Origin of the sequence: Pedobacter jeongneungensis (genome assembly GCF_039538295.1) — a bacterium.
Taxonomy (GTDB): Bacteria; Bacteroidota; Bacteroidia; order Sphingobacteriales; family Sphingobacteriaceae; genus Pedobacter; species Pedobacter jeongneungensis.
Genome location: NZ_BAABBY010000001.1, coordinates 749,731 through 806,758 on the forward strand (window position 1 = coordinate 749,731; position 57,028 = coordinate 806,758).

Below are 57,028 nucleotides of genomic sequence, written 5' to 3' on the forward strand. Positions count from 1 at the left end.
CTAATGGGTCGGGTTTTTCTTTGCAATTTGCTATAAAAACCCAAATAGTAACACTACTTTGCCTACCTAAACCCGACTGTAGCGTAAAGCCCGTAAACCGAGGAACGAGGTGCGGACTTGAAGCAAAGGCGGGGCTGTAAAAACCAATTAGCACCGTAATTGCTTTCCAAAAAACGATAAATTATATGAAGCAAATGGGTTAGGCATTGTGTGCCACTACTATTCCGTGTTAATCAGTGCATCCCCGCCTGAATTATCGGCCAGGTGTGGCAAAAAGATATTAATCTTTTTTCCCGATTTTCTTCACACTGAAAGTAAAGTAATGTTGATACAGATAACTAAATAAGGCCATTAGAACCGAAACTACAATCCGCGAAAGCATTGATAACGTTGGATAATCGCGTAAAAGTTCCAGTAAAAACTTCAATAACACATAATTAGCCAAAATATTGATAAACTGAAGGTTTAAAAACCTAAAAAGCTGTACCCTGCCTTTTAATTCGCTGTGCGTAAATATGATGTATTTATTAAGCAAAAAACTGGTTGGGATAGCCACAGCATAATCTACCAGTAGCGAAGCTGTTTCCCTTTGCAGCACAATTACACCAAAATTGACTTCTTCTGTTTGAAAAATAAAAAAATAAGCAAAATAGTAGCTTAAAATGCCTAGTAATAAAGTGCCGCCACCGGTTGCCAGATATCTGAAATTATGTAAAGAAATATATTTTTTAAATGGAGGATAAAAAAAATCTATTAAGGCTAAAATGGCGTTACGCATTATTTAAAACTGTTCTGTTATTTTGGGGCGCAATTTACAATTAAATTTTTATTGGCACCCGAATAAGATCATTTAAGCTTTTTAATCATTGTTGGTATAAGCTGCTGGTTGTGCCACAAAATCAATCACTGCGCACCAGCTGTACGATGGATGGGGCTGTATGCTCACACCAACGGTGTTCAGCTTGTATTTCTGATCCAGCAAATTAAACCGGTGACCAAGCGATGGTACGCCACAATCCAATAACAAATGACAAACAATATCCAGGCTGTTTGAATAGCCGAAATCAATATTCTCGCTCATGGCCTTGTTCGGGAAATATTTAGATAAACGTTTCGAAAATTTATCACCATTGCTGCTTTCGTGTGTATCGAGGTTGTTCCGGTTTAAATCCTGTGCATGACTGCGGCTTAAAGAAGTGAGTTTATCATCAGGGTAGAATACCTGCAGATTTTTAATGCCCCGTAAATGTTTTAATAAAGAGGTATAGTAGGGGTTGTTCCGGGTAATGCGCAGTTCGTTATAGTTTCTATATTGCTTTACTTTGGCGTTATAGTTATTAATGTAATCTTCTAAAAACGTATAATAAAACTTTTCGCCATCAATTCTGATCAGGTTCATATACATCACAATATTTTTCTCTTCGTTACTTAAATAAGAAGCATTTGCTGCCGTATTGGCCCTGCGGAATTCGGCATCTGTCCATTTTTGGGCATTTGCGCTGTTGATAAAAATGAAAAGTAAAAGGGCAGGTAGAAGTATTTTGCGCATCTGATGGTTTTCATGGATAACGCCAATTGATGCGGTTTATTTTCTGCTTAGAGATTTTGTTCGGCGCTGGGCGTTTAGTGGTTGGTGCTGAATGCCCAAAAGATAAAAATTAAGCAAAAAGACACGAAGGCACAAAGAAAAAAGTCTTTGTGCCTTCGTGGTAAAAAAATGCTAAAAGTTTATAAAAACATACCGCCTGAGGCTTCAATGCGTTGTGCGGTAATCCATCTTGCATCTTCGGTACATAAAAATGCTACTACGCCACCAATATCGTCAGGTAAACCCACACGGCCTAGCGCTGTATTGGCAGCTATACCTGCATTAAGCTGGTCGTTATCGCGCACCATTCCACCTCCAAAATCGGTTTCTATAGCGCCCGGTGCAATAATATTCGATCTGATTCCTCTGGCACCCAATTCTTTTGCCTGATATTTTGTTAGGGTTTCCATGGCACCTTTCATTGAGGCATAAGCCGCATAACCTGGTGTGGCAAAACGCGCCAGTCCGGATGAAACATTAATGATTCCGCTGCCATCATTTAACAAAGGCAAGGCTTTTTGGGTTAAAAAGTAAGCCCCTTTATAATGGATGTTTACCAAAGTATCGAATTGTTCTTCCGTCGTATCAGCAAATGAGGCATGGATACCAATCCCTGCGTTATTGACCAAAAAATCGAATTTCTCTGCATTAAAAACAGATTTTAGCACAGTTTTAACTTCGTTGAAAAAGGCATCAAAAGTTTTAGCATCGCCAACATTTAATTGTAGGGCAGCAGCAGCTGCTCCCAATTTTTTAATTTCGTTAACAGTTTCTTCTGCTTCTTCTTTTTTAGATTGATAGGTGATGATTACACCAAGTCCTTTGGCTGCAATTTTTAGCGCAGCGTTTTTTCCTAATCCGCGGCTACCGCCGGTTACCAGGGCAATTTTATTTTGTGTTTCCATTTTCTTTTTATTTGTTAAACAAAATTAGATGGAAATTGGCTGTAAAAATGGTGACAGCTTAAGTAAAAATGGTGACGGTTTAAGTTTTATATGGTGACAATTTCCTTATTTGTAGCTAAAGACTCGAAATAAGCCTCCCGATACTGTTTTGGGGTTTGACCAGCGAAGTGTTTAAAAAACTTGGTAAAGTTAGATGGATCGTAAGTTAATATCCTCGCAATTTCTGCAATGGGCATACTCACATTTTGCAGCATGGCTTTAGAAATCTCCATCAGGCGCTCTTCGAAAAAGAAACATGGCGAATGGCCGGTAGCAGCTTTAATGGTATTGCTTAAATGAGTTGGATGTACATGGATTAGATCGGCAAAATCTCTAACCTCAAACATTTCTGTCGCACGGCCAGATATAATGTCATCAAGGTGTTTATCTAATTCTTTTAAATAATCTGCTGCAATTTCATGTCGACGGGCAAAAAACTTCTGTGGGATTTTCATATCAATGATTTTGATCGCTAAACAAATATACCATTCAGGCGATTGATAATGAAATTACATTACCGCATTTGTTCTTTGTGACTGAAGGATTACCCGCAAAACCCGCTGTAAAAACAAAAGCCGCTGATGTTATAGCATCAGCGGCTTTATATTTTATTAATTTAATCCTTATTTTTTGCTGAACGGGAGGTCGAAAGTACCATCAGTTACTGTTACCGATGTATTAATGGTCGCATTTTCATTGGGTGCTTTAAAAGAAAACGTTCCTTTTAATCTCCCTCCGGTTTCGCTGGTAATTACCAAAGTGCCGCTTGTAGCCGAAAATGAGCCTGTAGGTGTTTGATCTTTCATGTAAGTTCCGCTTCCATCGGTCGAGAAGTCATAGGTGCCAATGCCTTTATAACCAAAAACGCCAAGAGCCATGCGTTTTTCACCATTTAGGGTTACAATGCTGAGTAAATTGCCAATAACAGGCATATTGGTTGTTACTGCTTCGCCGGTAAAACCGATTGTGACACCATCAATTTTTGCGCTTAAATTATTGGTGCTGTTATTGGTTTCGGGCAGTTTAACCGGAACCAAACTGATGTTAAATTGCCCTTCGGTGATGGTTTTACTTGTTGAAGTAGATAAATTTTCTCCTTTAAACTCAAATGTACCCTTAATGTATTTATCTGCTAAATAACTTGTTATTTTTATACTTCCGGCGGTACTTCCGATGTAAGTATCCTGAGAAAAGGATGTGCCTGTAAGGTAAGAGGCCAGATTGTTATCGGATAAACTATAGGTGCCAACACCTTTAAAATCGCTGATTATTAAGGTAAATGCAGTGGTACCCTTGTAACCCGAAATTTGTGCGCTGATATTTCCACCGACGTTGTAAACCTGGGCATTAGCTATAGTACATTGCACTAAAACGCCATCAACTTTTCCGCTCATAGAGGATGAATCCCACTCGGGATGGTAATCGATTTCTTTTTTGCAGGATGAAGTAATTAAAAGGCATATCAATGCCAGGAAGGATAGTTTAAAAGATAATTTCACGAGGGTTAATTTGTTATGGTTAATAAATTTATGCGAAGATAAAAAATTAGTTAAGGTCTAATGAAAAGATATGCAGCTTTTTAACGAATTTTTCCCGCTGATACCAGTCGTTATAAACCAGTTCGACCTGTTTGACTTCAAAAGTGCCAAAATCGAAATCCCTGTATTTTTTTATCAGATCAATCAGTGCAGTTCGATTTTTTAGTTCCGATCTGAAACGAATTACGGTAGAGTGGGCCGTTTGGATGGTGTACCGTTTATCAATGCTTTGCTGCAGATCAGAACTTTTAAAAGATTTACGCAGATCGTCCCTGATTTCGTTTAGCGTATCGGTTAAAAATCCCTGGATTAAAATGCACGATGAAGATGCAGTAAGGCCTTTAAACTGAATCCTGAAACCCTTATGCCTGACCAAGACCTTTTTAATCATATCGATATAATCCTGAACCTCGATATCCTTTAAACTAAAACCGTTATAACAGGAAATGATAGACATTAAAGTGATGTGGATATCTGCATTTTGATAATAATACTGATCAGGGTCAATGGCTTTAGCTTCGCTTAAAAATTGCTGGATATTATGATTTGTTGCTGCATCAGGTCTGATTACCAGGGTAATGCCGAAACGATTATCAGTCTTATCGTCAATTAGAGGATCAGTTTCATAATCACCATTGGCTATTTTGGCAATCGATTCTGTGTAAAGTTTATTATAATGTTCGGCTAAATTCACTTTTCTTATACAAAAAAGTCGCAGGGGTAAAAACCTGCGACTTGATAAAACTGTCGTCATCTCGACCGAAGCACCGCGGAGTGGAGAGATCTATCTCGGGTCAGATCTACCGGCTTTGTTGCTCTCCGTTCGAGATGACGGATCTATAATTTTTATGCCAGCAATGCTTTCCAGCTGGTAGCTTTACCAATAATACCGGCTAAATCGGCAATGGCTACACGTTCCTGCTCCATGCTATCGCGGTGGCGGATGGTAACCGTATTATCTTCTAAACTTTGGTGGTCAACCGTGATACAAAAAGGCGTACCTACGGCATCCTGACGGCGGTAGCGTTTACCAATCGCATCTTTCTCCTCATAAATACAGTTGAAATCAAATTTCAGTTCATCCATAATTTCACGTGCTTTTTCCGGCAAACCATCTTTTTTGGTCAGTGGGAAAATAGCCACTTTATATGGTGCCAAAGCAGGGTGTAAACGCAATAAAGTACGGCTGTCCTGTTTATCTTCAGTACTTAAATCCTGCTCTTCAAAAGCATTAATCATCGTTAACAGGAACATGCGGTCTAAACCGATAGAGGTTTCGATTACATAAGGAATGTAATTACCATATGGTTTACCTTCTTCATTTAAATCGTTGTCAAAATACTGCATTTTCTTGCCGGAAAACTCCTGGTGCTGCTTTAAATCGAAATCGGTACGGCTGTGGATTCCTTCAACCTCTTTAAAGCCAAACGGGAATTCGAATTCGATATCCGTTGCCGCATTGGCATAGTGCGCCAGTTTAACGTGGTCGTGGTAACGGTATTTTTCAGGATTGGTACCTAAAGCCTTGTGCCATTTTAAACGTGCTTCTTTCCAGTATTCGAACCACTTTGTGTCTTCACCCGGACGAACGAAAAATTGCATTTCCATTTGCTCAAACTCACGCATACGCATAATAAACTGACGGGCAATTACCTCATTTCTGAAAGCCTTACCAATCTGCGCAATACCGAAAGGAATTTTCATCCTTCCTGACTTTTGAACATTTAAAAAGTTAACAAAAATACCCTGAGCCGTTTCCGGGCGAAGATAAACTTCATCGCTGCCCTCGGCCATTGCACCAAACTGTGTGCTAAACATCAGGTTAAACTGGCGTACATCTGTCCAGTTTGAAGTTTTTGAAATCGGGCAGATTACTTTATAATCAACAATTAAATCTTTTAGCTGTGCTAAATTTTCCGATTTAAGTGCCAGGTTCATTTCTATTTTAAGTGCAAGGCCTTTTTTTACAAATCTCCAGCTTGCTTCATCAACAAATGGATATTTTGCATGGTCTAAAATGGTTGCCTCATCTTTAAATCCTGGAATCCAGGCCGCTTGTCCTTCATCACTTAAACCCAGTATTTCCTGTTGAAACTCCTCAAATTTAGCTTTGTTTTCTGCACTGAAATTCGCTAATTCCGAATATAATTCATCAATTTTATTCTCCAGTAACTGATCGGCACGATAACGTTTTTTCGAATCTTTGTTATCAATCATCGGGTCGTTAAAACCATCTACGTGTCCGCTGGCTTTCCAAACCTTAGGGTGCATAAAAATTGCAGAATCAATGCCTACAATGTTTTCGTGCATTTGCACCATGGCTTTCCACCAGTATGTTTTAATGTTGTTTTTCAATTCGGCACCCAATTGGCCATAATCGTAAACAGCACTTAAGCCATCGTATATTTCGCTGCTCTGAAATACAAAACCGTATTCTTTAGCGTGTGATATTACATTTTTAAATTGTTCGTCGTTATTCTTTTGAGCCATAATGCAGCAAAGATAATAAATAAGGTAAAAGGTAAGCGGTAAAAGGTAAAAGGTTTTTGATCAGCTTTAAAGGAACAGTGAAACTATCGTAAAACATAAAACTTTGATGTCCGCCGGGTGACTAAAGATCGTCAGAAAAAACGAAAAGCATCCTCACCAATTAGCTTATATGTTCTTAAATGTCGCAGATGGTTAAAAATATTGAGAAAAGCAATGGTAGTGCCGGTCGGTTGCGTGGTTCCTGCTTTACGCTTTACTTCTCCCGATGAAAAATCGGGATCGTGCCCGCTGCTATCAGGTTTAAGTGGCCAATCCTGTAAAAATATTGATGTTTAACTTTATGGGGTAAAAAAAAATCGGCGCCGCTAAATGCAACACCGATCTTTGACGAGAAACGTTCATTCTGATTAATTTTATGGAGTAGGGGGTGTATCGGTGCCAGTTGTAATAATACTTACAATTCCCTCCGTACCGTTTGAACCAACCCCATTAACTGGAGAAACGCCAACACCTCCTTCTGAACCCCAGCTTGGAACCGGTCCCATGGTTTTGCAATCGCTGCTTTTAGAAAAAGTGCCTGTTGTTTTACCATCATCTCCGGGTTGCCCGGCCAAGCCTTGCGAGCCGCCAACTCCCGGCCGGCCACCTGCGCCGCCATTGGTTTGCATAGGAATCTGAGCGCTTCCGGATTGATTGTGTTTCATCACAATAGAAATATCGCCGCCTCTGCCACCCGGGCCGCCAAAACCGCCATCTCCGCCTTTCCCGCCATGCCCTCCATTTCCGCCGTGTCTCCCTAACTCACAGTCATCTCCGTCGCCGCCTTTACCTCCTTTACCACCGGTTCCGCCTTTGCCCCCAGTGCCACCATCTCCTCCTTTACCCCCAACGCTGGAGATGTTAAAACCCCCGTAGTATATTTCTACTTCTAACCTGAAATTTCCAGCGGCTCCACCAGGTCCCCCTGTTCCACCATTGCCACCAGGTCCGCCTGGCCCGCCAGGTCCACCTAATTCGGCACAATCATCATCGCAACACCATGGGCAGTTTGCTTTGTTACCATTAATACCTAAACCACCATTTAATCCTTCTGGCCCGGTGAAACCTACAGCTCCATCTGTACCGTTTAAAATAATATTATGCATGTTAATATGATTTTTATTAAGCTAATTTGTTATTTATTTACTTGTTAAAATTGAAGCAGAACGGCTTTCAAGCTTGTTCGAATAAGCTTTTGCAGTTTTACACTTTAAGAAAAGGTAGGATGATTTTATCTCCATTTTTCCGTTTGTATGTATTACCAGGTTTCTGCCTTTTATAAGATCGGTACCAGAATTAACGGTTAGCGTAGAATTGGTATTGATGATGATGTCATCTAATGCAAAATACACTATATTTAATCCAAAACGCGGGTTCTTTAATAAATTCGTGGTCATTTTATAGGCGTGTACGGCTTCAAAGTCGTCCCATAAAATCTGTTTGCCGTAATAACTGGTAAGTAGTTTTGCTAACTGAAAGTGGCTTTTCCTTCTGATATTCCTGAACTGGGTTTGTAACGAATGCTCCACATGATCGTGACATTTACAGTCACTTTGTTTTGAAAAGTTATAGTCTTTTTTCGCAATTGCTAAAGATTCTTCATCGTCATCAGAAATGGCTCTTAAGACATTTTCCTTGCTTAAACCTTGCGGAATTATGCTCAATTCCTGCAGGTCTTCAAATGATTTAACAGATACATAATGTAAAGCATCTGAAAACATTTTTTCATTCGGACCGATGGTAATGTGGCTGTTTTCATCAACTTCAAGGGTGAGTGATTTTACCCTCTGCAGTTCTTTTACCGAGATTAATTTTCTTTCTTTAAAATTTTCCATGATTTTAGGTTTTGTTTAATGCCAAATAATAATTGGTGTGATTGATTGAGTTTAAAAATTAATAGGGTTCAGATTTTGCTGTGTACGCTACTTTTTCTTCTTTTTTCGAGGTTTTCGACATGGTTTTCAAGGTTTAAATACTGCCTACTTTATTCAGGATTTTCGGCTTCTTCCTTTTGTATTTCCGGTTGTTAAACATTACTCAAAATTGAAGTAACGGCCCTGGAAAAACATTAGGTAAAACACTAAAAACCAGTAGTAAATGCAACAAAATAAAATGCAGTAAAAACAACAGGAAAATATGGGGAAAACCCCATCTGTTATGGTTAAAAGTTTTATCACTTTTGATAATTAACATTAACTTTAATCAGAACCAAACCAATCATGAACATGAAAGATTTCCTTATTTATGCCATCGTATTTTTATTCGGCGCACTCGTGCTTTATCTGGTACAAAAACTAACCGGTTTAATAAAAACTGAAGAGAGGAGCCAGCCCAATACGATGGATACCAGAACAATTAAACAAATGGTTAACCAGTACCGGAATAACCATCTGGATGCCATTAACAGCACACTAGGTTTAAATGATGCCCATTCGGTTTCATTCGGCTTAAAAACACTTAAAAAATTTATTGCCGATATCGAATACCAAACCAAAAAGAGAAACCCGGGTATTGGTATAGGTGCCCTGGGTGTACGTTTTTATTATGCTGCATATCCTAAAGAAGGTGAATGGGAAAACTTTGAAAATGAAAAATCGATTGGAAAAGATTATGCCGGGAAACATACACTCGTGATGATTCCAACTTTGAAAAAGAAAATCAACAATGGAAGTTGCCAGGATTATGATTTTAATCCTTTAGATGAGTCGACCTATTTAATAAATGAGCGCGAAAAACAACGTCCTGTGGCATTCATGGCCATGGATTCTACCAGCAATGATGATCAGTCGGGGCAGGTAATGGCACAAAACCACGGACAATTGATTCCTCCAGCCGAGGCAGTACAGGAAACTTATTAGCAAAATATGTCGGGCTTTCAAACATTTTTAAGCAATGCACTCCTGTGGGTAGAAGGATTGGCTGCTATAATTTCTATTTTTTACTATTTTAAAAACGCGGCAAATAACCTTTGGAAGTACTTTGTATTTTACCTGGGCTTTATTTTTATGTGCGAGCTTTTTGGTAAATATGGTGAAAATTGGATGACCTTCTCAAAGGCGCAGTTTTATAATTATTTAGTAATTCCTTTACAGTTCCTCTTTTTTTACTGGCTGTATGCTGTTCAATCTTTAAAGAAAAGAGGCCTGTTCATCATTTTTTCTTTATTATATTTAATCTCCTTTATCCCAAGCGAATTTTACTTTAAAGGAAGTAAGATTATCTTTTCATTTAATTACACCTTTGGATGCCTTATTTTAATGGTTTTGGTGCTGATGGAATATTATAAACAGATTACCTCATCCGATATCATTAATTTTAACAAGAACAGGATGTTTTATATCAATTTGGGCGTAACACTATTTTATATTGGTACTTTGCCATTTTGGACTTTCTATTACTTATTGGTAAAATATCATCCGATGTGGAATGTTTATTATGATTACTTCCTTGTTTCTGGTATTGTAATGTATGTATTATTCTCAATTTCATTTATATGGGGAAAACAGAACTCTTAATTACCATTATTCTGTTTAACCTGTTTTTTGTGCTGTTTGTGGTGGCCGTTATGGTTTATATCAAAAAATATAAACAGCGGAAAAGGGAATACCTGAAAGAAATCGAGATTACTAACGAGATGCATCAAAAAGAACTATTAACCACACAGTTAGAAATACAACAGGCTACGATGCAGCAGATCGGGCGTGAGCTGCACGATAACATCGGACAAAAATTAACCCTGGTAAGTCTTTACACCCAGCAGTTGGTGTACGAAAATAAGGTGCCGCAGGAAAATGAAAGGATTGAGCAGATTTATCAGATCATTAATTCATCGTTACAGGATTTAAGAAGTTTATCAAAAAACCTCACCAACGATAATGTAATTGAAAATGAATTGGTAACTTTAATACAGGAAGAAGTAAATCACATTAATGCCTTAAAAAAGTGTAAAGTAACTTTTGAGCATAATTTCGAAAAAATTGACCTCGAATTTGTAAAAAAAAACGTGTTGTTACGGATTACGCAGGAATTTTTTCAGAATAGCTTAAAACATGCCCGTTGCAATAACATCACCATCAGGTTAAAATCGTCTCCCGAGTTTTTTTTGGCATTACGCATACAGGATGATGGAGTGGGTTTCGATTATGTCGGGTTAACAGCAGATGGCATTGGTTTAAAAAACATGAAAAAAAGGGCCGAAATCATTGGCGGGCATTTTAACCTGCAGAGCAAAGCCAATTTTGGTACCACACTTACCATTTTACTAGATAAACAATCATGAAAAAAACAATAGTTGTTGTTGATGATCATATCCTCATCGCGAAAGCGCTGCAGGGCATTATTAATAACTTTGCAGCCTTTGAGGTGATTTATGTATGTGAAAACGGGAAAGACCTTATTGATAAGTTTGAAAGCAATTGCAAAATTCCAGATATTATCCTTTTAGATATCAGCATGCCCATAATGGATGGTTTTGAAACCGTAAGCTGGTTAAAAGAGCATAAGCCTGATATAAAGGTAATGGCCTTAAGCATGCAGGGCGAAGAAAAAAGCGTAATCAAGATGGTAAGCAACGGTGCTACGAGCTACTTGCTCAAAAATGCACATCCGGCAGAACTCGAAAATGCACTGACCAGGTTAAATGCGAATGGTTTTTTTTATCCCGATTGGGCATCAAAAATCATTTTTTCCAGTTTAAATAAAAACAAAGACAGCGAAATCAAAATTTCTGACAGAGAAAAAGAATTTCTAAAATATACCGTTACCGAGCTCAATTACAAAGAAATAGCCGATAAAATGTTTTGCAGTCCACGTACAGTGGAGAGTTACCGCGATCAGTTATGCGAAAAACTGGAACTAAAAACCCGTGTAGGATTGGCTGTTTTCGCCATTAAAAATGGATTTGCATAGTGGGGTTATGTTTGTTTAATTGGGTTAATTGTTTAAACTGTATAAAGTGGTTCACTGGTATGGTTCCACAATTAACCGATTTCAACAATTAGCCAGTTAACCTATGTTTACAATTGACCTATCCTACAATTAACCGATTTCAACAATTAGCCAGTTAACCTATGTTTACAATTGACCTATCCTACAATTAACCGATTTCAACAATTAACCAGTTAACCTATGTTTTCAATTAACCTGTCATACAATTAACCGATTTAAACAATTAACCAGTTAACCTATATTTACAATTAACCTATCATACAATTAACCGATTACAACAATTAACCAGTTAACCTATATTTACAGTTAACCTATCTTCCATCTTCCATTTTTTCCTACTTTTGAGCCATGAAATTCCATCACTTACTATTCCTGGTTGTTATTGCTGTGTTTAGCTCGTGCAAATCAAAAGAAAAAAGCCATCAATATATTAAGTTTAGTAGCACTGCAGAATTATATCAGTTCTTAAAATGGTCGCCTGAAAACCGTTTCCCTTTAATTAGTGCGCACCGCGGCGGCCCGATGCCTGGTTTTCCTGAAAACTGTATCGAAACCTTTGATAATGCCACTACTTACAACCCGGTGGTAATCGAATTTGACATTGCTTACAGCAAAGATTCGGTGATGGTGATTATGCACGATGACCAGCTGGATAGAACTTCAACCGGAAAAGGCCCAGTAAGCAATTATACCTATGAAGAATTAAAAGCTTTTAACCTTAAAGATACTGAAGGCAATGAAACCAAATTTAAGATCCCTGCTTTGGATAGTGTGCTTAGCTGGAGTAAAGGCAAGGTTTTGTTAACCATCGATTTGAAAAAAGGTGTTTCCTATGCCAAAGTGATCGAAAAAGTAAGGCAATATAAAGTAGAAAGCAATTCAATTATCATTACCTATACCGCCGAGCAGGCAAAAGAAGTGCATCAGTTGGCACCAGAATTGATGATTTCGGCCTCTGTGCAAAAGAAAGCTGAATTGAAAAGATTAAACAACATGGGCATTCCCAATAACCGGATCGTTGCTTTTGTTGGTGTTGCTGCACCCGATAAAGAACTTTACCAATACCTGCACAGCAAAGGCATCACCACTATTTTAGGTACCATGGGCAATATTGATAAAAGTGCCAAGGCAAGTCCTGTTAAAAATGTGTATTATCATCTCGTAAATAATGGTGCCGATATTTTATCAGGCGATAACCTGCCTCAGGCATCAGAAGAGCTGGATAAATTCAGGTACAATAAAAAAATAAGTTCAACGCATATTAATTAACCACAGATAAAAGGGATGAAAAGAGATCTGGCAGTTTTAAAATCTGTGTTTATCTATGCAATCTGTGGCGAAACATATTAATTAGTTTCAGGATAGGTAATTTTAAATCTGTGTTTATCTGTGGTAAAAAACATAAAATGAGTATTTCAGTTAAAAATCTTTCTAAACACTACGGTCAGCAAAAAGCGGTTGATTCCATTAGTTTTGAGGCTAAACCTGGTCGTATTCTGGGTTTTTTAGGCCCAAACGGAGCTGGCAAATCTACCACTATGCGGATGCTTACCGGTTATTTAGCGCCTACTTCAGGAGAAGCTGAAATTTCTGGTAAAAATATCACAACACAGGCCCTAGAAGCGAAAAAGCACATTGGCTACCTTCCGGAAAATACGCCGCTTTATGCTGATATGTATGTAAAAGAGTTTTTAAGTTTTGTTGGACAGACCTATAAAATCGAAAATTTAACAGTACGCATTGATGAAGTGGTTAAAATGGTTGGTTTAACACCAGAACAGCATAAAAAAATCGGCATGTTATCTAAAGGTTACCGCCAGAGGGTAGGACTGGCGCAGGCCATTATCCACAACCCGGAGGTTTTAATCTTAGATGAACCCACATCCGGCCTCGATCCGAACCAGTTGGTCGATATCAGGCAGCTGATCAAAACTTTGGGTGTTGCTAAAACGGTTGTTATCTCTACACACATTATGCAGGAGGTTGAAGCCATTTGCGAAGATATCATCATCATCAGCAAAGGTAAAATTGTAGCTAATAACTCGCTTGAAGGTTTAAAAAAAGCTCACCAGCAACAATCATTAGAAGATATTTTCAGAAAACTTACTGCTTAACCTTTCATGCTTAGCTCAAAAATTAAGATCTTACTCATTGCTTTTTTATTTTCCAGTCCTACACTATTAAAAGCTCAAAACAGCGCTAACATAGGCATTGGTGCCGAAATTGGTTTACCCTCAGGCAATTTTTCTAATCTTTCAGGAATTGGATCTGGCGCATCAGTAAAAGCTGATTTTCCTGTTACAGAAAATTTTGCTTTAACTTTAAACGCAGGTTTTATGAACTTTTTTGGCCGGCGGAACCAACTTTTTAATGTGCAGGATTTAACTTATGCTCCGCTAAAAGCCGGGTTAAAATACCAGTTAGGCGAAAGTTTTTATGCCGAAGGACAGTTGGGAGCGGCATTGCCTTTAAATAAAAATCAGAAAACATTATTTGTTTGGTCGCCTGGTATTGGCAATCAGTTTAAACTTTCAGGAGGAAATAAACTCGATTTAGGCATCCGCTACGAAGCATGGACAGGCAAAAATAATATGATCGGACTGAACAAATCTGACAGTAAAGGATTTGTTGGGATCAGGTTTGCCTATTTGTTTGGGCTTTGAAACAATTGGTGTGCTTAATTGTTTTATTTATTAGTCAAAAATACCAAACTTCCATCACTTACAACTTAATACAACGTTTTAGAATAAAAATGTTAATGATATAACTTTATGTTAATCAGTTTTTTATGGTTCTATATTCTTGTTTTGGAATTTATTTGTAACGTTTTTGGCATCATGATTGTCTAAAAACCGAAATAATTAACGAACAATAATTTAAAAAAACAATGAAAAAAGTATTACTATCTTTATTAATGGTTGCAGGTTTAGGCTTTGCAGCTTCAGCTCAAACAGAAGGTGCGGTTCAAAAATTAAGCATTGGTGCTGAATTCGGTTTGCCAACTGAAAAAAATTCGAACACACTAATCGTAGGTGGATCACTACAGTATGAACATCCGGTAGCCAAATCTTTAAGCTTAACTGGCTCTGCTGGTTATCTTTCATTAATGGTAACAGGTGACGCTAAGGATGCTCTTAAGGCATTAGGATTAAAAACAAATTATGGTGTTGTACCTTTAAAAGCTGGTGCCAAATACTATTTTGGTGGTAACTTTTATGGTGCTGGTGAATTAGGTGCTGCAATTAGTACTGAAACTGGTGGTAGTACTTTGTTTGCTGTTGCACCAACTTTAGGCGCATCGTTCTCTGTAGCTGATAAATCTAGTTTAGATTTCGGTTTACGTTACGAAAACTGGTCAGGTAATGGCGGTTCTACCGGCTTTATTGGCTTACGTGCTGCATTTGCATTCGGTTTGTAATTTAAACTATAAATTATTTCAAAGCCTCCAAGAAATTGGGGGCTTTGCTGTTTATAAAAAACTTATCATTTTAGGATTATAGAAATAAAATTAACTAAACTATTAAATTAGTTTACTATCATTGTATGTTTTTGCAAAACAGGCAGAAACACGGAAACTAAAAAAACAATTTCAAAAAAATCAGATGAAAAAATTAATGCTATCTCTATTAGCAGTTGCAGGCCTGGGCTTTGCAGCTTCAGCTCAAAACAACAACATCAAAATCGGTGTAAAAGCAGGTGTAACATTTCCAACCTTTGGTGTATCGGGTACAGAAAACCAGGGCTATAGCCAAAAAATGAGTACCTCGTTTTATGTTGGTGGAACGGTTGATATTCCTGTTTCGGATATATTCTCAGTTCAGCCCGGTTTATCTTTAGTTGGTAAGGGTGGGAAAACAGATTTTTCTTATTATAATGCTGAGCTTGGAAATACTTATACAGCTACTGCTAACTCAAAAATTAGTACAATGTATATTGAACTTCCTGTAAACGCAGTATTTAATTTTACGCTCGGTAGCGGAAAGATCTTTATTGGTGCAGGTCCGTATTATGCAATGGCCATCAGCGGAAAAAACAAATCTACTGCTACGCTAAGTGGTGGGGGTAGCACGATGACAGAATCAGGAGAAGAGGATATCAAATTTGGAAAAGACGGAACGATGAAAAGAGGTGATTTTGGTGTTAATTTCCTGGCGGGTTACCAGCTTAGTAATGGTTTTAACATCCATGCGGGTTATGGTTTAGGTTTGAGTAACCTTGATTATTCAGATTCAAATGTGTCAAAAGTAACAAACAGGGTGTTATCTGCCGGTGTTGGATTCTCTTTCTAAATAAATAAAAATTTTTTTAAAGAGGTTATTATGTTGAGCCTGTCGAAACACCTTAAAGCTTATTTAAGCAGGTACTTCGACAGGCTACCATTGTCGTAAAATCATCATCTCTGCCGAAGCAATGCGTAGCGGAGAGATTTTGAACTAAATCGATTAGCTTTATGTTTAAGTTATATTCATAGTCTATAATACATTCATTTAATTACAGTCCTTTTAAATTTGCAGGAATAAATGGTTAACTTCGGCATTTTAATAGCACATGTACGCAGTTTTTAAACGCGAGTTATTCAGTTTCTTAAGTTCGATGGTTGCTTATATTACCATCGGCGTTTTTCTATTGGTTTCGGGGCTGTTGCTTTGGTTTTTCCCCGATACATCGATCCTTGATTATGGTTATGCCGAACTCAGCGGATTTTTCAGTCTGGTGCCATATCTTTTTATGTTCCTTATTCCGGCCATTACCATGCGCTCTTTTGCAGAAGAAAGAAGAGAAGGAACATACGAACTTCTGGTTACACGGCCAATACAGATCTGGCAGATTGTGGTAGCGAAATACCTGGCCAGTTTGGTACTGGTACTTTTTGCTTTAATCCCCACGGTAGTTTACTATTACAGCATTTCGAAACTTGGTTTCCCGGAAGGAAACATCGATTCAGGTTCGGTTATTGGTTCCTATACCGGCTTATTTTTGTTGGGTGCAGCTTTTACCGCCATTGGCATATTTTCCTCAGCACTAACCAAAAACCAGGTGATTGCCTTTGTGATTTGCGCCGCTTTATTTGCATTTTTCTTTTTGGGTTTCGATTATACCAGTCAGATTGCAGCTTTTCAACCCATTGAGAGTACCATCACCAATTTAGGTATTAACCAGCATTATACCTCCATCAGCCGTGGCGTTTTAGATACGAGGGACCTGATCTACTTTATCACTTTCTCTGTTTTGTTTTTGTTGCTCACCAAATTAATTATAAGAGGGAAACGATAATGAAGCAGCAGAATAAATGGATTAATTTTATTGTCGTAGTAGCCGTATTAATCGTTGTAAATGTGTTGGGCGCTTATGTCTTCCACCGTTTCGATTTCACGGCTGATAAACGCTTTACCCTGAGTGAAAAAACAAAATCATTACTCGAAAAAAATGAAAAACCGGTAATTGTTACTGTATTTTTAAAAGGTGAATTGCCTCCGGCTTTTAAACGTTTGCAGGCTGCGGTAAGCGATATCTTATCTGATTATAAAGCTTATTCAAAAGCAGATTTTAAATTAGTTTATGTCGATCCTTTGGCAGGATTAAGTACCCGGGAGCAGGATACCGTAATTTACAATCTCGCTCAAAATGGCATCGAAGCCACCCGGACTACCTTAAAAACAGAAAGCGGATCAACCGAGAAACTTGTTGTTCCAATGGCGATGATTGAAAGCAATGGCAAACAGATGCCGGTTAAGTTGCTTCAAAATTTCAATGTGGCAGGCAGTTATGAAGAAAATATTAACAGGTCTATAGAAAATCTGGAATATACGTTAACCTCCAGTTTAAAAAAAGTAATGAATGGCTACAATCCCCGGATCGGCTTTACAGAATCGAATGGGGAACTCTCTGATTTACAGCTGTATGATGCAAGAGCTTCATTAGCCAATAATTATGTGGTGGGCAGGGTCGATTTAAATACGATTACCAAAGAAGGACTGGATAAGCTTAATATGATGGTGATTGCCAAGCCGAAAAAGCCTTTTACCGAAACAGAAAAATACAAAATCAATTATTTTGTAATGAATGGTGGAAAGGTACTTTGGAGTATCGATCAGGTTACAGCTGAGCTGGACAGTTTAAGAGGACGGGGCGGACAGATGGCCACGAACAATAACCTGAACCTCGACGACATGCTTTTTATGTACGGCGCCAGGATTAATTATAATATTATCGCCGACCCGGCAAACAGTGCCGAAATTCCGGTTTCAACCGGTGCCGTTGGAGGGCAGGGGCAAATGCAATTACTGCCATGGATTTATTACCCGATTTTACTTCCTGATACCATCCACAGTGTAGTTAAAAACCTGGATGGCATCAAAGCAGAATTCCCAAGTACAGTTGATACGATAGGAGCGAAAGGGGTAACCAAATCATACATACTCAGCACTTCTCCATATAATAAAGTGTATAATACACCAAAGCCATTCAGTTTGCAAATGGTTGCAGAGCAGTTAAATCCGAAAGAATTTCAGAGTGTGCCGCAAAATGTTGGGATATTGCTGGAAGGGAGTTTTCCTTCCGTATTTGCCGGGCGACCTTTACCTGCGGGCATAACAGCGCCTTTTACTACAGCGGTAACCAGTAAACCAGGTAAAATGATTATCATTGGTGATGGTGATGTGTTTAAAAACCAGGTTTCTGAAAAAGATGGTTCACCTTTTCCATTGGGTTTCGACCGTTATTCGCAGCGCACCTTTGGCAATAAAGCCCTCCTGTTAAATATAGTCGATTATTTTACCGACGAGGATAACCTGATTGCCCTCCGGAACAAAGAAGTAAAAATCAGATTATTGGATAAAGCCAAAATTAAACTCGAAAAAACCAAATGGCAGTTTATAAATGTGGTGGCTCCCTTGTTATTGTTAATATTCTTTGCGATTTTTCAACATTATTACCGCAAATACAAGTACGCTAAATAATTTTTATATTTTTGAAGAAGACTAAATGATATCATGAGATTTATTGTATCCACATCAACTCTGTTAAAACACTTACAAACTGTAAATGGTGCCTCAAGCAGCAGCACGGTTTTACCTATATTAGAAAATTTTCTTTTCGAAATTAAAGATGGAAACTTAACTATCTCTGCTACCGATCTGCAAACCAGTATGACAACTGCACTGGCTGTAGAATCAAAAGAAGAAGGTAAAGTGGCGGTTCCATCAAAAATTTTGTTAGATACGCTTAAAACCTTACCAGATCAGCCGATTGCATTTAATATTGATGACAGTACTTTTGCCATCGAGATTAGCGCCGGGGACGGTAAATATAAACTGAGTGGCGAAAATGGTGATGATTTTCCGAAAATTCCAGTCGTAGAAAATGCTTCTTCGGTAAATTTACCAGCATCAGTGCTAACTGAAGCCATTACCAAAACCATTTTTGCAGTAAGTAACGATGAACTTCGTCCGGCAATGACGGGTGTTTTCTGTCAGTTATCTCCTCAGCACATCACTTTTGTAGCTACAGATGCTCATAAATTAGTGAGGTACCGCCGTATGGATAGCAAGGCAGATAAAGCAACTTCATTTATTCTTCCTAAAAAAGCTTTAACACTTTTAAAAGCCGCTTTGCCCTCTACAGATATCAATGTATCAGTTGATTACAACGCAACCAGTGCTTTCTTTAAGTTTGAAAATATCAATCTGGTGTGTCGTTTAATAGACGAACGCTATCCAGATTATGAGGCAGTAATTCCAACAAACAACCCTAATAAATTAATTATAGACAGGGGATTATTTTTAAATACACTTCGCAGGGTTGTAATTTTTGCCAATAAAACCACGCACCAGGTAAGGTTAAAAATCAGTGGCAGCGAATTAAATATTTCTTCTGAAGATCTGGATTTCGCAAACGAAGCTCACGAACGTTTAAGCTGTCAATATGACGGAGAAGACCTTGAAATAGGTTTTAATGCACGTTTTTTAATCGAAATGTTAAGCAATTTAAGTGGTGATGAAGTTACTTTAGAACTTTCTACCCCAAACAGGGCTGGTCTTTTAATTCCGCAAACCAACGATGAAAATGAAGATGTTTTAATGTTGGTAATGCCGGTAATGTTAAATAACAGTTACTAAAATCTACTATTATTTTAGTTTTCATAGAAAATGGCTTGGTTTTTGACCAAGCCATTTTTGTTTTCAACAAACTAACCAACCTATGAAAATCTATACTTATCTCTCAAAATCACTGATTTTATTTATTTCGCTGGCTACATTTGGTTTAACATCCTGTAAAAAGAATGATGGTGGTGAAGTAGCCAAAGGGCAGGCCAAGGTAAAAATGGTTAATGCCTCTCTTGCTGATGTGCACCAGGATGTTTATATGGATAACGAAAAACTCACTACGGTTGCGTTAGCCTTTGGCGAAACCAGCGAATATTTGAAAGTACCTTCGGGCAGCAGGAGCGTTTCTTATACCGGCACTAATAACACCACTACCGATACATCTTTAAACTTTACCCCATCTATTACTTATACCACTTTCCTGGTTACCAATAAAAAAGGTGAGCTTGAAATTGTAAGCTATGAAGATAACCTGAGCAATACCGAAAGCACCAAAGCAAAAATTAAACTCATTAACCTTACACCTAATTTTACCACAGGAATAAACGTGATGGTACAGGCAGGTACCCAATTTGTTAACGGTTTGCTTTTTAAAGAAGCATCTAACTATTTTACAGTGGATGCCGGGATGAATTTAAGGTATAATGTAGTAGGCTCAGGGAGTGTTAAAACCATTGAGGGAACCAGTTTAGAAGGCGGCAAAATATATACCATTTGGTTTAGCGGTACAACTGCAGCCACTTTAGATGCACATATTATCACTGATAATTAATTTTAACAAAATCATATCGTTTCTGTTATCTTTACGTTTTATTAGCATCAGCGATTTTATATGAAAAATACCCGTTTTATATTTCCTAAAATACTTTTTTTGTTTTTTCCTGTATTAATGATGTTCTCCTGCATTAAGAATAATAATCTTATTGAAGGAGATGCCAAAATCAGGTATTTTCAGGCTGCTGTTACCGATACCACACAAAATTTTTTCTTAAGAGGTATTCAATCGGGTGCCTCTACAGTTTATGGTTCTAATAGCAATTATATTGTGGTAGCCGGAGATTCCAGCTATACCATAACCTCAAGAAATATAAATACCGGCGTTGATGTGGCCAGTACTACTCAGAAGTTTGATATTGGTGCCAATTATTCCATTTTTTATACGCGCACAAAAACAACAAATGCACCAGTGCTGAATGTTTATAAGGATGATGTGAAGCAAAATTTAAATGTTGTTAAGCTGAAATTCATAAACCTTGGTTACACTTTATTGTCGGATGTAATTGTTAAAGATGATGGAGAGGCATTTCCGCAGTTTATAATGAAATATGGAGATACAGTTAGCCACAGCGTAAAAGTAACAAAGGCAACTAAAATTTCTTTTAACCTGCAAAATCCAATATCAACACAACCTCTATTAAATACATTAGATTCGCTTGCTACCAATACCAATACTTCAAAGTCGCTTGCCATTACCAAAGGACTGGTTTATTATGTAGTACTTGACGGATCAAAAAAAGGAGAACTTCAAATGCGCCTGGTTTCTGCCAACTAATTATTTATTGCATTTTTAAAGCATTTAATCCCTTTACTATTCATACTTTTGTCCAAAATCAGATAAATTGGAATTACTACAGCAGCTTTTAGATTTTATTCTCCACATTGATGTTCATTTAGCGGAAATTGTTAACGAATATCGTACCTGGACTTACCTCATTTTATTCCTGATTATTTTTGCCGAAACCGGCTTTGTGGTAACGCCCTTTTTACCCGGCGATTCGTTGCTTTTTGCAATGGGTGCCCTTATTGCAGGCGAGCATGAAACCGGTTTAAATATCTGGCTGATGCTGGTTATTTTAATTGTTGCGGCAATTTTAGGAAATACGGTGAACTATAAGCTTGGAAGTGTTTTAGGCGCCGGAGTATTTAAAGAGAAAAACAAGATTTTAAAGCTTAAATATTATCACCAATCGCACGAATTTTTCGAGAAACATGGTGGTAAAGCCATAATGTTAAGTCGTTTTTTGCCGATTTTCAGAACAATTGCGCCTTTTGTTGCCGGTATTGCAAAAATGCCATTTGGTCGTTTTACCTATTATAATATTATTGGTGGAGTAACCTGGATTTTCGCGCTGTTAATTGGCGGCTACTTATTAGGCCAGATTCCGGTAATTAAAAATAACTTTGAGTTAGTGATTATCTTCATTGCGGTGGTTACCTTTGTACCTGCCATTTGGGCGGCGGTTAGAAGCCGTTTGCAACCTAAAAAGGTTGAAGAGATTATCGAAAACGGGGATACGAAAGCATAATTAAATTTCGCGGCCAATAAGCACACCGTTCTGATACTTCTTTTCGGTGTCCTTTTCTTCCTTTTGTTCATCAGGCAATAAATCTGTTTTAATCAGGTTTTTGAGTTCAGGCTGACCGGCATCAACCCAGGCCGAATACCAGAATGAGCCTATGGTTAATATGGCTGCACGCATTTGCTTTTCTACCATATTATTCATCCTGTCATGGTAAGCTTTTGAATACTCTCTGGAATATTGTTTGAGCACGGTATTGTTTCGTTCTGAAAAGCTATACTTTTGTTTGGAGGGAAATGATGCATTTAATTCCGCTTCAAAATTTAAAACGGTATCAACTAAACTATGGGTATGTTTAAGTACTTTCCAAGCTTCTTTTAACGGATCTTCGATGTAAATCGCCCTGCCAACAACAAAATTGTAATTGGTAGAAAAAAGTTCGGGCAAACGGCTTTCCCAGAACGCATGGATTCCCACCTGATTACTAAGCTGTCCGTTATGATTGGCAGTAGTATGCAAAGGCACGTGGGCATCGCCGATGTAGTGTCCTAAGTCTGCAGAGTATTTTAAAATTTTAACTGAATCTTTTGTTTTAAAAGCCTTTACCAAACTATAATAAGTGCGCTGAATCTGCCATGGAACAATTCCATCAGTATTTAGTTTTTTTAAGCCATACTTGGCCAAAGCATCATTCCATTTTTCGGGTATGCTATCTATATTTTTTTCATAGTTCTCCACATCAAGATAATGTCGTGGTGCTTCCAAAGTATCAGCATACCTGCGTTTATCCGGATCTACAGCGTGTTCGGTAATGTATTTGATGTTCTTTTTATAGAAACCAATCATACCGGAAGGCAAAGTAAAAACAGCAAGATTGTTTATCCTTTGGTGTGCAAAGAATCCCCAGGAGGTACAAAGAAATAGCGGGATGATTAACGCAGATAAAACCGTTAATCTTTTCATATCAACTAATATAAGGAATTTTCCTTACATCAATAAAATATGCTATTTCTTAATTCCTCAACATTTTAAACGAAAACCAGCCTAATAATGCAATAATTACAGCCATTAATACCCAAAGCCATGCCTTGTTTTCGAACAATGGTTTTTCTGTTTTAATTGTATAAGCCGGGTTTTTCAGCTCCGGACCAATATTAACACTGCTTAGGCTTGCCGGGATTTTACTTTCAAATTTTTCGATCTCATAAACAGGAGCTGCAGCTTTTTCATTACCATAATATAAGGCATATTCGCCTTTTGGATCATCGAACCGGACGATAATTTCATATACATTTCCTTTTAGTACGAGGCCATTTAATCGTAATGGTTTATTGTCGTTATTTTGAATAGTAATTTTTAATCTCGAAGAGATGGTGTTTTCGAAATTAAATTCGGGTTTTTCCAAAGAACTTATAGTGCCTTCGTATAGATTTGCAAAATTGTACTGAATGCCTTTATCGGTTTTAAAGCTATCTGTTGCATATTCAATTTTGAGCGCACGGTAAAAATCGAAATCGCTCTGTGCATTCAATTTTAAATAAGATAAGGGAACCGGATTGGTAAGGACCACATCGATGATTGTTTCTTTTAAGGAAACATTATTTTTCAGGTTAAACGATTGGTATTTTACGTCCTGATAAGTCCCTTTTATCGTATCGGTTTTTGAAATTTTCGCTTCCAATAAATCAGGCTGTACAGGACTTTTTACCGCAATCCTGAAATATTGGTATTTCGAATCGGGAAAGCTCAGTTTAGTAAACTGGTAATCAGTATCGTTATTTTTAATGGATAAAATGCGATAATCTGATAAAATGTTAAACCATGATTTGTTATCATTGCTTCCCTCCAGGTTTACTTTCCAATCGAAATTTTGCTGCTTAAACGTGAGGTTGATCTGATTGATGACATTTATTTCCGTCGATTGAAAAGTATAGTAATATCCACCATGATGAGAACTTTGATTTAACTGTTCAAAGGCAACATCATGGCTCGTAACCTGATCGGCACGCTGTTTCAATAGATAAGGTACTTCAATGGTATCTTTCCCGTTTACACCAAAAATCCTGAAATCATCAAAACCTGCATTGGCTTTTTTATACAAGTCATCCGGTAAAACCATTTTATGCCAAATGGTATTAACACCGGTGATGTTCCGTTTAAATTTATAAGAACTGGTTTGTGCTTTTGCAGTTGCCATGCAAACCAGAAACAATATTAAAAGTTTAATTTTTAGCTTCAACATCATCTATGATTAAATGTTTGTATTTGTTATAAAGGAAAGAAATGATTAGCAATAGCACGCCCAGCGAAACAAATACGATGGTTTTTGCAATGGTGCTCAATGCATAAATATCGTAAAAGAAAAGTTTGATCAGGGTAATCCCAAACAATGCCATCGCCCCGATGCGCAGGTGTTTCTTGTTTTTGGCGAGTCCCATACTAATCAGAAATAGGGAGAAGATACCCCAAAGAATACTCAATCCCAGTTTGTAACTTGCCTCAGAGTGCGAAAGTTCTAAAATATTGATCAGTTCGCTGCTTATAACCCACAACAGTGAAATGTAGAGGAGGTAATCGAACATTGTTCTGAAGTCTTTTTTCAAAAGTCCTGAACGTTGCAATTGGTAACATTGTACCATCAGAAATGTAAAAAATACAATCGCTATGTACCTGATGCCGATATTAAATATGCCGATGGTAAAATATTTACTTTCGGGTAGTAAGTAATTATCCCTTAGTTCGCTCAAATTATAGAGTCCGAAGGTGAGGAATATGATGATGACAAAAATATTAATGATGAGGTTGGCAACGGCCAATTCGCCGTTTTTTAGCTTTTTGATGTTTAAATAACTTAAGGCTGAAGCAAAAAACAAGGTGTAAATGTATGTCCACGCTGTTTTTAAATCTTTAAAATTGTAATTGTATTCGTTAAGCGGATCGTAAAATTTAGTTTTTGGATTAACCGTAATTTTACTGAGTTCGAAGAGGTTGTTAAAGTATTTAGAAATCTCGATTCTAAAAGCAATGTAGGTTACAAAAACGAGAATTGCCGGGATGGAGTAGCCCAATACCGGTCTCATCCAGATCCATTCTGCAGGCGCGTCATTTTCTTTTCTATTGATGCGGAACATCCAGAAAAAACAGGCTACAAATATGCATGCCGTTAAAAAGCCCACGTTAAGGATTGGTGTGATGGTATAGAATTCCCGTCATAGATATCATAATAAGTGATCCAATCTTCTAAAAGGCTAAAAAAAGCAAGAAATATCAGTGGAAAGGATAATTTTTCGTAAATAGCAATCTTTTTTACACGGGCTAAATAAAATAGTACCGCAGCTTCTACCGCCCAGAAAATAGTTACCCAGCCGCCATTTAACTGAACCGGTACAGCCATGGTAATAAAGCTGATGACCATGGCCAGGATAAGGTAAAACAGGTTTTTATCTGCAAGATTTTTCTTGTAAATAATCAGGCTTACCACAAAGTGTATTACCGCATTTGCAAGTGTAAACAAGCCTAACAATTCTGCACTGTTTTTATTGCTGGAGAATATAAAATATCCTATTCCATAAAAAATAAATGAATTTAAGAGTAAAATCACTACATCGCTAAAACCAAAAATTTCTTTTTTACTCACTTTGTAAGCCAGATTGGTGATGTAGAAAGTGATGAAAAATACCGACGAAAACAATAAGGCTAAACCAAAATAATTATTTGAGTTGCTTAAATCAAGCCTCCATGAAATAAAAATAAGCCATGTTAAGCCAAATGAAGCATAAAACAGGGGTTTCCAGTATTTTTTGAAGCTAAGCACCATGATCCCAATGTTAATAATGGCCATGTAGGTAAATAATACACCTACTTTTCCAGAACCATCGCTTAGCAAAAATGGAACAGCATAAGCACCAACTAAACCAATATGGGCGATAACCTGTTTGTTGTACTTAATGGCAGCTATAACGGTAAAAGAGGTGAAAATTACCATTAACGCAAAAGCCATTGCCTGCGGAATGAGCGCATAAAAATCGTAAGCGGCATAGGTGATAAAGTACATAATGGCAATAGCCCCGCTTACTAATACGGCTGAGAAATTTTCATATTTGGCTTTGAGTTTTATAGCAAAAGCCATTAAGCCGGCACCAACTGCATAACCCAATATAATCCTGGTAAGTGGACTTACCATATCATGATCGATGGCATATTTAGCGCCAATGGCCACACCGATAATTAAAATGAGAATGCCGATTTTGCTGATCAGGTTCTCTCCGATAAACTTTTCGAAATCAGATTTAACCATGTTTTCACGCGTAAAGCGCCCGGCTAAACTGGGTTGTGGCTGATTTGCCGGCGATTGAACGGGAGCGGGGACGGGGCGGGGTGTTGCGGGATTTTGTATCACAGCGCCCGGTGGCGTATTTCTTGGTGGTGGTACTATTACAGGTTCGGCAGGCTTTGCTGCGGTTGTAGTTGCAGTACCGGGCGATTGCAATGCCTTAACTTCATTTCTTAATGCCTGAATTTCGGCTTCAAATCCTTGCTGCCTGAGCAACAGGTTTTCGAGCCTGATCATGAGCAGGTTTAATTTTTCGGAATTATCCATTCTATATCTGGTAGTGCGTAATTTTACTTTACTAAAGATAAGAATGAATTTGGATAAGGCTAGGGAATTCATCCCGAATTCTCTAACCGGGCGAATAAGTTACAATATCTATCGCTATGCCATTAGGATCTTCAATCGCAAAATGCCTGTCGCCCCAGGGTTCGTCACGAAGATCAACCTTGATTTTGACATTCTTAGTCACTAATTTTTTATAAAATTCATCCACATCATCTACTTCAATGGTGAGGTAAATTCCTTCGCCCTTAAAAGCTTTTTGAAAAAGTGGTTGCTGACTTTCATGATTGGGGAGTAAAAAACTGATCTCAGATTTTTCATCCGGACTATGCAATAACAGGTAAAACTCGTTTTCGAAGGTTACGCCGAAATTTAATAATCCGGTATAAAAAGCTTTACTTTCTGCTATTTTGCTGGTTATAATGCCTGCATTAAATTTCATCGTCTTTATTTTTTTAGGATTTAACTTATTTTGTGGAAATGTGGATCCCGCCAGGAGCAAAGCAACAGCTAAGCTTATTAATCGCTTCATGATCATTTTTTGTTTAGTCAAAATTGAAAAAAAGAAGTAAGCGGAAATTGTAAAAATCGGACGAATTCTATTTATAACACTTTTTTAGGTGTTAAGCCATAAAATGTTTTGAAATTCTTAATGAAATGCGCCTGATCGTAATAACCCTGATCCAGGAACGATTTACCTGATTTTATATCCTGAGACCGGTTTTCTCTGATTATCCGCTGGAAACGGACCACCTGAAAAAAAGTTTTTTGCGTGGTGCCGATATAATATTCGAATAATCTTCTCAGCTGCCTGCTGCTCAAACCTACATCCAGATCTTTCTCGATATTGACCACACCGTCTTTTTTGAAAATGATTTCTATAGCCCGGTAAAGTCGCTTATCATACGATAAATTCATATCTGTTATAGCCTGAACAAAATAATTATCGAATAAAGATTTAATCTTTGTGAAACTTAAATCTGCAGAAAATTGACCGGCAATAAATTGAGCCACCTGTGGAACAACATTTTCAAGCAATTCGACACGGTTACTTAAACTCAATGCATTTATTTTAAATAAAGCAGAAAACATGGCAGGTAAAAACCTGATACCGATGTAATGAAAGGTGTTTTCTAAATCAAAAGCTACATATTTATTACAGAATCCCATAACATAACTTTCTTTGACCTTGTTAAGGTCGAAAAAGATATCGATGCAACCATCTGCCACCACCCGATAGCTGAAGGGCTTACTAAGCGGGACGTTGGTTTTGAGTTCCCAATAGCAATAGATAAAGGGCTGCAGGCTGATTGCTGGCAAAACCTCATGGTAAGTTACCAGCGCATTTTCTGATTGCAGAATAGTTGGCTGAAGTGGTGCATAAAGGTTTCTGATATTGAATTGATTTTCCAAACTGCGCTTTAAGGTGTTAATTTACCGATAGATTTTAAATTTCGTAAATTTGCTTCTAAAATCATAGCTATGGAATTATCCTGCCCGGTATCAGCTGAAAGAATAAATGAAAATGTAGTAAGGATTATTGCCTTTATGGTAGCGGTGATTGCAATTACCTGTATAATATTTTCGAACTATTGGGCAATTGTTTTCCTGATTTTTGATTTTGCATTAAGGGCATTTACAACAGGAAAATTTAGTGTGTTGAAATTTATAGCCATCAAGATTTCTGATGGATTTTCAATTTCTCCGAAAATGAAAGACCTGGCACCAAAAAAGTTCGCGGCAACCTTAGGCTTTGTGTTTTGCCTGTTAATTACCGCGACATTTCTATTGAGTTTTTATACACTTGCTTTAATTTTAACGGCTATTATGACTGTTTTTGCCTTTTTAGAGAGCTTATTCGCCATTTGTGTAGGTTGTTATATCTATTCTTTTTTACAGGTTTTTGTTAAGAAGAACGAGGCTTAATCTATTTTTTTAAAGCCTCACGAACTTTTGGTGCAATTTTAGTCCCGAAAATCTCTATCGATTTCATTAAGGCTGCGTGAGATGGTCCGCCGACATCCATATGGGCTGAGAAACGGGTTAAGCCAAAAGTTTCTTCCATGGCTAAAATTTTATCAACTGATTCGTTTGCATCGCCGATAATTAAAGCACCGCCATTGCCTCTTCCTGCTTCAAATTGATTGCGTTGGTAAGGTGCCCAGCCACGTGAGCGGCCAATGCGGTTCATCTGTGCGGAATAAAGCGGGTAATAATAATCTGCAACCTCATTACTGTTTTCACCAAATAAAGCATGCATGTGTACTCCAACTTCAAATTTGTTCATATCATGACCATATGCCTGGTACACTTTTTTATAATAATCGAAAAGGGGCTTAAACTGTATAGGCTGACCCCCAATAATGGCAAACATTACCGGTAAACCCAATCTGCCCGCACGTTCTACCGATTCAGGCGTTCCGCCAACAGCCACCCATATTTTTAAGTTATCATTTATTGCTCTAGGTAATACTTCCTGGTTATTCAGTTCTGGTCTGAATTTACCTTTCCAGCTGATTTTAGGTGAAGCGTTTATTTTAAGGAGCAAGTCTAATTTTTCTTCGTAAAGCTGATCGTAATCTTGCAGATCGTATCCAAAAAGCGGGAACGATTCGATAAAGCTTCCGCGACCGGCCATGAGTTCGGCTCTGCCATTCGAAATTAAATCTATCGTAGCGAAATTTTGATAAAGTTTAACCGGATCGGATGAACTTAAAACTGAAACCGCACTGCTTAATTTAATATTTTTGGTTACGGTAGCTGCAGCAGCCAATATAATTTCAGGACTGGATACAGCATAATCGGGACGGTGGTGCTCGCCGATTCCATAGAAATCCAAGCCAACCTCGTCCATGAGTTTTATTTCTTCTATAATTTCCTGAAGCCTTTGCCGGGCGGGTTGAATTTCGCCTTTTGCATTGATCTGCAGATCGCCAAACATTCCGATACCTAATTCCATAATGCTAAATAATTTTTAACAAAGTTAATGGATAAGGTGGCAGTGGTTTTTGATGTATGATAAGAAAATGGGTGAATTGGTGATTTACACAGTTAGTTTGCCCAACGCATTTAAAATGGTTTCGAGCTCGTGACTGGGATAATCGAAGTTAGTGGATTCGATCTTAAATTTTCTGCCATTTTGTAAGATGATATTAATGTAAGTATATCTTCTACGGCCAAATCCTTCTTCAATAGCCTTCACAAGTTTAACTTCATCCCATTTAAAGGTTCCCAGATTTAATAGGATAATCTCATTTTCATCAGCAATAATTGCATACTCATCCTGTTTGGCTATCAGGTTTTTAAAGTAGAAAATAAAGAATACCGTTAATATCGACATAGTGATTATAGCTGATTGAACATAGCTTAAATTAAATATGAAAATTGGCGCCACAAAGAATAACGGGAAAATACAGAAAATATAAATCATAATAAATATGCTGCTGTTGTCTTTAACTTTTATAGACTTAACCATATCGTAAACTACTAATTATGGTTTCAAAGAAATCAACCCATTATAAACCCCATCAATTACTTTGCCCATTCTCGGTATATCGAGCGTTTCCATCGTATCGGTTTTTTGATGATAATTTTTATTCCGGTAGAAGGAAGTATCGGTAATCATCATGGCATCATAATCAAATTTCCAGTAATTTAGATGATCAGAAAAATCGATGCCCGGCAGAGAAGGCGGACTGGCAAATGTTTTAGCTAAGATACTTTTAGATGCTTTGAAATTTTTAGAAAACTGATCTACAAATTCTCCGGAACCAAATTTTTTAACCAACGTAATGTAATTTCCTTTATTTCCGTACTTTACTGCCAGGACACCTAAAGGGTAAGACTGGGTTTTGGCTTCATCTTTAAAATAACCAATCATTTCGAGTGATATCATACCAAATACCTCAGCTTTTGATTCTTTGAGTGATTTGGCATGGATGTAACTGCCCATAAACTCCGTACGGAAATAGGGTGGTTCTTCCAAAGTGTAAGCTACCAGATCAATACGATAATTGAGTTTTTTACCTTTTAACAACCTCGAGAGCTCCAATAAACCTGTTATGCCGCTTGCATTATCATCAGCGCCTTCCTGGTCGCCACAAACATCATAATGTGCGCCAACAATAATCCGCCTTTTATTTTCTGTACCGAAAGAGCAGATGATGTTTTTATACGTTTTCTGATTAACATTATATTCTTGTACCGAAACGCTATTAGTTGATTTTTGGAAAATATTCCTGATATAATCGGCTGTTAAATTGAGCTGATCGATATTGCTGTGGTTCCGGAACTGGGGTGTTTTAGTTAAGGTTTTTAAATGGGATCTGATCAGTGCAGTATCCGATTGGGCAGAGGTGTTGTAATAAAATGTAATGGAGAAAAGAAAGCTAATTAAGATTTTAAATTTATGCATGGGTTAAAACATCAGAATGTGTTTGATTTGATCCTTAACCGAAGATAATTATTTGTATCTGTTATTAGGTATTGCAACCTGCGTTTTTTCGGTTTGGCAGTGTTAGTTAAATCTGATTGATGCGAATACGATCCCGATTTAAGCATTGTTGTTTTAGAAGTAAAGCGAAAAATAGGATTGAAAAATCCAAAAGCACAGAACTGTACATTTTCAACCGAACGAAATAGGATGTTTTATCTTTTGGAAATGAAAGGCAGTATTTCATTGGTACTCTAGCTCCGCCATCCGCTTTACTTCGTTACACTACGTGTTCGCTACTGTCGGGTTTAGTAAAAGAGGACCGTTCTAAATCACTCCATTTTTATTATTAATAGATAGAAAGTTGTATGTGTTTGCACTAGCCTATGTTAAATAAACCCGATTGGAGGGAAGAACTTCCGATCCTTCAATCGGAACTCGTACCAAAAGCGGGACTATCGAATCCGATTAGCACTGATATTGCTTTCCAAAAAAAAATACGCTTGATTTTGTGGCAGGATAGGTTCTGAAATAAATTCAGGATGACGAATCTCTGTTGAAAAACAAGTTAGCATGAAAGATCCTGAAATAAATTCAGGGTGACGAATCTCATTTGATAACTGCAAATTGTAAACTACTCTATTTTCTTTCCCTTCATCGCAGTAGAAATCGCGGCATCCATTACACGCTCGGCAAACGGACGGGTAAATTCGTTCAATTCATCTGCTTTCTTTAAAATGGTGTCTTTTTCTTGTGATGCTAAAGCTGTTTTTAGCGCCTCAATGTGTGTTACAGTTTCTGCAATTTCAGCTTCAGTTAAATGTTCAGCATGTTTTTTGATAAAACCTTCGGCGGTATAAACCAGTTGTTCGCCTTCGCTGCGTGCTTCGATCAGCATGCGTTGTTCCACATCACTTTTAGCGTGAGTAATGCTGTCAATCAACATTTTTTCTACGGTATCATCGCTTAAACCGTAGCTTGGGGTAATTTCGATCTCTTGTTTAACCCCCGAACGTAATTCTATCGCCTGTACGGTTAAAATCCCATCGGCGTTTAATAAAAAGTTGATATCTACTTTCGGCAAACCCGCAGGCATTGCCGGGATTCCCTTTAAATCGAACTCTGCCAGTTTTCTATTTTCTTTAACCAGATCGCGTTCGCCCTGGTAAACAGAGATTTTCATGTTCACCTGTCCGTCGATCGAAGTAGTGTATTGTCGGCCGGCTTTGGTCGGTACTTTGCTGTTACGTGCAATAATGACGTCCATTAAACCGCCCATGGTTTCGATACCTAACGAGAGTGGCGTTACATCTAATAAGAGAATATCAGAACGGTTTCCGGCAAGAACATCAGCCTGAATGGCTGCACCAAGCGCTACCACTTCATCAGGATTGATATTGTCCTGAGGTTTTTTACCAAAGAAATTTTCTACAGCCTGTTTTACAAAAGGTGTGCGGGTAGAACCGCCAACAAGGATCACTTCGTCGATATCACTGGCAGATAAACCGGCATCCTTCAATGCATTTTTACATGCTGTGATGGTTTCTTCCACTTTTGACGTAATTAACTGCTCAAAGGTTTGTTTATCAAGGGTGCACCAGATTTCGCCAACCTGTTCGTTGTAAAGGTTTTGTGTAGATAAAGCTTTTTTAGCTGCTTCGGCCTGTAAACGCAGGGTTTGCATCAAAATATTATCCTGTGCAACCACAGCTACATCAAGGTTATTTTTCTCTAACCAGTAATTTAAAATGGCCCGGTCGAAATCATCTCCCCCTAAATAGGTATTACCGTTGGTAGATAGCACTTCGAAAATGCCGTTCTGAATCTGTAAAATAGAAACATCAAAAGTTCCGCCGCCTAAATCGTAAACCGCAATGGTTTTCTGTTGGGTAGGGTCTAAACCGATTCCATATGCCAAACTTGCTGCAGTAGGTTCGTTTACAATACGCATAACATCCAAACCGGCTAGTTTTCCGGCATCGCGGGTGGCCTGGCGCTGGCTATCGTTAAAATAAGCTGGTACAGTAATTACAGCCCGGTTAACAGGTGTTTTTAACGCATGTTCAGCCCTTGCTTTCAGCTCTTTTAAAATTTCTGCAGATAATTCTATTGGTGTGTAAAAGCGGTTTCCTGCCTGTATTTTTACTAAAGCGTCGGTATCATCGTCGATTATTTTATAAGAGAAAATATCTTTATGTTCGGCAACATCTTTATAAGAACGACCCAATAATCTTTTAACCGAAAAAATGGTATTTGAAGGGTCGGTAGTTAAAAATTCTTTCGCCTCATTACCTACAAGAGCCTCGTTCTGGCTGTTAAAATACACCACGGATGGCACCAATATCCCCTTGCCGGCATCGTTAATTACCTGCGGATTTTTATCTGGATTGATAAATGCCACCAGGCTATTGGTTGTACCTAAATCTATTCCAACAATGATTTCTTCCTTCTGAAACGAACCTGTAGCAAGGTTAATTGATATTTTTGCCATGGCTGCAAATTTACAATAATGTTGTAAGGTTTTAGGGTTGAAATGTTTTAATGTTGTAAAAAGTCGGAGGTTGGGTGTCCGAAAGTCTGAAGATATGGTGTTGCAGAAACTAGGGGCAGAAAGACTTTAGACTGATATTCGTTTTTGATTTGGAAATGAATGGTTTGGTAATTCTTCGGATACGGCAGTCCTGCTGTCCCTCCTGCCGATGGAAGGATCGGCATCCGTACCATCAGGTTTATTTAACAAAGTTTTGTGTTGTAAAAAGTCGGAGGTCAGGTGTCCGAAAGTCGCAAGATATCTTGCTGCAAAAGCTAGGATCAGCAAGACTTTAGACTGATATTCGTTTTTGATTTGGAAATGAATGGTTTGGTAATTCTTCGGATACGGTAGCCCTGCTGTCCCTCCTGCCGATGGAAGGATCGGCATCCGTACCATCAGGTTTATTTAACAAGGGTTCTGTAATCTAAGCGAAAATCGATACGGATAAAATTTACTCCGAACCTACACTATTCATCTTCTTCTTTAAGCCACTATACTTCGGACTCAAAACTCTCAACTCCGAACTCCAAACTTATTCTTCTCTTCAATCCACAAGCTCATATATTTTGTACTCTGGGCAGTGTGGTGGTTTAAAATCTGCCCGAAAAAGTTGTTTTGGCGATGTTTGGTTAAGTTTGAAGCCAGATTTTCTACATCGTTTATAAACTGATCGGCAAAATATTTGGCAGAATATCGCTGATTAATGATTTTTACGCCATTTTGTTGTGCAATCTGCCATGCGTTTTTATCTTCATATAATTTTACGGCTTTTTCTACAAAAAGATCAAAATCATCTTCAATAATACCATTCCAATCTAAACCGCCTTTCATGGCTTCTGCACCAATAGCGGTAGTTACCGATGGCGTGCCCACCTGCATGGCATCGATAAATTTTCCTTTTACCCCCGCACCAAATTGTATAGGAGCAAGCAGGATGCGGTGTTTAGCAATCGTTTCTTTTGCATCTATTGCTCTGCCTTTGATCAGGAATTTTTCAGATTTATTGTTTAACTGCAACACCTTTTGCGATGGATAAGCACCGTAGATATTCAGGTTTGCATGAGGAAGTTTTTTTCTAAGCATCGGCCAGATTTTTGTTTTTAAAACCTGCACCGTATTCCAGTTGGGTTCGTGAAGGAAATTGCCGATAAAAACAAAATCAGCACGGTCTTCATAAGGAAGCCATTTTTCAATATCTTCCGGGGTGATTTCTTTTTCCAGAAAGGGTAAATAGTAAATTAATGAGGGATCGACCTTAAATTGTGTTTTCAGGATATCCATCTCCACTTCCGAGATCATCAGAGATAAATCGCAACGTAAAATCGCTGCCATTTCCCTTTTAGCGGTATCAGAGAATAAATAAACGGCTTGTTTTTTCTTGTCGCTTTGTTGCCGGGCACTTCTTAAAGAATGTAAATCTTCGGTATCTAAAATTAGCAATGCATTCGGGCATTCCTGCTGCACCCGCCAGCCATATTGTTCTTCAACCATAAAACGATCGAAAAGCACCAAATCCGGATTCAATTCTTTTAAAAAAGTATTAAAACTTTCGTCGTTTAGCTTAATTTCTTGTTCCAGAACTTCTGTTTTGCTGAAATCATAACTAAAATCACTTTTAGATGCGGCTGAAGCAAAAGTGATCTGATAACCTCTGGCCAGAAATAAATCAACCAATTGGATCATCCTCGTACCAGCAGCAGATGAAGTTGGTTCGGGCCAGACAAATCCAATAATCAATAATTTCTTTGCGTTCATGATTTAAATTTCTGCAAAATAAAGGCTTTTTAACTCACAATTTTAAAACCGTGCCGATTATTTCTAATTTTGCAGCTCAATTACAAAGCACCGGATGTTAGGATTAAAATTATTGACAGACCCACGTTGGGCAAATATTGCGGAATCGAATTTAGAGGAAATTTTATCTGACCATGCCTGGTGTGAACAAAAGGCTGCTACAAATGCAATTACTTTAATTACCCAAAATTCTGAACATCAGGATCTTGTAGATGAGTTAACAGCCATTGCTATCGAAGAAATGCAACATTTTCAGATGGTAATTGAAATTATTAAAAAACGTGGTTATACTTTAAGCCGTGAGCGTAAAGACGATTATGTTGGCCGTTTGGTAAAATTTAGCAAGAAAGATGGAAGCCGCAATATGGCTTTTATCGACAGGCTTTTGTTTGCTGCAATGATTGAAGCCCGAAGCTGCGAACGTTTCAGGGTACTTTCGTTAAATATCAAAGATAAGGAACTGGCCAGGTTTTACCACGAACTAATGGTTTCGGAAGCCGGACATTATACTACTTTCTTAAATTTTGCACGCAAATACAGTACAGATGTTGATGTGGAAAAACGCTGGAAAGAGTGGCTGGATTTCGAAGGTGAACTGATCCAGAGTTTCGGTACGCGAGAAGCGATACATGGTTAAGTGATGTAAAATGTTTTATGGAAAATGGGCGAGGGAGATATTTATCCTTTAATCTCCGGACTTTCGGACCTCTGACTTTCGGACTTATAAATATTCCACAACCAAATTACAATATCCTGGTAGCTGTCAATTCCTTTTTTCTGGTTGTTCAGTTTTAAGAAACTATCGAAGGCCGCATCCATATAACCGAACATATCGCTATTATATTTTCGCCAGAATTCCTTTTCTGTCTTAAAATCAGCCAAAACCTGAGGCAAGAGCTTTGTATAGAGTGATTTATAGTCGTCGGGAGATTTCATCCTGATCTCAAATAAAATATAGCGTAACATTTCGTAATTGGCAGAATACTGGTAATTCACATCCGGGCTTTTACTTGCGGTTAAATAGCCCAATAGGTTAGCTTCATCCTCATAAGCAATTCCCAATTGATGGCCAATTTCATGGCAACTCACATAAGGTTTTACAAAATCGGGCAAATTCATATTCATATTGGCTTCGCCAGAAAGTGGGGCATAATAACCTTCGATACCGATTTTACTGATTAACCAGGAGTTTAACACCGATTTTAAACAAGGATTGGAATACCTGAAAACCTGGTTTCTTTTGGTCATAAGTGCATAGGCAGCCGCCGATTTCGATTCCAGCTCATTAACGGTATAAGCGGGTATTTTTTCTTGTCTTAATTTTAAAGCATTGGTTTTATCAACGAAATAATTGCCGAGAACCACCAATTCTTTAACACTATATTTTTCATTCCCTATGCCCAGTTCTTGGCTTATACTTGGTCTGCTGTAATTTAAACCCCAAAATATTTTGAAAATGATATACAGGATTAAAAAGAAGTTTAAAACCTGTAACGGAATAGCGATTCTATGATGTCTTTTTAATGATTTTCTCCGTTTAATTAAGCTCACGATTTTGTAAAGAACAAAGCCAATAAGAAAAACATAGATAATATCGCCAATGGCAAAAGGAAAAATAGAGGATATAAACCTCAACGCAGAGGATATATAAGGATAAAAGCCTGTTGAGTAATATTTCTGGACAAGAGTGGGGAATAAGCCAAAAAGATAAATTAGGATGGCAAGGCCAGCTAAAATAAATGTTTTAATAAACAGTGAGCGGGCTATCATTAACTATTTATAATGACCTCTTAATGAATAAATATTTAAGATATTGTTTATTACATCATAAACAATTCTATGTTCTTCATTTATTCTTCTAGACCATTGGCCGGATAACTCGTGTTTTAATTGTTCTGGTTTGCCAATGCCCATAAAAGGATTTTCTTGAATTGCCAGTATTAATTGTTCGATCTTTTTTTGGATTGGTTTATTACCAGATTTTTTCCAAAACTCCAGATCAATAATTGCTTGTTCATGTAATTCTACTTGCATACCAAATAATTAATTAAATCGGGATGCAATAAAATGGGATAATTAAAATACTATTTCCACATGGTTTTAACGTCGATTGTCTTTCCTGGTTTGCCAGATTTTCTAGCGTTTACTCCTTTAAGAATTTTCTCTACAAACTCAGGCTTATACGGACTTTCTTCAGTCTCAAAATCTATCTTCAAAACTTTCATAACAACTTTTAAAGCAGTTGCTTCCTCTTCGTTTTTCGGATGTGCAATTAATGTTTCCATATTATTTTATTGTAATAAAACAAATATAACAAATCTATCTGGCAAAAGTTAAGCGTTTTCCGATCTGATCGGTCGTGAATTTGCCATTTTGATAGGCCAGATTTCCTGAAACAAAGGTATGTGTAATACTCGCCTGAAAAGTATCTCCATCAAAAGGGCTCCAGCCACATTTATAAAAATTATTCAGTTTAGTTACTTTCCATGGATCGTTCAGGTTTACTAAAACCAAATCTGCCCAATAGCCTTCGCGGATGAAACCACGTTTTTCGATATCGAAGCAGATCGCAAGGTTATGCGCCGTTTTTTCTACAATTCGCTCTAAAGAAATTTTTCCCTGCAAATGCATTTCCAGCAATGCAGGCAAAGCATGCTGTACCAGCGGACCGCCTGATGGGGCCTGCGAATAGGGTTGCTGCTTTTCTGCCAGGGTATGCGGCGCATGATCGGTTGCAATGACGTCGATATAATTTTCCAAAACACCTTTAAGCACCCCATTCTGATCATCTTCAGTTTTTACCGCAGGGTTCCATTTAATGAAATTTCCTTTTGAAGCATAATCTTCATCATTAAACCAAAGGTGGTGTACGCAGGCCTCGGCAGTGATTTTTTTATCCTTTAATGGCGTAATGTTATCAAACAATGTAATTTCTTTTGCGGTAGAAATATGGAGGATATGCAAACGCGTTTGGTAAGTTTTTGCCAATTCGACCGCTAATGAAGAAGATTTATAACAAGCCTCTGCACTGCGGATTAAAGGGTGCATTTCTATGGTAAGATCTTCGCCATATTTAGCTTTAAATTCGGCCAGGTTATGGCGTATGGTTGCTTCATCTTCACAATGCGTAGCCACCAAAATTGGTGCTTTGCTAAAAATGTTTTCCAGGGTTTTTTCATTGTCTACCAACATATTTCCTGTTGATGAACCCATAAAAACCTTAATTCCGCAAACATTTTTCGGATCGGTTTTTAAAACTTCTTCAATATTATCGTTACTCGCACCCATGTAGAAGGAGTAATTTGCAAGTGAAGTTTGCGCAGCAATTTCATATTTATCGGCCAGTAAATCCTGAGTTAGCGTATTGGGTACGGTATTGGGCATTTCCATAAAGGAAGTAATTCCTCCGGCAACCGCAGCCATGCTTTCGGTAAAAATATCGGCTTTGTGAGTTAAACCCGGCTCGCGGAAATGCACCTGATCATCAATCATTCCTGGTAAAAGGTATTGTCCTTCTGCATTAATTTCCTGTGCTTCGGGTGCAGATAGATTTTGACCGATTTTGGCAATTAATCCATCTTTTATCAATACATCAGCAACAATTTTTTGTCCTTCATTTACAATTGTCGCGGCTTTTATCAGGTAAGTATTCATGGTTTCAAAGGTAGTAATTTGGGTTAACTGTTTAAATTGGTTAATTGTTTAATTGCAAATTAGTTGATTGAATGGAGGGATTTATAGCTTTAAATTTTGAATAAGCGCTAGATTCAGGACCGAAGACTCTGAACTCTGGACTAAATTTGAGCCTTTTCGGCTCAAATAAACTATCTTTGTGCGCTATGGCAAAATCGTTCGAAGAATTTAAGTTAAACAGGCAAATTTTAAATGCAGTTGCCGATGCAGGTTATACCGTTGCCACGCCGATACAGGAAAAAGCAATTGCGCCGGTATTATCTGGGCAGGATATTTTTGGTATCGCAGAAACAGGTACTGGAAAAACAGCAGCTTTTGTGCTGCCGATTTTAATGCAATTAAAATATGCTCAGGGCGAAAGTCCGAGGGCTTTAATTTTATCGCCAACACGCGAACTGGCGATGCAGATTGCCGAGCAAGTGAAATTATTTTCTACCTATACCGATTTACGATCGTTGGTAATTTTCGGCGGAATTGGTCCGAAAACACAAAAAGAGCAGATTGCAAAAGGCGTTGACATTTTGATTGCTACACCAGGAAGATTCCTCGATTTATACCTGGCTGGCGACATTAATACCCAAAGTTTAAAGTTTTTAGTGCTTGATGAAGCCGATAAAATGATGGATATGGGTTTTATAGGCTCTATTCACCGTATTTTGGAAATTGTTCCGCGCAAACGCCAGAATTTATTGTTCTCGGCAACAATGAGCGATCTGGTGCAAAAAATTGCGGGCGATTTCTTAAAAAATCCTGTTGTAATTGAAGCTTCAGAACAGGCAACACCTGCAGCCAACGTAACACAAGCTTTATATTACGTTCCGAATTTTAAAACTAAGATTAACCTGTTACAGCATTTGCTGAAAAATGATGAGGCTTTTAACCGCCTGATTATCTTCTGTAAAACCAAAACCGTTGCCGATAATATTTTCAGTTTTATAGAACGAAGGTATGGCGCAGATAATGTTCGTGTAATTCATGCCAACAAAGGACAGAATACGAGAATTAACTCCATTAATAGCTTCAAAGAAGGAAATATCCGTGTTTTAGTGGCTACAGATGTGGCGAGCAGGGGAATTGATGTAAGCGATGTAAGTCACGTGATTAATTTTGATGTGCCGATTATCATCGAAGATTATGTGCACCGTATCGGCCGTACCGGAAGGGCTTTTGCCAAAGGTGATGCCATTACTTTCGCTACGGAAGCCGAAAAATATTATATCCGTAAGATTGAAAAACTGATCCGCCAGTATATTCCTGTTGCCGAAATCCCTGAAGGTGTTTTTATTGATGAAACCCCTTATGAGGAACGCCAGCACATTGCCAAAGAAATCGACATGCAGAAACGTAAGGAAGATCCTGAATTTAAAGGTGCTTTCCACGAGAAGAAACATGCAGCTGCGATTGATAAAAAAGCAAGGGAAAAAGCCAAGGCAAAAGCTGGAAAGGAAATAAAGAGTTTCAAAAAAGGTAAAAGATTCGACAAGAAAAAATAATGAGCCTTAGAATTACGCCTTTAAATATTGTTAGTGCCATTGGTTTAGGTTTGGTAACGGTAAATCTGCTTTCAGAAAAAGCAACAGCACCCCGCCAGATAAATATGAGTGGTTTTTACCTCCTTATTTTAGGTTGCCTTATCGTTGTAACCTTTGTTACCGACTTGATTTTTCGTTTTACATTAAAAGATATTAAACGAATCTGGGTGGTAGAACTAATATTCATTGTTATCGCTGCAATCTTGATGTTAATATTACAAAAAGTAGTATAATACAAAGTCGAAGTATTTGGTAAATTCATCATCTTTGCATCCGTAAAAATTATCGATGGGAATCAGTGATACCTGTTAAATCGGTGAAATCAATATTAATATGAGAAAAGCAGAAATAAAAATAACCGTTGAGTTAGACGATAACAATATGCCGGAGAACATTCTTTGGGAAAGTACCGATGCACAAACAACGGATAAAGTTCCGGTAAAATCGATGATTCTGGCCCTTTGGGATCACAATTACAAAAATTCAATGCGTATCGATCTGTGGACCAAAGATATGCCTGTTGACGAAATGAAACGTTTCTTCTACGAAACTTTGCAAACCATGGGCGATAGCTTTTTAAAAGCCACAAACGAAACTTTGATTGTTGAAGATCTACGCGATTATTGCGCACATTTTGCCGATAAAATGGGAATTATTGAAGGACAATAATAGTTGGTTCATTAGTTAAATAGTCATTGGTTTATTATTTACAGAAAGCCAAAAATTAGCGATAGAACGATCAATTATGAACTATTAACCCCAGTTAACCAATTCAAACAATTAACCGATTAACCAAAATAAAATGTTAGTATTAAATAAATTCAGGGCTTGGTTAGGCATTTTGTTATGCGTTATTGCAGGTTTCTGCCCGATTTTAAAAGTGCCGATTAAAGGAAACTGGAATTTGTACCAATCTGATGCGCGTTTGTTTTTAATCACTTACGCCATTATCGCCATTTCTGTATTGTTCCTGTTTATCAGAAAAGTTGGCGCGTTTAGGTTTATGAGTTTTGTAATGGCTATCTGGTATGTTTTAGCTGTAGTTGCCGTTTACTTTACAGCTAATAATTATACTAAATATGGTTTTGCCAATAAACTAATTGGTAAAGTGGTTCATTTCCAATGGGGATGGATTGTACTTTTAGTGGGTGTAATATTTATGCTCTTTAGCGCCAAGCGCGGCGAAAAAATTACGGCTTAAGCTTTTTCATGCAATTGTGAAGTGAGTTTAGCTACTTCATATCCTTTTGCCTTGCATCTGGCTACAATTTCATCATGGGTTTTTTTCGGCATTGTCTGATTGCGGCTCATGATGAATAAAAACTTATGATCCGGGTGACCAACCACCACATAAGAATAATCATCAGCCAGTTCAATAATCCAGTAATCAACCTTTATCGGCCAGATAAACTGTGCCTGCAATTCTCCGCTGTCGCCACTTTCTGAGGGGAACATTTTCGATGTTCTCGAATAAACTTTTTCATCTCCTGGCTTTTTGTAGGTAGTAAGCACATTGTAATAGCCATCTTTATTTAAGGTGTATTTTGTTGTGGTTTCGCGGCTGCCTTTATCGAAAATGGTGGGTATAGAATATAACGAATACCATGTTCCGGCGTATTTTTTTAAATCCAGTTTAGCCACCGGAACATTTTTTTCCATCGGCAGGTAGCTTAAAAGAATAAACAGGAGGGAGCAAATCGTTTTCATAATATCTCAGGTTTTTGATATTATTTACGGATTTGTGTTGGTCCCGGTTTTGAAAATGTTAATCTATTGTAAAATAGTCATCTGTATCTTCCTCTAGTGGGATATAAATCCTTTCCCATTCATTGCCGTCAACAATTTCCCAGGTGTGGCCTTCGCCTGCGGTATCATTGGCAATAAGGATAATTCCTGGTTCGATAAAAAAAGTTTCACCATTACTTACCGTAAATTTCAGTCTGCCTTTCAAGGTAATTACATACTGTCGTCGTGGTGCAGGGTGGGGGATTTTTTCAAGGGTAGATACATCTGTTTGTGCAAAAAAGTAATTTGCATTAATGTGCTGGCGGATGGGAATTTTTCCGGTTTCGAATGCACATTTATCCCCTTCGACATTAATTAAACGGATGGCTTTTAAATAATTTGGTGTTCCGGCTTGATCTGTATTCATCTGCTAAAAAAGTATAGTTTTAAAATTTTAATTCTGTTTGTCCTTGTTGGGTAACTTCGCGTTCGTGCTGCAGCAGCCATTGCTTGCGCCATAAACCGCCCGCATAGCCTACTAATTTACCATTGCTGCCAATTACCCTATGGCAGGGCACCACTATGGCAATATTGTTTTTTCCGTTTGCAGATGCTATTGCACGGATGGCTAAAGGTTTATGCGCCGAAAATTTAGCGTAAGAAGTGGTTTCGCCATAAGATATAGCCAGCAAATTCTGCCACACTTCCTGCTGAAAATCAGTTCCTTGCTGTTGCATCGGGAAATCGAAATCGCGAAGCGTACCATTAAAATAATCTTTTAACTGCCTGGCAACTTTTATGGTAAGTTCATTCTCGGTGAAGCCCGAAACATCTTTTTCTTCAAAAGTAACGGCATACACAAATTCCTCATCAGCCAGGATGGTTATATTGCCAATCGGCGTTTCTATAACTGATGCGTAGTTCATACTATTATTACTTTAACCACAGATTTTCACAGATGAACACCGATTACTGTTTAACAATTTCTCTGTGTCTGGAATTTTTTTTCTGCGTCTCTATGGTTAATGCCCCTTCAAAAAACATCTGTGTTTATCCCTTTTTATCTCCCGAAAGATCGGGACAAGTTGTGGTTAAGATTTTATCTGTTTTGTTTTCTGTGTTTCCATAGCCAATAATCCGCTAACAAAATTACAACAATACAACAATAAAGCCATCCAACAATAGCGCAATTATTTATCTTTGCAGTTATGCAATTGGCCAAAGAGGTTAAATATTTAATTCACAAGGAAGTATTGTTAGAGTGGCGCTCCAAATATACCATTAACGGTGTGTTGCTTTATGTGGTTTCTACTATTTTTACCTGCTATTTGTCTTTTGTGAGCCTTGGCGACAAACTAACCTGGAATGCCTTATTCTGGATTATTATGCTTTTTGCCTCCATTAATGGTGTTTCTAAGAGTTTTCTACAGGAAACGAAGGGGCAACAGCTTTACAGTTATATTTTGGCCAGTCCGGCGGCAGTTTTAATTTCTAAAACCGTTTACAATACATTGCTGATGTTGGTACTTACTACCATTGCCCTGGGTTTTTATACTTTAGTTTTCGATTCCTTTACCCCGCCTGATATGGTGCTGTATTATGTAGCCGTGGTATTGGGAAGTGTGAGTTTCTCTACCGTATTTACCATGGTTTCGGCCATTGCAAGCAAGGCGGGTAATGGCGGTATGTTAATGGCAATATTAAGCTTTCCGATCATTATTCCGGTATTAATTTTATTGATTAAGCTGGCTAAAAATGCAGTTGATGGCCTGCCATGGGAAAATAGTTACGATGAAATTGCGATGTTATTGGTGGTAAATGTACTGATGGTAGCAACCTCTTTATTGTTATTTCCTTACCTTTGGAGGGATTAAAAAATGATTGAATGAAAGAATGATTGAATTATAGAATGAGAAATCCTTTATGATTATTTAAGGCAGAAGAAAGACCATTCTCTCATTCAAAACTCAATCATTCAAAATTATATATGTATGCATAAAACCTGGTGGAAAATTTTAGGTTCAGTTTTAGTAATTTATACTGCGATTGCAGGATTGTTATTAGGTGTACCTCATTTAGCAATCTTAAACGAAACAATCCGTAACCTGTATTTCCATGTTCCGATGTGGTTTGCCATGATCGTTCTTTTTTCAATTTCTGTTTTTTACAGTGTAAAATCGTTAAGCAGCAAAAACGAAATAGATGATATTAAAGCCGTAGAAAGTGTAAATGCAGGGATTATTTTTGGTGTTTTAGGTTTAATAACCGGGGCCATCTGGGCAAAATACACCTGGGGACAGTTTTGGAGCTTTGATCCTAAACAAAATTTTGCTGCCATATCCATTTTATTGTATTTTGCCTACCTTATTCTCCGTAATGCGATTGATGAAGAACAGAAAAGGGCTAAAATTTCTGCTATTTACAATATTTTTGCCTTCCCGATGATGGTTGTATTGCTTTTCGTGCTTCCACGTTTAAAAGATTCATTACATCCGGGCAATGGCGGTAACCCTGGTTTTAACAGTTACGATTTAGATAGTCGCATGCGCATGGTATTCTATCCCGCATGTTTAGGCTGGATATTAATCGGTTATTGGGTATATACCATCCGTTTCAGAATTCGTAATATTGAAAACAAACAACAACATAACTAAAATGAAGAAGATATTTTTCTCCCTGATATTAATGATGGCCACCATGCAGTTATTTGCACAGGATAATGGCGTAGAAATGGCCGATAGCCTTCGTAGCAATGGAAAGATATATGTTGTGGTAATCTGTATCGTAATTATCCTGGTTGGCTTGCTGGCCTATCTTTTCTCTATTGATAAAAGATTAAAGAAAATCGAAAAAGAAAACCATATCGAAAAATAACATGTGCTGGATGATGACTACAGTTGTCCGGATTAAAATTTAAAGGAGATCAATATCATTTGATCTCTTTTTTTTATGTCTTATTTCTGATGCATAATTTATAATATTCGTAATTATAATGCTGTTTTTGTTCTTTGGTTAATCAGTATTGCAATAAAATAGCTTTGTGGATATTTTTTTTATAATTTTTTTTCGGCAGAATAAGCATTCATAAAACCTATAAAAATAGTCGTTTTAATTATGATGACGAGTCGAGATATCGCTGTTTAAACCAGTTTAGGTGTTGTTTTTGAACAGTTTTCCATAATCGGTATAAAGCCTGTTATTTAACAGAAACAGGGTGGTGTTAGCTGTACACTAAGTGTTTTTGCATTTGGATATGTGCAGTTTTTTTAGGCAATTTTGCAGCAAAAACTTATTCAATATAAAAAATAAATAATGGCTAATCTAGCAGACGAGAACAAGTTCTTTGCAGATGTTTGTAAAAACTTTGACAGTGCGGCTCAATTCACCAATCATCCCGAAGGTTTATTGAACCAGATTAAAACATGTAATAGTGTATATCGTTTCCAGTTCCCAATCCGCCGCGGAAACGGTTTTGAAGTAATTGACGCCTGGCGCGTAGAGCACTCTCACCACATGAGCCCTACAAAGGGTGGTATCCGTTACAGCGAAATGGTTAACGAAGATGAGGTGATGGCACTTGCAGCTTTAATGACCTACAAATGTGCCATCGTTAACGTTCCGTTTGGTGGTGCAAAAGGTGGTATCAAAATCAACACCAAACAATACAGTGTTGCCGAACTGGAAACCATTACCCGTCGTTATACAACAGAATTAATTAAGAAAAACTTTATCGGTCCCGGTATTGATGTTCCTGCTCCTGATTATGGATCAGGTGAGCGCGAAATGAGCTGGATAGCTGATACTTATATGACCATGAACCCTGGCCAGCTTGATGCTTTAGGTTGCGTAACCGGTAAACCAATTGCTTTGCACGGTATCCGTGGCCGTAAAGAGGCTACCGGTCGTGGTGTGGCTTATGCCGTACGCGAATGTGTTGAAGTTGCCGAAGATATGGCTAAAATCGGTTTTAAAGCTGGTTTAGGCGATAAAAGGGTAATTGTTCAGGGATTGGGTAATGTGGGTTATCACTCTGCTAAATTCTTGGCTGAATTTGGTGCTACCATTGTTGGACTTTGTGAATTTGAAGGTGCCATTTACAATGCCAACGGATTAAACGTTGATGAGGTTTTTGCACACCGTAAAAATACAGGATCTATCCTTGATTTCCCTGGCGCTACAAGCTTCAAAAACTCAATGGAAGGTTTAGAGCAGGATTGCGATATCATCGTTCCGGCTGCTTTAGAAAACCAGTTTACCGAACTTAATATCCGTAACATTAAAGCAAAAATTATTGCTGAAGGTGCAAACGGACCAACTACACCAGAAGCTGAAGCTATTTTTACCGAAATGGGTGGTATCATCATCCCCGATATGTACTGTAACGCAGGTGGTGTAACGGTTTCTTATTTTGAGTGGTTAAAAAACCTTTCTCACGTGGCATTCGGGCGTATGGAGAACCGTTATGCGGCCAATTCAAACGCTAACTTAATTGCTACTTTAGAGAACTTAACCGGTAAAACCATCCTTCCTGAACACCGTTTAATGATTGTTAAAGGTGCATCAGAAATGGAATTGGTAAACTCTGGTCTGGAAGATACCATGATCCATTCTTACCACGAAATCCGCGAAACATTGATGACTAAACCTGGCACGCAGACGTTAAGAACTGCTGCTTTTGTAAATTCAATTGATAAAATTGCGGTTTCTTATATGAACTTAGGCGTTTGGCCATAATAAACTAATCGTCATTGCGAATCCTGTTTTTTTATCAGGATGAAGCAATCTTATTCAAAAGCGTTGTAGGTTATCTACAGCGCTTTTTTGTTTTGTCCCCTCAAAAAATATCGTCATTTCGAGCGAAGCGCAGCGAAGTCGAGAACCCGAAGGCTCAGCAAAGCTAAATCTATCTCGAGATAGATCTCTCCCTGTCCGAAGCAGGCGGGCGCTCCACTGTGTTCCGGTCGAGATGACGAACTTTATTTTACAAGCCCTTCAAAATCTGATACAAAGCATTAATATCCCCGTTTTTCAATTCAATTTTACCATCAATTTGAACTTTTTTATTATCCAATAATTTTCCTTTAACTTCTAAATTCCTGAGCGTTTTAAAATAGCTGTTAATGAATGGCGTTTCCATTTGTTGGCCCAGTTTAATCAGATTAACATTTAAATAAAGAAAATCTGTTGAAGTAACTTTTGAGGTTGAGAAATTTTGGTTTTTAACTGTTGAGAAATTTAAGTTTTCCCTGTTACTGTTCACAAACACTTTATAAAGCGGAAAAGCATTTTTATTTACTGTGTTGCTATCTAAATTAATCAAGCCCTGCTTAGCCAGGTAGTTTTTTAGTCCATTGCCTTTCCAGCCGACATTAACTGAAATGGAAGGAATATTTCGCTTCTGTAAGCTTACTTTTTCAACCTTCTCAAAGTCATCATTGTATTCGTAGGTGATAACAGAATCAGTTTGTGTGATGGAATTTGTCCATTCAAAATCCAGCTTTCCATTGTAATATTTAATTAAGCTATCCTGTTCTAAACTGAAGTTTTTAAACTTGTAAATTTTATGATCACCTGGTTTTAGGTTTGCATTTAACCAGAATGAAACCGTGCTGATTGGATTTATTTGATGATGAACAGATTGTGCTGCAGGTAAAATATCTTTGGCTAAAAATACATAGCTAAAATTAACACTTCCGCTCTTAAAATCAATCCTGCCATTATTTTCAGCATTGGCAAATATGATATGCCCGTTTTGATCCAGTACCTCATTAAGCTTACTTTCGCTTGCTTTAATCATATTTTTCTGGTTTAAAATATCAGTTAAAATCGGTTCGAAGTTTCTAATCTGGGTCGTTATTACCATTGCAACTGCTTTATTATTGTAACAGAGCATAAAATTACCCAATCGCGATTTGGCCATACTAATGCCTTTTGCTTTTTTTATAATTTGCAGGTGAAGCACATTTTTAATAAAATTTTCGAAATCTGTGCTGTTTTTTATGTCCAGACGGGAAAATACAGTGCCAGCAGGCTGTGTGGCAAGGTTATAGAAATAAATACTCGCTGGGATTGAAAGGCCGGTGGCATATTTATCAATTTTAATAGCGGCTCCTTTCTTAACATCAGATTTTAGATAATAACCTGGATTACCGATCATATTCAATACAATGGTTTGATAAAGCTCATCAACATTGATTTTAATAATACCGGTAGCATTTTTCGGAATCAGCGTTTGCGTCACCTGATATTTCCGGTATTTTAAAACACCAGCAAAAAAAACAAGCAGCAATATTACTATCGCTGCTGTTATTTTAAGGAATTTTTTCATTGAGAATGGTTAACTGTATAAATTGGTTAATCGGTTAACTGTTGATTAGTTCATTAGCCATTGGTTTGCAAATTGCAACCTTCAAACTTTACACCATTTTAATTGGTTAGGTTCTCCAAACTAAAAACTCCCAACTCCGAACTATTTAGCTGCGTTCTCAATTAACGAAAACAAATATTTCAATGCATTTTCATGTCCGTTAGGGATTTCTGCGCTGATATCAGCCGAAACCAATCTGCCTTTTATCGGGTTCGATTTCATGTACACATTGCCCATTTTTTCTAAAGTGCTGTTAAATTTCTTAGCGGTTTCTACTCCGCCAATTTCCGAATCAGGAACTTTACCCACCAGGTTTTTGGCATTAAATAAAAAGCTGAAATTGTTTTTGCTCAATAAATCTTTATGCAACTTGCTGATTTTATTAGTGTATTGATTATTACTGATGCTTTGCATCTCGCTTAACGAATTGCCAAAAAACACAATGCCATCTTTGATCATAAAGTAAATATCAACCGGACTTTTCTTTTCCTGGATTTTATAAATGTTGTTTTCAACCGTTACCATGTTTTTATGGATGCCATATTTAATCAGTTTGTCAATCAACCTATGGTCTTCTGATGAGAACATAAAAAGGAAATCGGGCAAAGTTTCATTTTTGGTTTTTGTTACTTCTTTCTGTTTGTAATCGTCGTCGTATTCGTAAGTGGTGTAGGTAACTTCTTTGGATTTTAATCCGTTTATAACGAACAGGGCATCACCTTTAATTACTTTGCTTACCGCTTCTTCATCCAATAAAAGTGAAAACAGGTCGGTTCCAAGATCTATTTCTTCATCCATTTTGCCTCCTAAAAAAGAGCCGTAGGTCTGTTTTAGTAATTTTGGGAATTCTTCCAGATATGCTTTGGTATCAATAGAATAGCTCATAAAACCAAGGGCTTTTTCGCTGTTTACATAATTCAGGAACTTTTTATTTAATTTCCGGTTCATGATTTTTTTATAAGCGTCAGCCTGTTCCTGGGCCAGTTCTAAACCTGTAGAAATGCGGAAACTTTTATTATCCATAAAAAGTTTAGCGTTTAAGCTGCCATAACCAGTCATCAATCCTGCTTTGCCATAAGTACCAAATTCTGGCGAAATAGAATTGTAAACATCCTGTAAGCTCGATACCCAAAGCTCTGCTATGGCTTTATTATCCAAACTTGCGGTATAAGATTTATTGCTTTCTATGGATTCGTAAGTACCGTTGAAAATCTGATCGGCCTGAGCATTCATCCAGGTAAAAGCGAGCCTTTTTTTCTTGGCATCCTGCTCTGCCCGTTCCTGTTGGTAAGCATCATATTGTTCATTAATTTGACCGTGTACAGGAGTTATGCCCGTTCTATCAACTGTTTCTTCAGGATAGATGACATCAAGAGGTTGATCCTTAACTTTTTTCGCTTTTTTAGAAGTTTTCTTTTTACCTGTTTTTTTTGTTGCAACAGTTTTTTTAATATTCTTTTTGATTGTCGGTTTTTTCTGAACTTTTGCTTTTTCAATAACCGGGGCTTCAACAACTTCAACCATAGGCTCGGCTGTAACCGCAACGGCAGAATCTGCTAATACTGCTGTGCTATCAACTGCCAGCGCATCATCGCTCTGGAACCTGATATCTTTTATACCGTAGCGCGCAGATTTAGCCGAATCGGCAAAAAATGAACTTCTAATACTGCCGGTTACAAAATAAAGCATGTTGTTGTTCCATTTAACGATGCTGGTACTATCAGGCAAAACCATGGTACGGATATCACCCTGCTGGCTATATTTTTTCTCTTTGTTATTAATCAGGCTTTCAAATTTCTTTGCATCCTTTATCGGGATCAAAAAACAGTTGTAAGTAATACTATCGCTCAACTGGTTAAAGTAGTACATATTTTTCTCCAGGTTAATACCGAAATCTTCAATACTGGTAAAATTTTTATCTAATGATTTAGAAGTTTCCGTTAATAACTTTTTGCCTACAAAAGATTCGTTAAAATCTTTTACAAACATCAGTTTAAAAACATTGTCGCCTTTAATGGTGGCCACTGTGAAAGCATTTGAAGGGATTTTTTTGACCAGATCCTGCGCCTGCGTCAGGTTAAATGATAAAAAGAGGGAGATGGCAATTAGAATTTTTTTCATTTAGATAGATTTTCTTGTAGTAGTAGTGATGATTTTATTTAGATAGTTGTATGGTGTTCGATGCGTTAATTTTTCCGTTGATTAAATCCATGATGCTGCTTTTTAACATTACGGCCTTTTTAGATTTCGACACATTTGATGCCGGGTTGGTGCTACTTGTTACAGGAGATTCGAAACGATAGATGCTCGTATAGGTTGCACCATTAAAAACAGCTTTGTCTTTTGCCTTCAATTTGTTAAATTCAGTTTTAGCCGTGCCTATCGCCTGGTATTTCCTGCTAAAGGTTTTTGTGGTTTTGTTGTAAGCATAAGATGAGGTATTGGTAGCCTTAATTTTCTGTTGCGCCAGAATGTTTTTAGTAATGTTATTGATATTTGAAACATCCTTAAAAGAAAAACTGATGGTAGCGATGTAATTGTTAAAATCGCTGCTGCTTTTTACGTTCGATATGCCTTCTGATTTTTTTAAATAGGCCACCGCTTCATTCAGTTCCTGCTGAATTTTCTGCCTGCTGGGCACTTTGTAACCCTGTACACTATCCAATAGCATTACCGAAGCCACCTTGGTTTTACTCTGGCTTAAATTAATGGTAAGAATAACATCGCCTGTACCATCATTTTTCATGCTGATTTCTTCGATCACTTCAAAACAGGAACTTAAAACGGGGATCAGCAATACAAATAACAGCAGCTTATAAAGTTGTTTCGGGTGCATATTTAAGAGGTTTATGTTTTACAATGAAATGTAAAAAAGAAATGATTATCTGATGGACCAAACTTAAGAATTTCAGTCCGGACTTTTAAGCGATTTAAGATATTCGCAAAAATGGATGATGAATTTTGTCATTCTTTAAAATATTGTGCCTCAAAAATCAGGTAATTGTCAATATAAAGACAAGAAAAATGTAAAAGAATGCTTGCTAAGCCTATTTTTCTATCTTTGTTGCCAGCTTTTACAATACATATCAACATGAAGAAAAGTGCAATCATTGGGTTAATTACCATTGCTATTTCCGTAGGGATTTTATTTAGCTTAAATGCAAATACCGATACCTACTCTAATTTCAAACAGGCCACGCTTTCTGGTAAAGAAGAGCATGTTATGGGCTACTGGGAAAAATCAATGGGTACTTATTACGACGCTTTAAAAGACGCCAACCATTTTTCATTCCACATGAAAGATGAAAAAGGAGAAGTGAGAGAGGTAATCTATGCAGGTACCAAGCCACAGGATTTTGAAAAATCTGAAAAACTGGTATTGATCGGTAAAATGGATCAGGACAAATTCTACGCATCGAAAATTTTAATGAAATGCCCTTCTAAATATAACGATAACCTGGTAGAGGTGAATAAGGACGGCAAAGTTGAAGAAGTAAGCAAAGACGGCGGGAAAAAATATAACTAATTTATTTAATGGATATTCAATTTGTAGGCGAACACCTGTTACCAGGTAAAATCGGACAGTTTTTTATTGTTCTGGCATTTAGTGCATCATTACTATCTACCATATCGTATTTTTTTGCCAGTCGCGATAAAAATTTAGAAGAAAAATCCTGGAGAAACTTAGGCCGGATTGGATTTCTGATCAATTTTGCGAGTATTATTGGTATTGGTGCAATTTTGTTCTACCTCGTTCTTGGTCACTACAACGAATACAGTTATGTTTATTTCCACTCTTCAAAAGAACTGCCGGTTTATTATATCATTTCGGCCTTTTGGGAAGGACAGGAGGGAAGTTTCTGGTTATGGGCTTTCTGGCAGTCGTTTTTAGGCGCATTGTTAATCTGGAAAGCTAAATCGTGGGAAAATCCTGTAATGACGGTTGTCGCTTTTTCTCAGGTGTTTTTAAGCTCCATGTTATTGGGAATTTCGATTTTCGGTGAGCGTATCGGAAGTTCTCCGTTTATCCTGTTAAGAGATGCTGTTGATTTAAAAGCCATGGCGCCGGTTGTTTTTGCCAATCCAGAAAACTTTAAAGATTACCTTAAATTTATTACCGATGGCAGAGGTTTAAACCCATTATTGCAAAACTATTGGATGGTAATCCATCCGCCAACCCTGTTTTTGGGTTTTGCCAGTATGGTAGTGCCTTTTGCATATGGAATTGCTGCTTTATGGCAAAAAAGATATAAAGAATGGATTAAGCCTGCTATGCCATGGACGCTTTTTGCGGTAATGGTTTTAGGTACAGGTATTATCATGGGGTCGTTCTGGGCTTACGAAGCATTAAACTTTGGTGGTTTCTGGGCATGGGATCCGGTTGAAAACGCATCACTGATTCCATGGTTAACCTTAATCGGAGCGGTACACGTAATGATAGCCTATAAAAATACAGGTCATGCTTATTTTACTGCAATTGCCCTTGTATTTTTAAGTTTCTTATTGGTACTTTATGCTTCATTCTTAACCCGGAGCGGAATTTTAGGTGATACTTCTGTACACTCGTTCACCGATATGGGCATGTTTGGTCACCTGATCCTTTATAATGTGGTGTTTGCTGTTTTGGCAGTAGCGTTAATTGTAATAAGATGGAAGGAATTGCCGATTACAACCAAAGATGAAGAAACTTACTCCCGCGAATTCTGGATGTTCATTGGTGCTTTAGTGGTAACCATTGCCTGTATCCAGGTAATTTTCTCTACTTCAGTTCCGGTATTTAACAAAGCATTTGGCACTAATTTTACGCCGCCTATTGATGCCGTTAAATATTACAACCAGTGGCAGGCTCCATTTGCAGTATTAATTACGTTAATTTCTGGTTTCTCTCAATATTTAAAATATAAAAGAACCGATCCGCGTAAATTTTACAGCAGTTTAGTATCTGCCATTATTTTCTCGATCGTATTAACTGCAGGTTTGGTATATGTAGCCGATATTTATACCAACACCATGTACATCCTGATTACCTTTAGCTGTTTATTTGCAGTGCTTTCTAACGCTGCAATTTTATACCAGGCTTTTGGTGGAAAGGCCAAACTGGCCGGATCTGCGATTGCACACATCGGTTTTGCTTTCTTAATTTTAGGGGCGCTGATTTCTGCTGCCACCAACAAACCTTTATCCATCAATGCGAATAATTTTATTCCGGTAAAGGATTTTGAGAAAACGGAGAAACCTGGCGAAAACATCATGTTATATAAAAACGAGCCTAAAAAGATGGGCAAGTACACCGTAACTTATGTTAGCGATACCACAAAAGCTCCAAACACCATTTACGAGCTTAATTTTAAAGTAATAGATGAAAAAACCGGTAAGGTTAAAGAAGACTTTAACTTACATCCACATGTGCAGGATAATGAGAAGATGGGCTTAATTGCATCTCCTGATACCAAGCATTATTTAACATACGATGTTTATACCCACATTACCAGTGCAGCCATTAAAAAAGAATCGCACGGTGATCACGAAGGTCATTCGGATGATGAAAATTATAAAGAGCCACGGATTGTTAAGGTTTCGGTAGGGGATACCATCCATACCACCAGCGGAATTGTAACGGTTAAAGATCTGAACAGAAAACCTACCGCTAAGGATTTAGCTTTGGCACAAGGTGATTATGCGGTTGGTTTACCATTAGAAATTAATGCTGCCGGAAAGATTTATAACACAGAGCCTATTTTCTTAATAAAAGGAAATAATACTTTCGATTTCGCCCGTAAAGTGGAAGAATTAGATTTGAAATTCCGTTTCTCAAGGGTTTTACCGGACGAGAAAAAAGTAGAGTTGCAGATTTTTGAAAAACCGCAGCAGGCTAAAGACTGGGTTGTTTTTAAAGCTATTGAATTTCCATTCATCAATTTATACTGGGCTGGTACTATTGTAATGGTAGTGGGTTTCTTACTTTCAATTTTTAGAAGAAGAAAAGAGGCCAAAGCCGCATAAAATCATGAAAATTGTTTTATTAGGTTCTGGAAATGTTGCCACGCACTTAGCAAAAGCTTTAAAAAGCAAAGGCGAAGAGATCGTGCAGGTGTACAGTCAAAACCTGGATAATGCAAGCTTATTGACGCAATTGATTGGCGCTGAAGCTATAGCTGATTTAAATGAAGTTAAGCAGGATGCTGATTTATATATCATTTCGGTAAAAGATGATGCCATTGGAACTGTTGCTGCATCTTTAAAAAAGGTTAATGGTTTGGTGGTACATACTTCTGGCACTACCGATATTGATGTTTTGGCTTCGCAGGTAAGAAAAGCAGGGGTTTTTTATCCGCTACAAACTTTTTCGAAAAGCAAAGAAGTTTCATTTGAAAATATTCCACTTTGTATCGAAGCAAGCGATAGTGACCAGTTAGCTATTTTAAGCAATTTGGCTCATAAAATCAGCAGCCAGGTTTATGAGTTGGATGGGGAGAAGAGAAAAGTATTGCATCTTGCTGCCGTATTTGCCTGTAATTTTCCAAATCACTTATATGCGTTAGCCAATAAAATTTTAAACCAGAATGGTTTGGATTTTGAAATCATCAGGCCTTTGATTGCTGAAACGGCCGACAAAGTAATGGCTAATCTGCCCGAAAATGTGCAGACGGGACCAGCGGTACGGGACGACGAAAACACTTTAAATAAGCATTTGAGCATGCTAAATGATATGCCCGAATTGCAGAACATTTATCAAACACTAAGCAATAGCATAAAATTAATGCCGAAATAGCATAATTACGGCTTTTGCTTGTTACTTTTGCAAAATAATTATGAGCATTTTTAAACTAAAAATAAATTTTGAAGAAGCAGATCACGAATCTATTGAATTGCCAATAGCAGCGGGCGAATCTGTTTTAGATGTTTGCCTGGATAACGGAATCGAATTACAACACAACTGCGGTGGTGTTTGTGGTTGCAGTACCTGCCATGTATATGTAACAAAGGGCATGGATAATATCGAAGAGATTTCTGATAAAGAAGAAGATTTTATTGATAGGGCCGTACGTCCGAAAATTACTTCCCGTTTAGGCTGCCAGTGTGTGGTAATTAACGGCGATATTGAAGTAACCATTCCGGACCAGTCTGGTTTTATGGGGCACTAGTTAGTCTGGAGTCTAAAGTCCTTAGTTCCCAGTCTGAAACTTTTCAACATTAAAACTTTACAACATTTAAACCTTTTTCAACAACGAACAAACAAAACATGAACAACGATAAATTTGCCTTACCTTTTTACTGGAACGATTACGAAGATATTGCAATGTCTTTATATGAGAAATTTGGCGATGATTTTACCGAAGCCAAAATCTACCGTATCCGCTTTACCGAACTGTTAGAATGGGTATTGTCTTTACCAAACTTTAAAGGTACACGTGAGGAAAGCAGCGAAGGCCATTTAGAGCAAATCCAATCGGCCTGGGTTTACGAGTGGAGAGATAATCAGTAATTAGTCATGAGTTCGGAGTCTTTAGTCCTGAGTCGGCTTAACTCCTAACTCCAAGCTTAAAACTCCCAGCTAAAAATGTTTCTCCAAAAACTAAAAGAGATTACCACTTTCATTTTCGATGTAGATGGTGTGCTTACCGATGGATCTGTTCAGGTTACTGATAATGGTCAGTCTCTGCGTACTTTTAACATTAAAGATGGTTATGCCATGCAATTGGCAGTAAAAAGGGGATACAACGTTTGTATTATCTCCGGCGGTGATGGCATTGCCATGGGCAAACGTTTCTTTAACCTTGGTGTAACCGATGTTTTTCTTGGTACCGGAGATAAGGTGGCCATTTTTAATCAATATCTTCAGGATAAAAACATTACAGCTGGCGAAGTGCTCTACATGGGCGATGATATTCCGGATCTTAAAGTGATGAAACTAGTAGGCCTTCCAACCTGTCCGGCTGATGCTGTAGAAGAAATCAAAGCCATTTCTACATTTATATCTCCTTACAATGGGGGCAAAACCGCTGTCCGTGATATTATCGAAAAAGTAATGAAAGTACAGGGCAGATGGCATGATGAAAATCCAAACGCCGCTGATTCGGGGAAATAGGTTTATTGGTTCAATGGTCGTTAGTTAATTAATAATTGCTAGTAGAACATTAGTCACTACCATAAGCGCAATTGTCATCCTGAGCGTAGTCGAAGGATCTCTCTACAAGTATTTTCAAGAAATAATTTAGTAGTAGGTTTCTACACTTGGTCATTGTAAATTAAATATTGGTCATTCACTTTTTGCGATTGTCCTCCTGAGCATAGTCGAAGGATCTTTAGCTACGCACTACCTACCAGAATGACCTTCCCGTTATAAATCTTCCTCCTTAAAATTTGCAATAAATAAGATTATATG

General features: G+C 37.7%; 62 protein-coding genes. 31 read left to right on the forward strand and 31 right to left on the reverse strand.

All coding sequences use genetic code 11. The annotated features are described in order from the left end of the window. Positions 1-280: 280 nt before the first annotated feature. The 9 genes from ABD769_RS03335 to ABD769_RS03375 form a co-directional block, all read right to left on the reverse strand. Complete coding sequence (locus tag ABD769_RS03335) at positions 281-778, reverse strand: GtrA family protein (protein ID WP_344849394.1); 498 nt, start codon at positions 776-778, stop codon at positions 281-283. Positions 779-859: 81 nt separating this feature from the next. Beyond that, positions 860-1,549 carry a CAP domain-containing protein gene (locus ABD769_RS03340; protein WP_344849395.1) on the reverse strand — a complete coding sequence of 230 codons (690 nt, stop codon included), beginning with the start codon at positions 1,547-1,549 and terminating at the stop codon, positions 860-862. A 179-nt stretch (positions 1,550-1,728) separates the two neighbouring features. Then, positions 1,729-2,493, reverse strand: coding sequence for an SDR family NAD(P)-dependent oxidoreductase (locus tag ABD769_RS03345; protein WP_344849397.1), 765 nt, complete (start codon positions 2,491-2,493; stop codon positions 1,729-1,731). 86 nt (positions 2,494-2,579) lie between these two features. After that, positions 2,580-2,987 (reverse strand): helix-turn-helix domain-containing protein, encoded by a 408-nt coding sequence (locus ABD769_RS03350; protein ID WP_344849399.1) that lies wholly within the window; start codon positions 2,985-2,987, stop codon positions 2,580-2,582. 168 nt (positions 2,988-3,155) lie between these two features. Beyond that, positions 3,156-4,031, reverse strand: a complete 876-nt coding sequence (locus ABD769_RS03355; RefSeq protein ID WP_344849400.1) for a DUF6252 domain-containing protein — start codon at positions 4,029-4,031, stop codon at positions 3,156-3,158. 46 nt (positions 4,032-4,077) lie between these two features. Then, positions 4,078-4,764 carry a 2'-5' RNA ligase family protein gene (locus tag ABD769_RS03360; protein WP_344849402.1) on the reverse strand — a complete coding sequence of 229 codons (687 nt, stop codon included), beginning with the start codon at positions 4,762-4,764 and terminating at the stop codon, positions 4,078-4,080. A 152-nt stretch (positions 4,765-4,916) separates the two neighbouring features. After that, the gene (locus tag ABD769_RS03365) at positions 4,917-6,560 is read right to left on the reverse strand and encodes a glycine--tRNA ligase (RefSeq protein ID WP_344849404.1); all 1,644 of its coding nucleotides are present in this window, start codon (positions 6,558-6,560) and stop codon (positions 4,917-4,919) included. A gap of 413 nt (positions 6,561-6,973) precedes the next feature. Continuing rightward, a complete protein-coding gene (locus ABD769_RS03370) occupies positions 6,974-7,705 on the reverse strand; it encodes a hypothetical protein (protein ID WP_344849406.1) in 732 nt (243 codons plus the stop codon). Between the two features lie 33 nt (positions 7,706-7,738). Then, positions 7,739-8,434: a hypothetical protein gene (locus tag ABD769_RS03375; RefSeq protein WP_344849407.1), complete on the reverse strand. Its 696-nt coding sequence runs from the start codon at positions 8,432-8,434 to the stop codon at positions 7,739-7,741. Positions 8,435-8,824: 390 nt separating this feature from the next. Here ABD769_RS03375 and ABD769_RS03380 point away from each other — a divergent pair, with 390 nt between their 5' ends. The 15 genes from ABD769_RS03380 (at position 8,825) to ABD769_RS03450 (ending at position 21,957) form a co-directional block, all read left to right on the forward strand. Then, positions 8,825-9,457: a hypothetical protein gene (locus tag ABD769_RS03380; RefSeq protein WP_344849408.1), complete on the forward strand. Its 633-nt coding sequence runs from the start codon at positions 8,825-8,827 to the stop codon at positions 9,455-9,457. A 6-nt stretch (positions 9,458-9,463) separates the two neighbouring features. Next, positions 9,464-10,114: a hypothetical protein gene (locus ABD769_RS03385; RefSeq protein ID WP_344849409.1), complete on the forward strand. Its 651-nt coding sequence runs from the start codon at positions 9,464-9,466 to the stop codon at positions 10,112-10,114. After that, complete coding sequence (locus ABD769_RS03390) at positions 10,093-10,878, forward strand: sensor histidine kinase (RefSeq protein ID WP_344849411.1); 786 nt, start codon at positions 10,093-10,095, stop codon at positions 10,876-10,878. Before ABD769_RS03385 ends, ABD769_RS03390 begins: the two co-directional genes overlap by 22 nt. Next, complete coding sequence (locus tag ABD769_RS03395; protein WP_344849413.1) at positions 10,875-11,507, forward strand: response regulator transcription factor; 633 nt, start codon at positions 10,875-10,877, stop codon at positions 11,505-11,507. The genes ABD769_RS03390 and ABD769_RS03395 overlap by 4 nt, the downstream gene beginning before the upstream one ends. Positions 11,508-11,894: 387 nt before the next feature. After that, the gene (locus ABD769_RS03400; protein WP_344849415.1) at positions 11,895-12,815 is read left to right on the forward strand and encodes a glycerophosphodiester phosphodiesterase family protein; all 921 of its coding nucleotides are present in this window, start codon (positions 11,895-11,897) and stop codon (positions 12,813-12,815) included. A 137-nt stretch (positions 12,816-12,952) separates the two neighbouring features. After that, complete coding sequence (locus tag ABD769_RS03405) at positions 12,953-13,660, forward strand: ATP-binding cassette domain-containing protein (protein ID WP_344849417.1); 708 nt, start codon at positions 12,953-12,955, stop codon at positions 13,658-13,660. Between the two features lie 6 nt (positions 13,661-13,666). Further along, positions 13,667-14,209, forward strand: a complete 543-nt coding sequence (locus tag ABD769_RS03410) for a hypothetical protein (protein ID WP_344849418.1) — start codon at positions 13,667-13,669, stop codon at positions 14,207-14,209. Between the two features lie 224 nt (positions 14,210-14,433). Then, positions 14,434-14,964 carry a hypothetical protein gene (locus ABD769_RS03415; RefSeq protein WP_344849420.1) on the forward strand — a complete coding sequence of 177 codons (531 nt, stop codon included), beginning with the start codon at positions 14,434-14,436 and terminating at the stop codon, positions 14,962-14,964. Between the two features lie 184 nt (positions 14,965-15,148). Beyond that, the gene (locus ABD769_RS03420) at positions 15,149-15,835 is read left to right on the forward strand and encodes a porin family protein (RefSeq protein ID WP_344849422.1); all 687 of its coding nucleotides are present in this window, start codon (positions 15,149-15,151) and stop codon (positions 15,833-15,835) included. A 259-nt stretch (positions 15,836-16,094) separates the two neighbouring features. Then, the gene (gene gldF, locus ABD769_RS03425; protein ID WP_344849424.1) at positions 16,095-16,820 is read left to right on the forward strand and encodes a gliding motility-associated ABC transporter permease subunit GldF; all 726 of its coding nucleotides are present in this window, start codon (positions 16,095-16,097) and stop codon (positions 16,818-16,820) included. Continuing rightward, positions 16,820-18,505 carry a gliding motility-associated ABC transporter substrate-binding protein GldG gene (gene gldG / locus ABD769_RS03430; protein WP_344849426.1) on the forward strand — a complete coding sequence of 562 codons (1,686 nt, stop codon included), beginning with the start codon at positions 16,820-16,822 and terminating at the stop codon, positions 18,503-18,505. The genes gldF and gldG overlap by 1 nt, the downstream gene beginning before the upstream one ends. Before the next feature lie 33 nt (positions 18,506-18,538). After that, positions 18,539-19,663, forward strand: coding sequence for a DNA polymerase III subunit beta (gene dnaN / locus ABD769_RS03435; RefSeq protein WP_025143176.1), 1,125 nt, complete (start codon positions 18,539-18,541; stop codon positions 19,661-19,663). A gap of 82 nt (positions 19,664-19,745) precedes the next feature. Next, complete coding sequence (locus ABD769_RS03440; RefSeq protein ID WP_344849431.1) at positions 19,746-20,423, forward strand: DUF4397 domain-containing protein; 678 nt, start codon at positions 19,746-19,748, stop codon at positions 20,421-20,423. A gap of 60 nt (positions 20,424-20,483) precedes the next feature. Then, positions 20,484-21,203, forward strand: coding sequence for a hypothetical protein (locus ABD769_RS03445; protein WP_344849434.1), 720 nt, complete (start codon positions 20,484-20,486; stop codon positions 21,201-21,203). A 67-nt stretch (positions 21,204-21,270) separates the two neighbouring features. Beyond that, positions 21,271-21,957 carry a DedA family protein gene (locus tag ABD769_RS03450; protein ID WP_344849436.1) on the forward strand — a complete coding sequence of 229 codons (687 nt, stop codon included), beginning with the start codon at positions 21,271-21,273 and terminating at the stop codon, positions 21,955-21,957. On the opposite strand, the gene ABD769_RS03455 is transcribed toward ABD769_RS03450, so the two are convergent. The 6 genes from ABD769_RS03455 to ABD769_RS03480 form a co-directional block, all read right to left on the reverse strand. Continuing rightward, entirely contained in the window at positions 21,958-22,914 is a 957-nt protein-coding gene (locus ABD769_RS03455; RefSeq protein WP_344849438.1) for a zinc dependent phospholipase C family protein, read from the reverse strand. A 49-nt stretch (positions 22,915-22,963) separates the two neighbouring features. After that, positions 22,964-24,148, reverse strand: a complete 1,185-nt coding sequence (locus ABD769_RS03460; RefSeq protein WP_344849440.1) for a DUF3999 family protein — start codon at positions 24,146-24,148, stop codon at positions 22,964-22,966. A gap of 25 nt (positions 24,149-24,173) precedes the next feature. After that, positions 24,174-25,127, reverse strand: a complete 954-nt coding sequence (locus ABD769_RS03465; protein WP_344849442.1) for a DUF2339 domain-containing protein — start codon at positions 25,125-25,127, stop codon at positions 24,174-24,176. After that, complete coding sequence (locus tag ABD769_RS03470; RefSeq protein ID WP_344849444.1) at positions 25,115-26,551, reverse strand: DUF2339 domain-containing protein; 1,437 nt, start codon at positions 26,549-26,551, stop codon at positions 25,115-25,117. Before ABD769_RS03470 ends, ABD769_RS03465 begins: the two co-directional genes overlap by 13 nt. 82 nt (positions 26,552-26,633) lie before the next feature. Then, entirely contained in the window at positions 26,634-27,008 is a 375-nt protein-coding gene (locus ABD769_RS03475) for a VOC family protein (RefSeq protein ID WP_344849446.1), read from the reverse strand. 161 nt (positions 27,009-27,169) lie between these two features. Then, a complete protein-coding gene (locus tag ABD769_RS03480; RefSeq protein WP_344849448.1) occupies positions 27,170-27,979 on the reverse strand; it encodes an AraC family transcriptional regulator in 810 nt (269 codons plus the stop codon). A 69-nt stretch (positions 27,980-28,048) separates the two neighbouring features. Here ABD769_RS03480 and ABD769_RS03485 point away from each other — a divergent pair, with 69 nt between their 5' ends. Beyond that, a complete protein-coding gene (locus ABD769_RS03485) occupies positions 28,049-28,492 on the forward strand; it encodes a DUF4395 domain-containing protein (RefSeq protein ID WP_344849450.1) in 444 nt (147 codons plus the stop codon). 1 nt (position 28,493) lies between these two features. On the opposite strand, the gene ABD769_RS03490 is transcribed toward ABD769_RS03485, so the two are convergent. The 6 genes from ABD769_RS03490 to ABD769_RS03515 all read right to left on the reverse strand — a co-directional run bounded on the left by ABD769_RS03490 (position 28,494) and on the right by ABD769_RS03515 (position 35,286). Next, the gene (locus ABD769_RS03490) at positions 28,494-29,525 is read right to left on the reverse strand and encodes an LLM class flavin-dependent oxidoreductase (RefSeq protein WP_344849452.1); all 1,032 of its coding nucleotides are present in this window, start codon (positions 29,523-29,525) and stop codon (positions 28,494-28,496) included. Between the two features lie 84 nt (positions 29,526-29,609). After that, a complete protein-coding gene (locus ABD769_RS03495; protein WP_344849454.1) occupies positions 29,610-29,906 on the reverse strand; it encodes a hypothetical protein in 297 nt (98 codons plus the stop codon). Positions 29,907-30,056: 150 nt separating this feature from the next. After that, positions 30,057-30,980 carry a M28 family peptidase gene (locus ABD769_RS03500; RefSeq protein WP_344849456.1) on the reverse strand — a complete coding sequence of 308 codons (924 nt, stop codon included), beginning with the start codon at positions 30,978-30,980 and terminating at the stop codon, positions 30,057-30,059. Between the two features lie 652 nt (positions 30,981-31,632). Next, complete coding sequence (gene dnaK / locus ABD769_RS03505) at positions 31,633-33,489, reverse strand: molecular chaperone DnaK (RefSeq protein ID WP_344849458.1); 1,857 nt, start codon at positions 33,487-33,489, stop codon at positions 31,633-31,635. A gap of 126 nt (positions 33,490-33,615) precedes the next feature. Continuing rightward, positions 33,616-33,918 (reverse strand): hypothetical protein, encoded by a 303-nt coding sequence (locus ABD769_RS03510; protein WP_344849460.1) that lies wholly within the window; start codon positions 33,916-33,918, stop codon positions 33,616-33,618. Between the two features lie 126 nt (positions 33,919-34,044). Further along, positions 34,045-35,286, reverse strand: coding sequence for a glycosyltransferase family 4 protein (locus ABD769_RS03515; protein ID WP_344849462.1), 1,242 nt, complete (start codon positions 35,284-35,286; stop codon positions 34,045-34,047). A 94-nt stretch (positions 35,287-35,380) separates the two neighbouring features. Here ABD769_RS03515 and ABD769_RS03520 point away from each other — a divergent pair, with 94 nt between their 5' ends. Continuing rightward, positions 35,381-35,962, forward strand: coding sequence for a MiaE family protein (locus ABD769_RS03520; RefSeq protein WP_344849464.1), 582 nt, complete (start codon positions 35,381-35,383; stop codon positions 35,960-35,962). Positions 35,963-36,003: 41 nt separating this feature from the next. Here the strand turns inward: ABD769_RS03520 and ABD769_RS03525 are convergent, their stop codons facing one another. The 4 genes from ABD769_RS03525 to ABD769_RS03540 are packed head-to-tail and all read right to left on the reverse strand — an operon-like array spanning position 36,004 to position 38,979. After that, complete coding sequence (locus ABD769_RS03525) at positions 36,004-37,095, reverse strand: DUF3810 domain-containing protein (protein WP_344849466.1); 1,092 nt, start codon at positions 37,093-37,095, stop codon at positions 36,004-36,006. 3 nt (positions 37,096-37,098) lie between these two features. Further along, positions 37,099-37,359, reverse strand: a complete 261-nt coding sequence (locus ABD769_RS03530; protein ID WP_344849468.1) for a Txe/YoeB family addiction module toxin — start codon at positions 37,357-37,359, stop codon at positions 37,099-37,101. 50 nt (positions 37,360-37,409) lie between these two features. Then, on the reverse strand, positions 37,410-37,610 hold the full coding sequence (locus ABD769_RS03535) for a DUF2683 family protein (protein ID WP_344849471.1): 201 nt from the start codon (positions 37,608-37,610) through the stop codon (positions 37,410-37,412). A gap of 34 nt (positions 37,611-37,644) precedes the next feature. Then, on the reverse strand, positions 37,645-38,979 hold the full coding sequence (locus ABD769_RS03540) for a dihydroorotase (protein ID WP_344849473.1): 1,335 nt from the start codon (positions 38,977-38,979) through the stop codon (positions 37,645-37,647). 185 nt (positions 38,980-39,164) lie between these two features. Between ABD769_RS03540 and ABD769_RS03545 the strand changes: the two genes are divergently transcribed. From ABD769_RS03545 to ABD769_RS03560, 4 genes are all read left to right on the forward strand, one after another. After that, positions 39,165-40,511 carry a DEAD/DEAH box helicase gene (locus ABD769_RS03545; protein ID WP_344849475.1) on the forward strand — a complete coding sequence of 449 codons (1,347 nt, stop codon included), beginning with the start codon at positions 39,165-39,167 and terminating at the stop codon, positions 40,509-40,511. Further along, positions 40,511-40,783, forward strand: a complete 273-nt coding sequence (locus ABD769_RS03550) for a hypothetical protein (protein ID WP_344849477.1) — start codon at positions 40,511-40,513, stop codon at positions 40,781-40,783. Before ABD769_RS03545 ends, ABD769_RS03550 begins: the two co-directional genes overlap by 1 nt. 100 nt (positions 40,784-40,883) lie before the next feature. Beyond that, positions 40,884-41,219 carry a gliding motility protein GldC gene (gene gldC / locus ABD769_RS03555; protein WP_025143157.1) on the forward strand — a complete coding sequence of 112 codons (336 nt, stop codon included), beginning with the start codon at positions 40,884-40,886 and terminating at the stop codon, positions 41,217-41,219. Between the two features lie 133 nt (positions 41,220-41,352). Next, complete coding sequence (locus tag ABD769_RS03560; RefSeq protein WP_025143156.1) at positions 41,353-41,751, forward strand: hypothetical protein; 399 nt, start codon at positions 41,353-41,355, stop codon at positions 41,749-41,751. Here ABD769_RS03560 and ABD769_RS03565 read toward each other — a convergent pair. Genes ABD769_RS03565 through ABD769_RS03575 form a run of 3 tightly spaced genes read right to left on the reverse strand, consistent with a single transcriptional unit; the run spans position 41,748 to position 43,201 of the window. Beyond that, on the reverse strand, positions 41,748-42,257 hold the full coding sequence (locus ABD769_RS03565; protein ID WP_344849480.1) for a lipocalin family protein: 510 nt from the start codon (positions 42,255-42,257) through the stop codon (positions 41,748-41,750). The genes ABD769_RS03560 and ABD769_RS03565 overlap by 4 nt on opposite strands. A gap of 58 nt (positions 42,258-42,315) precedes the next feature. Beyond that, on the reverse strand, positions 42,316-42,702 hold the full coding sequence (locus tag ABD769_RS03570; protein WP_344849482.1) for a cupin domain-containing protein: 387 nt from the start codon (positions 42,700-42,702) through the stop codon (positions 42,316-42,318). A gap of 19 nt (positions 42,703-42,721) precedes the next feature. Continuing rightward, on the reverse strand, positions 42,722-43,201 hold the full coding sequence (locus ABD769_RS03575) for a methylated-DNA--[protein]-cysteine S-methyltransferase (RefSeq protein ID WP_344849484.1): 480 nt from the start codon (positions 43,199-43,201) through the stop codon (positions 42,722-42,724). 282 nt (positions 43,202-43,483) lie between these two features. On the opposite strand from ABD769_RS03575, the gene ABD769_RS03580 reads away from it, so the two are divergent. From ABD769_RS03580 to ABD769_RS03595, 4 genes are all read left to right on the forward strand, one after another. Further along, positions 43,484-44,149, forward strand: coding sequence for a heme exporter protein CcmB (locus ABD769_RS03580; protein WP_344849486.1), 666 nt, complete (start codon positions 43,484-43,486; stop codon positions 44,147-44,149). A gap of 117 nt (positions 44,150-44,266) precedes the next feature. Continuing rightward, a complete protein-coding gene (ccsA, locus tag ABD769_RS03585) occupies positions 44,267-44,929 on the forward strand; it encodes a cytochrome c biogenesis protein CcsA (RefSeq protein WP_344849488.1) in 663 nt (220 codons plus the stop codon). A 1-nt stretch (position 44,930) separates the two neighbouring features. Continuing rightward, positions 44,931-45,149, forward strand: a complete 219-nt coding sequence (locus ABD769_RS03590) for a CcmD family protein (RefSeq protein ID WP_316844405.1) — start codon at positions 44,931-44,933, stop codon at positions 45,147-45,149. Positions 45,150-45,587: 438 nt separating this feature from the next. After that, complete coding sequence (locus ABD769_RS03595; RefSeq protein ID WP_344849494.1) at positions 45,588-47,009, forward strand: Glu/Leu/Phe/Val family dehydrogenase; 1,422 nt, start codon at positions 45,588-45,590, stop codon at positions 47,007-47,009. A 247-nt stretch (positions 47,010-47,256) separates the two neighbouring features. On the opposite strand, the gene ABD769_RS03600 is transcribed toward ABD769_RS03595, so the two are convergent. The 3 genes from ABD769_RS03600 to ABD769_RS03610 all read right to left on the reverse strand — a co-directional run bounded on the left by ABD769_RS03600 (position 47,257) and on the right by ABD769_RS03610 (position 51,478). After that, complete coding sequence (locus tag ABD769_RS03600) at positions 47,257-48,603, reverse strand: hypothetical protein (protein ID WP_344849496.1); 1,347 nt, start codon at positions 48,601-48,603, stop codon at positions 47,257-47,259. 141 nt (positions 48,604-48,744) lie between these two features. Beyond that, positions 48,745-50,763, reverse strand: a complete 2,019-nt coding sequence (locus tag ABD769_RS03605; protein ID WP_344849498.1) for a hypothetical protein — start codon at positions 50,761-50,763, stop codon at positions 48,745-48,747. A gap of 34 nt (positions 50,764-50,797) precedes the next feature. Next, the gene (locus ABD769_RS03610; RefSeq protein WP_344849501.1) at positions 50,798-51,478 is read right to left on the reverse strand and encodes a hypothetical protein; all 681 of its coding nucleotides are present in this window, start codon (positions 51,476-51,478) and stop codon (positions 50,798-50,800) included. A gap of 255 nt (positions 51,479-51,733) precedes the next feature. Here ABD769_RS03610 and ABD769_RS03615 point away from each other — a divergent pair, with 255 nt between their 5' ends. The 6 genes from ABD769_RS03615 (at position 51,734) to ABD769_RS03640 (ending at position 56,731) form a co-directional block, all read left to right on the forward strand. Next, positions 51,734-52,168: a cytochrome c maturation protein CcmE domain-containing protein gene (locus ABD769_RS03615; protein WP_187593832.1), complete on the forward strand. Its 435-nt coding sequence runs from the start codon at positions 51,734-51,736 to the stop codon at positions 52,166-52,168. A gap of 8 nt (positions 52,169-52,176) precedes the next feature. Continuing rightward, entirely contained in the window at positions 52,177-54,645 is a 2,469-nt protein-coding gene (locus tag ABD769_RS03620) for a heme lyase CcmF/NrfE family subunit (RefSeq protein ID WP_344849504.1), read from the forward strand. 4 nt (positions 54,646-54,649) lie between these two features. Continuing rightward, positions 54,650-55,414 (forward strand): Rossmann-like and DUF2520 domain-containing protein, encoded by a 765-nt coding sequence (locus ABD769_RS03625; RefSeq protein WP_344849506.1) that lies wholly within the window; start codon positions 54,650-54,652, stop codon positions 55,412-55,414. 40 nt (positions 55,415-55,454) lie between these two features. Then, entirely contained in the window at positions 55,455-55,787 is a 333-nt protein-coding gene (locus ABD769_RS03630; protein ID WP_025143142.1) for a 2Fe-2S iron-sulfur cluster-binding protein, read from the forward strand. A 98-nt stretch (positions 55,788-55,885) separates the two neighbouring features. Continuing rightward, a complete protein-coding gene (gene iscX / locus ABD769_RS03635; RefSeq protein WP_025143141.1) occupies positions 55,886-56,128 on the forward strand; it encodes a Fe-S cluster assembly protein IscX in 243 nt (80 codons plus the stop codon). Positions 56,129-56,203: 75 nt separating this feature from the next. Continuing rightward, complete coding sequence (locus tag ABD769_RS03640) at positions 56,204-56,731, forward strand: KdsC family phosphatase (RefSeq protein ID WP_344849512.1); 528 nt, start codon at positions 56,204-56,206, stop codon at positions 56,729-56,731. Positions 56,732-57,028 lie beyond the last annotated feature (297 nt).

Bases quoted from the DNA above. Each gene is read 5' to 3' on its own strand.
- ABD769_RS03335 (WP_344849394.1), bottom strand. From the start codon at position 778: ATGCGTAACGCCATTTTAGCCTTAATAGATTTTTTTTATCCTCCATTT.
- ABD769_RS03340 (WP_344849395.1), bottom strand. From the start codon at position 1,549: ATGCGCAAAATACTTCTACCTGCCCTTTTACTTTTCATTTTTATCAAC.
- ABD769_RS03345 (WP_344849397.1), bottom strand. From the start codon at position 2,493: ATGGAAACACAAAATAAAATTGCCCTGGTAACCGGCGGTAGCCGCGGA.
- ABD769_RS03350 (WP_344849399.1), bottom strand. From the start codon at position 2,987: ATGAAAATCCCACAGAAGTTTTTTGCCCGTCGACATGAAATTGCAGCA.
- ABD769_RS03365 (WP_344849404.1), bottom strand. From the start codon at position 6,560: ATGGCTCAAAAGAATAACGACGAACAATTTAAAAATGTAATATCACAC.
- ABD769_RS03370 (WP_344849406.1), bottom strand. From the start codon at position 7,705: ATGCATAATATTATTTTAAACGGTACAGATGGAGCTGTAGGTTTCACC.
- ABD769_RS03375 (WP_344849407.1), bottom strand. From the start codon at position 8,434: ATGGAAAATTTTAAAGAAAGAAAATTAATCTCGGTAAAAGAACTGCAG.
- ABD769_RS03380 (WP_344849408.1), top strand. From the start codon at position 8,825: ATGAAAGATTTCCTTATTTATGCCATCGTATTTTTATTCGGCGCACTC.
- ABD769_RS03385 (WP_344849409.1), top strand. From the start codon at position 9,464: ATGTCGGGCTTTCAAACATTTTTAAGCAATGCACTCCTGTGGGTAGAA.
- ABD769_RS03390 (WP_344849411.1), top strand. From the start codon at position 10,093: ATGGGGAAAACAGAACTCTTAATTACCATTATTCTGTTTAACCTGTTT.
- ABD769_RS03395 (WP_344849413.1), top strand. From the start codon at position 10,875: ATGAAAAAAACAATAGTTGTTGTTGATGATCATATCCTCATCGCGAAA.
- ABD769_RS03400 (WP_344849415.1), top strand. From the start codon at position 11,895: ATGAAATTCCATCACTTACTATTCCTGGTTGTTATTGCTGTGTTTAGC.
- ABD769_RS03405 (WP_344849417.1), top strand. From the start codon at position 12,953: ATGAGTATTTCAGTTAAAAATCTTTCTAAACACTACGGTCAGCAAAAA.
- ABD769_RS03410 (WP_344849418.1), top strand. From the start codon at position 13,667: ATGCTTAGCTCAAAAATTAAGATCTTACTCATTGCTTTTTTATTTTCC.
- ABD769_RS03415 (WP_344849420.1), top strand. From the start codon at position 14,434: ATGAAAAAAGTATTACTATCTTTATTAATGGTTGCAGGTTTAGGCTTT.
- ABD769_RS03420 (WP_344849422.1), top strand. From the start codon at position 15,149: ATGAAAAAATTAATGCTATCTCTATTAGCAGTTGCAGGCCTGGGCTTT.
- gldF (WP_344849424.1), top strand. From the start codon at position 16,095: ATGTACGCAGTTTTTAAACGCGAGTTATTCAGTTTCTTAAGTTCGATG.
- gldG (WP_344849426.1), top strand. From the start codon at position 16,820: ATGAAGCAGCAGAATAAATGGATTAATTTTATTGTCGTAGTAGCCGTA.
- dnaN (WP_025143176.1), top strand. From the start codon at position 18,539: ATGAGATTTATTGTATCCACATCAACTCTGTTAAAACACTTACAAACT.
- ABD769_RS03440 (WP_344849431.1), top strand. From the start codon at position 19,746: ATGAAAATCTATACTTATCTCTCAAAATCACTGATTTTATTTATTTCG.
- ABD769_RS03445 (WP_344849434.1), top strand. From the start codon at position 20,484: ATGAAAAATACCCGTTTTATATTTCCTAAAATACTTTTTTTGTTTTTT.
- ABD769_RS03455 (WP_344849438.1), bottom strand. From the start codon at position 22,914: ATGAAAAGATTAACGGTTTTATCTGCGTTAATCATCCCGCTATTTCTT.
- ABD769_RS03460 (WP_344849440.1), bottom strand. From the start codon at position 24,148: ATGGCAACTGCAAAAGCACAAACCAGTTCTTATAAATTTAAACGGAAC.
- ABD769_RS03470 (WP_344849444.1), bottom strand. From the start codon at position 26,551: ATGGATAATTCCGAAAAATTAAACCTGCTCATGATCAGGCTCGAAAAC.
- ABD769_RS03475 (WP_344849446.1), bottom strand. From the start codon at position 27,008: ATGAAATTTAATGCAGGCATTATAACCAGCAAAATAGCAGAAAGTAAA.
- ABD769_RS03485 (WP_344849450.1), top strand. From the start codon at position 28,049: ATGGAATTATCCTGCCCGGTATCAGCTGAAAGAATAAATGAAAATGTA.
- ABD769_RS03490 (WP_344849452.1), bottom strand. From the start codon at position 29,525: ATGGAATTAGGTATCGGAATGTTTGGCGATCTGCAGATCAATGCAAAA.
- ABD769_RS03495 (WP_344849454.1), bottom strand. From the start codon at position 29,906: ATGTCGATATTAACGGTATTCTTTATTTTCTACTTTAAAAACCTGATA.
- ABD769_RS03500 (WP_344849456.1), bottom strand. From the start codon at position 30,980: ATGCATAAATTTAAAATCTTAATTAGCTTTCTTTTCTCCATTACATTT.
- dnaK (WP_344849458.1), bottom strand. From the start codon at position 33,489: ATGGCAAAAATATCAATTAACCTTGCTACAGGTTCGTTTCAGAAGGAA.
- ABD769_RS03510 (WP_344849460.1), bottom strand. From the start codon at position 33,918: ATGCCGATCCTTCCATCGGCAGGAGGGACAGCAGGGCTACCGTATCCG.
- ABD769_RS03515 (WP_344849462.1), bottom strand. From the start codon at position 35,286: ATGAACGCAAAGAAATTATTGATTATTGGATTTGTCTGGCCCGAACCA.
- ABD769_RS03520 (WP_344849464.1), top strand. From the start codon at position 35,381: ATGTTAGGATTAAAATTATTGACAGACCCACGTTGGGCAAATATTGCG.
- ABD769_RS03525 (WP_344849466.1), bottom strand. From the start codon at position 37,095: ATGATAGCCCGCTCACTGTTTATTAAAACATTTATTTTAGCTGGCCTT.
- ABD769_RS03530 (WP_344849468.1), bottom strand. From the start codon at position 37,359: ATGCAAGTAGAATTACATGAACAAGCAATTATTGATCTGGAGTTTTGG.
- ABD769_RS03535 (WP_344849471.1), bottom strand. From the start codon at position 37,610: ATGGAAACATTAATTGCACATCCGAAAAACGAAGAGGAAGCAACTGCT.
- ABD769_RS03540 (WP_344849473.1), bottom strand. From the start codon at position 38,979: ATGAATACTTACCTGATAAAAGCCGCGACAATTGTAAATGAAGGACAA.
- ABD769_RS03545 (WP_344849475.1), top strand. From the start codon at position 39,165: ATGGCAAAATCGTTCGAAGAATTTAAGTTAAACAGGCAAATTTTAAAT.
- ABD769_RS03550 (WP_344849477.1), top strand. From the start codon at position 40,511: ATGAGCCTTAGAATTACGCCTTTAAATATTGTTAGTGCCATTGGTTTA.
- gldC (WP_025143157.1), top strand. From the start codon at position 40,884: ATGAGAAAAGCAGAAATAAAAATAACCGTTGAGTTAGACGATAACAAT.
- ABD769_RS03560 (WP_025143156.1), top strand. From the start codon at position 41,353: ATGTTAGTATTAAATAAATTCAGGGCTTGGTTAGGCATTTTGTTATGC.
- ABD769_RS03565 (WP_344849480.1), bottom strand. From the start codon at position 42,257: ATGAAAACGATTTGCTCCCTCCTGTTTATTCTTTTAAGCTACCTGCCG.
- ABD769_RS03570 (WP_344849482.1), bottom strand. From the start codon at position 42,702: ATGAATACAGATCAAGCCGGAACACCAAATTATTTAAAAGCCATCCGT.
- ABD769_RS03575 (WP_344849484.1), bottom strand. From the start codon at position 43,201: ATGAACTACGCATCAGTTATAGAAACGCCGATTGGCAATATAACCATC.
- ABD769_RS03580 (WP_344849486.1), top strand. From the start codon at position 43,484: ATGCAATTGGCCAAAGAGGTTAAATATTTAATTCACAAGGAAGTATTG.
- ccsA (WP_344849488.1), top strand. From the start codon at position 44,267: ATGCATAAAACCTGGTGGAAAATTTTAGGTTCAGTTTTAGTAATTTAT.
- ABD769_RS03590 (WP_316844405.1), top strand. From the start codon at position 44,931: ATGAAGAAGATATTTTTCTCCCTGATATTAATGATGGCCACCATGCAG.
- ABD769_RS03595 (WP_344849494.1), top strand. From the start codon at position 45,588: ATGGCTAATCTAGCAGACGAGAACAAGTTCTTTGCAGATGTTTGTAAA.
- ABD769_RS03600 (WP_344849496.1), bottom strand. From the start codon at position 48,603: ATGAAAAAATTCCTTAAAATAACAGCAGCGATAGTAATATTGCTGCTT.
- ABD769_RS03605 (WP_344849498.1), bottom strand. From the start codon at position 50,763: ATGAAAAAAATTCTAATTGCCATCTCCCTCTTTTTATCATTTAACCTG.
- ABD769_RS03610 (WP_344849501.1), bottom strand. From the start codon at position 51,478: ATGCACCCGAAACAACTTTATAAGCTGCTGTTATTTGTATTGCTGATC.
- ABD769_RS03615 (WP_187593832.1), top strand. From the start codon at position 51,734: ATGAAGAAAAGTGCAATCATTGGGTTAATTACCATTGCTATTTCCGTA.
- ABD769_RS03620 (WP_344849504.1), top strand. From the start codon at position 52,177: ATGGATATTCAATTTGTAGGCGAACACCTGTTACCAGGTAAAATCGGA.
- ABD769_RS03625 (WP_344849506.1), top strand. From the start codon at position 54,650: ATGAAAATTGTTTTATTAGGTTCTGGAAATGTTGCCACGCACTTAGCA.
- ABD769_RS03630 (WP_025143142.1), top strand. From the start codon at position 55,455: ATGAGCATTTTTAAACTAAAAATAAATTTTGAAGAAGCAGATCACGAA.
- iscX (WP_025143141.1), top strand. From the start codon at position 55,886: ATGAACAACGATAAATTTGCCTTACCTTTTTACTGGAACGATTACGAA.
- ABD769_RS03640 (WP_344849512.1), top strand. From the start codon at position 56,204: ATGTTTCTCCAAAAACTAAAAGAGATTACCACTTTCATTTTCGATGTA.